The organism is Terrabacter koreensis (assembly GCF_054783315.1).
The window spans coordinates 283,138-340,808 of record NZ_BAAGQU010000012.1 but is presented as its reverse complement, the minus strand read 5'-3'; the positions used below and the strand labels follow the sequence as shown (position 1 = coordinate 340,808).

Here is a 57,671-nt window from a genome sequence, read left to right as displayed (position 1 = left end):
TGACGAGAGCGCGCGCACGCTAGGCGCTCCGAGAATCTTCCAGAGCCTGGTGCCGGGGGCGCAGTTCGACCCCAGACCCGAGGCGCTCAATGCGCCGGCGCCCGGCGTGACCGCCGCCGGCTACTCGTCGGGCCAACGCCTCGCGGACTTTGCCGGGGCACCCTCGGTCAAGGGGCTCGACTACGTGACAGGCGGCCGCACCAAGGTCACCAACGTGCCAGGCGCCGTCTTCGCCTCGGCCATCCTCGAGCTCGCGACCATCAAGGGCACCGGCGGCACCGTCCAGGCGCGACTGGAGTCCTTGGCCGCGGCCTACGGAGACTCCCCGATCGGGCAGTTCCTCGCCACGCGCGCCGCTCAGCTCGGCGACGACGTCGACAAGATCACGGACGAGCTCTCGAAATGGTTCGACGCGCAGATGGTCAGACTGACGGAGACCTACCGGAAGAACATCAAGTACGTCCTGGCCGTGATCGGGCTGATCGTCGCCGTCCTCTGCAACCTCGACACGCTGCGGATCGCCGACGGCCTTCGAACCGACGCCGCGGTGCGGCAGGTCGTCACCGCGACGGTGGGTGACCTCACGTCCGCCGACATCACGGCAGGGTGCCAGACCACCGTCACCGACCCCGTCGAGAAGACCCTGAACTGCGGTCTGCAGAAGCTCGACAAGATGGCCACGCTCGGCGTCGTCATCCCCTTCTCCGAGGGCTGGTCAGACCGGTGGTCCAGCAGCTGGACGGGCGGAGCCAACCCCGTGTCCCACGTGCTCGGGCTCGCCGTGACGGTCGGCGCCATGGCCCTCGGCGGGCCCATGTGGTTCGACTTCCTGATGTTCCTCAGCGGTCGCAAGAAGGGAGGCTGACGGATACGGGCCAACGGCCCGGACCACGGGTACGTTGTCGCCATGAGCGACGCCCCCGGCCCGTCCGGGCCCGCACCGGCGTCGGGGAGCCCCGACGAGCAGTTCGTCGTGCCTCTCCCCACGCAGGCGCTGCCCGTCGCCGAGCCGACCCGCGCCCTCCCGACGGCGGGCTCCGCGCCCGTCGTCCCACCCGCCCCGACGAGTGCGCCGACGAGCGCCCCGAGCCCGTATGCCGCTCAGCCGAGCCCGTATGCCGGCCAGCCGAGCCCGTATGCCGCTCAGCCGAGCTGGTGGCCGCCGCCCGCCGGGGCCGTGGCACCCGAGGCCGGCTCGGCCGGCAGCGACCGGCCGGTCGACCCCCTCATCGGCCAGGTCGGGTCGGCCCTGTTCTGGATCACGGTCGGGTGGTGGCTCTTCTTCGTCGTGCGGCTCATGGGTCGCATCGCCCGCGTGGGCTTCGACGACACCCTCGTCATCCGCACCATCGACGCCGGGCCCGAGGAGACCGTGGCCGCCGCCGTGCTGTCGGTGCTGGCGGCGCTCCTGCTGCTCCTCGGACGCGGCCGGGCGGGCAGGACACCGCTCGGCTGGGCCGCCCTCGGCCTCGCGGTGCTCACGGTCGCCATCACCGTCTGGCGGCTGCTGCCGTGAGCCGGCACTGCTGAGCGGACACTGCGGTGCTCACCCCCTCGGCGGCCGACGCGGTCGCAGACGCCTACGCCCTCCCCGGGCCGGCCCGACTGACCGGGCCGGTCGCGCGGGGTCAGCTCGGCCAGGTCTGGCGGCTCGACACCTCGGCGGGGACCCATGCCGTGAAGGAGTGGTTCGCGACCCCCGACCTCGCCGACGTCTCCCGGGACGCCGACTTCGTCGATGCCGCCCTGGCCGAAGGCGTCTTCACGCCGCGGCTCGTGCGCACCCGGCGGGACGAGGTCGCGACCGTCGTCGCCGACACCGCGGTGCGCGTCTTCGAGTGGGTCGACCTGCGGTCCCGGTCACGACAGCTGGACCCGGCAGCCGTGGGCCACACCCTCGCGGCGCTGCACCGGGCCGGCGCGCCCACCGACGCCGCGGTCGACAACTGGTTCGCGGCCGGGTTCGGCGAGGCGAGCTGGCGGGAGCTGCACCAGCGCCTCGTCGACGAGGACGCCCCGTTCGCCGGGCAGCTCGGGGCGCTCGTCGACGAGCTCGTCGCCGTCGAGGCGGTCATGGAGCCGCACGAGTCGCCGATCACCTGCCACCGCGACCTGTGGGCCGACAACGTGCTCGCGTCGGCCGACGGCCGCGTCTGCGTCATCGACTACGAGAACATGGGCCCGGCCGACCCCAGCCAGGAGCTCGCGATGGTGCTCTTCGAGTTCGGCGACGACGACCCGTCGCGGGCGCGTCGGCTCAACACGGCATACCGCGAGGCCGGCGGCCCCGGCCACGTCACCCGCCGCGGCCACTTCACGATGCTCGTCGCGGAGCAGGCCCACATCGGGCAGCTCGCCTGCTCGCGCTGGGTCGGCGCGACCAGGGAGGCCGAGCGGGCGCGCCTCGCGCAGTGGTTCCTCGAGATCCCCGACGACCCCGTGACGCTCCCCCGCATCGACCGCATCCTCGCCGCCGTCACGTAGCGGCCGCGCGTCGGCATATCGTGACCGCGTGACGAGCTTCGGGCGCCTCGTGCTGGCGCAGGTGAGGTCCATCGGGTCCCGCAACGCATGCCTCACAACGAGCGACCTTCCCGGCGGACCGTGGGCGGCGCGCGGGCAGCGGACCTACCGCACCGGTGCGAGCGGCAGCACCAGTGACGCGATCACGCGGGCCCGGGCCGCGCGGTCGGTGACGAGCGTGCGGGCGTACCAGGAGGTCGGCCGCGCCGACCTGTTCATCCAGGTCATCCCGTTCGCCACGCCAGAGGATGCCCGGGCCGGCCTCGACGAGCTGCGCGCCCTGCCCCGCACGATGCCGAGGACCAAGGGCCTGTCGGACGTCGGCGAGCTGCGCACCGTGTCGCCGCCCGAGGTGGTGGGCGCCAGTCACGTGCAGGCGGCCGAGCAGCCGTTCGTCCTCGACGGGGAGCACTCGCGCACCCTGACCGCGTGGTGCGTCGTCGGCAGCACCGTCGTCGTCGCCGCACTCGGTGGCCGGTCGGGTGCTGTTCGCTGGCCCCAGCTCGCCGAGATCCTCGAGGCCCAGGCCGCCGCCCTGACGCCCACCACGTGACCGAGCGTTCTCTCGATCGGGTTCTCGATCGGGTTCTCGATCGAGAGAACGCGTTGTCACGGACCGACGGCGTGACTACGCGTACTTTCGATCGGCTCTCGATCGAGAGAAGGCGTCGTCACTGGGGGTCGGTGGGCCAGTGGGGGCTGAGGCGGACGACGTCGCCGACGACCACGACCGCCGGGGCACGCACTCCGCGTGACCGGGCGAGGCCGGCGATGGTCGCGACGGTGCCGACGGTCGTGCGCTGGTCGGGGGCGAAGCCGCGCTCCACGACGGCCACCGGGCAGTCCGCCGAGCGGCCGTGCGCGACGAGCAGCTCCGTCGTGCGCGCGAGCTGGGTGACGCCCATGAGCAGCACGAGCGTGTGGTCGCCTCCGGTCGGCAGCGCCGGGATGTCCTCGTGGCCGGTGACGACGGTGAAGCCGCGCGCGACACCGCGGTGCGTCACGGGGATGCCGGCCGCCGCGGGCACCGAGACGGCGCTCGTCACGCCGGGCACGACCTCGACGGGTATGCCGTGTGCCTCGCAGGCCTCGCGCTCCTCGCCGCCGCGGCCGAGCACGTAGGGGTCGCCGCCCTTGAGGCGCACGACGCCGACGCCGCGCTGAGCCTCCTCGACGAGGATGTCGTTGATGCGCGACTGCGGCACGGGGTGGTTGCCGGGGGTCTTGCCGACGTCGATGACGCGCACCGAGGCGGGAAGGCGGTCGACGACGGCGCGCGGCGCGAGCCGGTCGACGACGACGACGTCGGCCGAGGCCAGCAGCTCGTGGCCGCGGGTCGTGAGCAGACCGTCGACGCCGGGTCCGCCACCGACGAGGGCGACCCAGCCGCGGCGCCCGTGGGTGCGGGTGCGGCGCAGGTCGAGGGCGCCCGACACGAGGGCGCGCTCCACCCCGTCGCGGACGGTCACGGCCAGGCCCGGGTCGCCGGCGGCATACGCGGAGACGGTGACCCGGCCGTCGGGCGTCGTGACGTCGGCTCGGGCCGCGACGCTCGCGGTCGTCCCGGCGGCGTCGGTCGCGTCGACGCACCAGATGCGCCGGGACTCCGCGTCGGCGGCGACCTCACGGTCGACGGACGCCTCGCCCGTGGCGGTGTGGGCGAACCAGGCCCCATCGAGGTCGGCGGGTCCCGAGTAGTCGTGCTCGAGCCACTCGACACGTCCGGCGGCAGCGAGGTCGTGCAGGTCCTCGCACAGCCACGGCGCGACGACACGCACGACGGCTCCCTCGTCGAGGAAGGCCCGCACACGGCGTGCCGAGACCGGCCCGCCCCCGACGGCGACGACGAGGCGGCCGGTCAGGTCGAGGACGACCGGCAGCGCCGACTTCAGATCTCCCATTCCTCGTCACCCTCGGGCTGCGACGGGGCGTCGGCGGCGGTCGGCAGCGTGGCACCGACCATGCCCGCGGCGACCGTGCGGCCGTCGTGGGCGTCGATGAGCAGGAAGGACCCGCCGCGGCGCGACGTCGAGTAGTTCTCGACCGGCACGGGTGACGCCAGGCGCAGCGTCACGAGGCCGATGTCGTTGAGCGACAACGACTCCGCCGGCACAGCGTGCAGGTCGTCGAGGTCGAGGGCCCCGTCGAGCGTGCGGACGGCGGTCTGGACGGTGCGTGACCCGTGCTTGAGCAGCAGTCGCTGGCCGGGGCGCAGTGGGGCGTCGCCGAGCCAGCAGACGACGGCCTTGATGTCCTGCGTCGGCTCGGGGGCGTCGGTCGCGGCGGCGATGACGTCGCCGCGCGAGATGTCGATCTCGTCCGCGAGGCGCAGCGTCACCGACTGCGGCGCGAAGGCCTCCTCCAGGCTCGCCTCGCCGAGGTCGATACCCGTGACGGTCGTGCGACGGCCCGACGGGAGCGCCACCACCTCGTCACCGACGCGCACGACACCCGAGGCGACCTGGCCGGCATACCCGCGGTAGTCGCGGAACTGCGGGTCGCGCGCCGCGCCCTGCGGGCGGATGACGAGCTGCACCGGCAGGCGGAACGACTCGTTCGCGGGGTCGTCGGACGGCGGCAGCGCCTCGAGCAGCTCGAGCAGGCTCGGGCCGGCATACCAGGGCGTACGCGTGGAGCGCTCGGCGACGTTGTCACCGTCGAGGGCGCTGACGGGGATGGCGATGGCGTCGACGACACCGAGCTCGCGGGCCACCGCCTGCACCTCGGACTCGACGCGGTCGTAGACCTCCTGCGAGAAGTCGACGAGGTCGATCTTGTTCACGGCGACGACGACGTGCGGCACCCGCAGCAGTGCGGTGACGGCGAGGTGCCGGCGGGTCTGCTCGAGCACGCCCTTGCGTGCGTCGACGAGGAGCACGACGACGTCGGCGGTGGAGCTGCCGGTGACCGTGTTGCGCGTGTACTGCACGTGGCCGGGGCAGTCGGCGAGCACGAACGACCGGTTCGCGGTCGCGAAGTAGCGGTAGGCGACGTCGATCGTGATGCCCTGCTCGCGCTCGGCGCGCAGGCCGTCGGTGAGCAGCGCCAGGTCGGCGGCGGTGAGCCCGCGGTCGCGCGACACGCGCTCGACGGCGGCGAGCTGGTCCGAGAGCACCGACTTCGTGTCGTGGAGCAGCCGGCCGACGAGGGTCGACTTGCCGTCGTCCACGGAGCCGGCGGTCGCGAGGCGTAGCAGCGTGCCGCGCCCGGCACCGGCGACGGCGGCGGGGTCGAGCACAGGCGTGGTGGCGGCGACCATCAGAAATAGCCTTCCTTCTTGCGGTCCTCCATGGCGGCCTCCGAGATGCGGTCGTCGGCGCGCGTGGCGCCGCGCTCGGTCAGGGTCGACGCGGCCACCTCGAGCACGATGTCGGCGTTGGTGCGGGCCGGTGACTCGACGGCGCCGGTGCACGACATGTCACCGACGGTGCGGTAGCGCACGAGGCGCCTCTCGACGGGCTCGTCGTCACGCGGCTGGCTGTAGGGGCCGACCGCGAGCCACATGCCGTCGCGGCGGAAGACCTCGCGCTCGTGGGCGTAGTAGAGCGGCGCGAGCGGGATGTCCTCGCGCTCGATGTAGCGCCAGATGTCGACCTCGGTCCAGTTGCTGATCGGGAAGACGCGCACGTGCTCGCCCGGGCGGTGGCGCGGGTTGAAGAGGTTCCACAGCTCGGGGCGCTGGTTCTTCGGGTCCCACTGGCCGAACTCGTCACGGAGGGAGACGATGCGCTCCTTGGCGCGCGCCTTCTCCTCGTCGCGCCGGCCACCACCGAAGACGCCGTCGAAGCGGTTGTCGTTGATGGCGTCGAGCAGTGGCACCGTCTGTAGCGGGTTGCGGGTGCCGTCGGCGCGCTCACGCAGCCGGCCGTCGTCGATGTAGTCCTGCACGCTCGCGACGACGAGGCGCAGCCCGAGCCGCTCGACGGTCTCGTCGCGGTAGGCCAGCACCTCGGGGAAGTTGTGGCCGGTGTCGACGTGCAGCACCGGGAACGGGATCGGCGCCGGCCAGAACGCCTTCGTCGCCAGGTGGAGCATGACGACGGAGTCCTTGCCGCCGCTGAAGAGCAGCGCCGGTCGCTCGAGCTCGCCGGCCATCTCGCGGATGACGAGGATCGCCTCGGCCTCGAGCGCGTCGAGCTGGCTCAGCCGCCGGTCGCTCCGGGCCTCAGCGCTCGGGGTGTTCGTCACGGTCGTCGTCATGTGTGGAGTCCGCACTCGGTCTTGGTGAAGCCGGCCCAGCGGCCGGCGCGGGGGTCCTCGCCGGGCTCGACCCGGCGGGTGCACGGCTCGCAGCCGATCGACGGGTAGCCGTCGGAGAGAAGGGAGTTGACCTCGACCTGGTTGTCGGCGGCATACGCCAGGAGCTCGTCGAAGGTCCACGCGGCCAGCGGGTTGATCTTGACCAGCCCGTTCTTCTCGTCCCAGCTCACGAGCGGCGTGTCGGTGCGCGTGGGGCTCTCCTCGCGGCGCACTCCGGTGACCCAGGCCTCGTAGAGCGGCAGGGTGCGGGCGAGCGGCTCGACCTTGCGCATCTGGCAGCAGAGGGCCGGGTCGCGCTCGTAGAGGCGGGCGCCGTACTTCTCGTCCTGCTCGGCCACGGTCAGCTCGGGCATGACGTTGACGAGGTTGATCGGCAGGTCCTCGGCCACGATGTCGCGCGTGACGATCGTGTCGGAGAAGTGGTAGCCGGTCTCGAGGAACAGCACGTCCACGCCCGGCGCGAAGCGCGAGACCACATGCGGCAGAACGGCATCCGCCATCGAGCACGCCACGGCGAGCGAGCCGTCGAAGTGGAAGGCGGCCCACGCGGCGATCTCGTCGGCGGTCGGCTCGTGCTCGGGGTCGGCGCCGAGGGTGGCGTTGAAGTCGTCGACGATCGCCTTGAGCTCGGCCTCCGAGCGGCGCTTGCGCGGCACCTTCGGCGTGGTGAGGGGGACAGCGGTCACTGGAGAGCTCCTTCGTCTGCTCGGGCGGACCAGGCGGAGAACGTCTCGCCGGTCTCGCGCTGGTCGAGGAAGGTCCGCACGACGCGCTCGACGTAGTCGGGCAGGTCGTCGGCCGTCACCTTGAGGCCGCGGACGGTGCGTCCGAGGCCGGCCTCGTCGCGGTCGACCGAGGCGAGGCCGCCGCCGAGGTGCACCTGGAAGCCGGGCACCTGCTCGCCGTCGATGGTGACGAGCTGGCCCTTGAGGCCGATGTCGGCGACCTGGATGCGGGCGCACGAGTTGGGGCAGCCGTTGACGTTGAGGCTGATCGGGGTGTCGAGCTGGTCGGTGACGTCGGCGAGGCGCCGCTCCAGCTCGGCGATGGCCGTGGCCGCCGTCGCCTTCGTCTCGACGATGGCGAGCTTGCAGAACTCGATGCCGGTGCAGGCCATCGTGTTGCGGCGGAACGGGCTCGGCGCCACGCTCAGGCCGAGCTCCTCGAGGCCGGCGGTCAGCGTGTCGACGTGCTCGGCGGGGACGTCGAGGACGACGAGCTTCTGGTGCGGCGTGAGGCGCAGCCGGTCCGAGCCGACCTGCTCGAGGAGCTCGACGAGGCCGGTCAGCACGTCACCGCTGATGCGTCCGACCGTCGGGGCGGCGCCGACGTAGAAGCGGCCGTCCTTCTGCTCGTGCACGCCGACGTGGTCGCCGGGACCCGTCGGGCGGGCCGGGGCCGGGCCGTCGGGGAGGGCCCGCTCGAGGTACTCGTCCTGCAGCACCTGGCGGAACTTCTCGGGACCCCACTCGGCGAGGAGGAACTTGAGGCGGGCCTTGTTGCGCAGGCGGCGGTAGCCGTAGTCGCGGAAGATCCGGATGACGCCGTGCCAGACCTCGGCCGCCTCCTCGGGCCGCACGAAGACGCCGACCCGTTCGGCGAGGCGCGGGCTCGTCGAGAGGCCGCCGCCGACCCAGAGGTCGTAGCCGGCGCCGAGCTCGGGGTGCACGACCCCGACGAGCGAGACGTCGTTGATCTCGTGCACGACGTCGAGGCTCGGGTGGCCGGTGATCGCCGACTTGAACTTGCGCGGCAGGTTCGCGAGCTCGGGGTCCCCGATGTAGCGGTCGAGGATCTCGTCGATGACCGGCGTCGGGTCGAGGATCTCGTCCTTCGCGATGCCCGCCAGCGGGCTGCCCAGGATGACGCGGGGCGTGTCGCCGCAGGCCTCGGTGGTCTGCAGGCCGACCGCCTCGAGACGGCGCCAGATCTCCGGCACGTCCTCGACGCGGATCCAGTGGTACTGGATGTTCTGCCGGTCGCTGATGTCTGCCGTGCCGCGGGCGAACTCCTGGCCGATCTCGGCGAGGGTGCGCAGCTGGGCGAGGTTCAGCGCGCCGCCGTCGAGGCGTACGCGGAGCATGAAGTACTCGTCGGACAGCTCGGTGTCGTCGAGCTGGGCGGTGCGGCCGCCGTCGATGCCGGGTTTGCGTTGCGTGTAGAGCCCCCACCAGCGGAACCGGCCGGAGAGGTCCTGCGGCGGGATCGAGGCGAAGCCCTCCTTGGCGTAGACCTGCTCGATGCGCTCGCGGACGCTGAGGCCACCCTCCTCCTGCTTCCACACCTCGTTGGCGTTGAGGGGCTCGGTGCCGTCGACCTTCCACTGGCCGTTCGAGCGGCCGGCGCGGGGCGGCCGGGTGCCGGGGCGCGCGGGCACGGTCCCGGGCGAGGAGTCGGTGACGGTCATGTGATCGAATGTATAACCGCTCATTATCTTGACCCAAACGGGTCCGGTATCCGATCCATCCCCACCGGATGGGTGGGAGTTGACCACCCACCCCCGCCCATCGAGAAAGCAATCCGTCCGGACGGATTGCTTTCTCGATGCGAGTGGGGTGGGGAAAGGGGGTCCGCTCAGGGGCCGGCGAGGGCCCCGGAGGTCACGGCGCGGACGATGCCGACCACGGTCGAGAGATAGCGCTGCGAGTGGTTGTAGGACAGGACGGCCGCCCGCAGGTCGGCGGCCCGCGACAGGTCGCGCCCGCCGGCGCAGAGGTAGCCGGCCGCCGCGAGCGCCGCGTCCTCGATGTTCTGCGGGTCGCGTATGCCGTCGCCGTTGCCGTCCGCACCCCAGATCCGCCAGGTGGCCGGGATGAACTGCATGGGACCCACGGCCCGGTCCCAGACGGGGTCGCCGTCGAAGCGTCCGCCGTCGCTGTCGCGAATGGCGGCGTAGTTGCCACCGGTGAGGGCCGGCCCCCGGACGGGAGGCACCGCGTCGTGCGACGCGTCGAGCCGGCGGCCGCGGAGCGAGGACGACTCGACCTCGCCGATGGCGGCGAGCAGCATGACCGGGATGCGGCACGAGCTCTTCCTCGCCGCGGCGGCCGTGTAGGCCGACCAGATGATCTGTTCCTTGCTCAGGGGTCCGTTGGCGGAACCCTTCGGCGGGACCGCCACGGCCGTCGGCACCCGGATGTCGGCTCTCGGCTGCCAGGTCGAGGCCGTGGCGCTGGTGCCGCCGCCGGGCTGGAGCGTCGCCGGGTCGGGTGCCGCGCCGACGTCCGCCTGGGGGTCGCCCGGGCCGGCCGGCTTGGCCTGCTGGGCGGTCACGACCGAGCCGGCCGCGAGCAGGAGGCGCTCGAACAGCGGCGTGACGAGCACCCCGCCGAGTCCGCCGAGGGTGGGCAGGGGGTCGGCAGTGCGCGCCGGGGTGCCGTCCGTACCACCAGCACCGCCCGCACCGCCCGCACCGCCGAGCGAGCCGGATGGTGCCGACGGGCCCGAGGTGGGGGTGGTGGACGCGAGCGGCGGTCCGAAGCCGAGGCTCGGCTGCACGGTCGGGGAGGGCGTGGCACCGGTCGAACCGTCGTCGGCGGCACGAGCCGGAGTGGCGGTGAGCACGGCGCAACCCAAGGCCGCGGCCACCCCCGCCGCGAGCAGGCGCTCCATCCGCTGACGCATCCCCACTGCTCCCTGCTGCTGCGGGCCCGACCCCCTCGGACCCGCGTCGACTCTTCTCAAGTAGAACGCGAAAGACGCTCGGGCGCCTGCGTATCCGATTTGTCTGCGGCCGCAGCGACCACCCCACCGGCCGCCCGCGCGCGGCGCGACGATAGCCGCGACCGGAGCAGGGCCGCGGCGGCCAGTCCGCCGAGGACGGCGAGAACGGCGAGCACAAGCGCGGTCCACGCGAGCGGGCCCGCGATGGGGGCTCGCGACACGACGGTCTCGACCGGCGTGCTGGGCGCGACGACCCACCGGATCGTGCTGCGCACGTCGTCCAGACCGCGCCGGTGCACCGCCACGTCGAGGTCGACGGCTCCGTCGGCGGGGAGCTCGATGCCCGCCGCCCACCGCGACCCGGTGACCTGCTGCGCCGCCACCGGGTCGGAGGCGGGCCGTGCAACCTCGGCGTCGGTGTCGGCGGCCGCGGCATACCGGAGAGAGACCGTCACCCCGGTGACAGGTCCGGGCGAGGGTCGTCGGGTGTCGAAGACGTCGACCATGGCGACGCTGGCTCCGGGACGGTTGGGGCGCAACGCGACCGTCTGCTGCAGGTCGGCCACCGCACGGCTGTCGACGACGCTCGGCTCGTCGCGCGTCACCAGCTGTGGCGCGGTCGCGGGCTGCCCGGTGGCCAAAAGGCCGCCGAGGGCCACGACGACGGTGAGGCCCACCGCCTCACGCCGCAGCCGAGGTACGCGTGCGGCCGAGCCCGCTCGGACCGCTCGCGCCGTGCCCAGCGCGATGAGACCGACGACGGCGGCTGCGACGAGCTTGGCGACGAAGATGCGGCCGTACGTCGTCACGAGGCCGGCGTCGACGGACACGATGACGTCGCTCGCGAGGTAGACGCCCGACACCACGACGACCACGACGGCACTCGTGGCCGGCACGGCGAAGCGGCGCAGAAGTGACGCGACCTCCCCGCGCGAGAGACCGAGGCCGCGGGCCCGCACCGCCACGAGCGTGAGGGCGCCCACCGCGCCGAGCCACGCCAGGGAGGCCAGCAGGTGGGCCGTCGAGGCCAGCACCCAGGTGGTCCCACCCCGCAGCCCGGTGTGGCCGACGAGCACCGTGGCAAGCCCGGCGGCCGCCAGGGCTGAGACAGCGGCGGCGTCTCTGCGCCCGGACGCCGGGCGCGCCGATGAGCGCGAGGGCACGAGGGCCAGCGCAGCGACCACGAGGGCCAGCTCGCGGGCTCCCCACCGCACGGCATACGTGCTCGTGACGGCTTGGCCGCCGAACCGCACGACGTCCGCCACGAGCAGGAGCAGGGCGGCCGCAGCGCCCACCCAGAGCGCTCGACGGGCCAGCCGCCGCAGCCGCAGGACCGCGGGCAGGCCGGGAGCGGGGGCTCCGGGCTGCCCGCCCCGCAGCAGGAGCCGGCCGACGACCACCGCACCGAGCCCGGCGGCGAGCGCCGCGAGGACGGCCCACCGGCCGGCCAGCTCGAGCAGGTCGGGACTGGCCTCGCTCGGACCGGCTGCCCGGACGGCGCTCTGGACACCGAAGGCGAGGACGCCGCCGGACTCGTGGAGGTCGTCGGCCGAGAGCGTGCGCCACGTGACGTGGTAGGCGCCGATGCCGAGCGGCGGCAGCGCTGCCACCACCGTGGACGGCGACTCCCGGTCCTCGTCCTCGCCGACGAGCGTCAGCGTGGTGGCCTGGAGCCGGCGCCCCTGGGTGTCGGTGACGACGACCTCGGTCGACTCGAGCACGACGTGCTCGGTGAAGTGCAGCTCGACCGAGCGCGGCGCCTGCCCGAGGCTGGAGCCGTCGGACGGCGTGCTCGACGAGAGGTACGCGTGCGCCGACGCCGGCGGGGCGGCGCCGCCGACGACGAGCGCGAAGGCGGCGGCCAGGGCGAGAGCGAGCCCCACGGCATACCGGAGCGGGGGGCGCATCACAGCACCGGGACGTGCTCGAGACGGAGGCCGGAGGACTCGATCGTCATCTCCTCGCCGCTGCGCAGCGCGCCCCCCGTGTTCTGGTAGACGAAGTAGTAGGTGGCGCCGGCCCGGTTGATGTGGCCCTGCCGCATCATCGAGACCCGCGTCGTGGAGGCCGACCGCGCCTCGCTGCGCAGCGTCGGCGGGTGCGTGGTGTCACCGAGGAACCGGGTGGCCTTGTCGACGTCGAGCACGACGTAGCTGACGGTGACGAGGCCACCGTCGCCGACGACGGCCACTCGCGAGAACCGCACGCCGAGCGCGGTCTCCATCTGTGTGGATTGCGGGAACGGTCGCGCCCGCGGGTCGTCGCCGCGGACCAGCCGGCCGGCGACGACGCCCAGGACGGCGACGAGGAGCACGGCTGCGACCGCGATGGCGACGCGCAGCCAGGGTGGGCGAGGCTCCTTCGCCGGAGCCTCGTCGGGTGTCGGGACGTAGGTGGTGGTGTTCATTCGGACTGCCCTCCGAGGTGCCGGCCGGGGCCACGGGCAGGTGGCCCCGGCACGAGGTGGGACCGGGTCAGGGGATGCTGACCCGGGTCGAGACGAACGAGTCGAACCAGGCCGTGCCCGCCATGGTCGACGCGGTGGTGGTGCCGGCGGTGATGCCGAGGCGGGCCGACTGGACCTGCATCGCGGTGCCGGTGTTGTTGCCCGAGAGCGTGTAGCGCACGGAGCTGTCGACGACGAAGCGCAGCGACCCTCCGGTGCCCTGGGCCCAGTCGACGCGCACGGTGTGTGCGCCGGCGAGGACCGCGTACTGCGCGCCCGTCGTGATGCCGACGCCGCCGAGAACGTTGCGGCTCATGACGACCCGCAGCAGTCGTGACCCGTTGGTGCCGTTGCGCTGGAACTGCACCGCGAACGCCTGACCCGTGGCCGTGCGCCCTTCGAACACCGTCACCCAGGCCGTTCCGGTCACCAGGGTGTTCGGGTTGAAGGAGAACTGCGCGTGGTAGGTCGTCTCGTCGACCGGGCTGTTGTCGGTGACGTACGCCGGCGCGTTGGACCCGCCACCCGGCAGCGTGACCGCGAGGCCATAGCTGCCGGCGGGGTTGCCGGCAGCGAGGCTGGCCACGGCCCGAGCGGCGTTGGTGACGCTCGTCCAGGCCAACAGGTTGCCGCTGTCGAACGTGTCGCTGAAGATCGCGTTCGCGCGGGTCACCTGGACGACGGTCGAGGTCACGTTGCTCCAGCTTCCGGCGGCGTCCTGCACGCGCAGGTTGAACTGCACGGCGCCGGGCAGCATGCCGGCGATCGGGATGTCTGCCGACACGATGCCGTTGGCGTCGGTCAGCTGCACCCGGGTGCCCTTGCCGGCGCCGGGGTCGGTCGTGCCCGTCCAGTACTCGGCCGCCTGGAAGCGCGGACCGACGTAGGAGCCGGGCGGGACCTCGGTGGCGGTCGCCGACAGGGTGAGCGTCGCTGCCCCCGCGGTCGGGTTGGGCGTGCCGGTCAGCGTGCCGAGGACCGGCGCCGTCTTGTCGACGAGCAGGCGCACGAGGGCGTTGTTCGCCGTGAGGCTGCCCCAGTTGCCGGCCGCGTCCTTGCCGCGCACGTAGACGCGGTGCTCACCTGCGGCCATGGCCCGCACCTGGGTGAGCGGGATGAGCCCGTAGACCTGCTCGGTCGGCGAGTCGAGCTTGCCGTCGACCGCGATGAGCGTGAGGCCCGTGCCACCCGTCGGTGTCGTCGTCGCCGGGTCGATGAAGGCCTCGGCCGCCACGACGTTGCTCTGCAGCCCGTTGCCGGCGTCGCGGTCCTCCAAGTCGGCGGAGATGACGAGGTAGCCGGGGTAGGACTTCGAGCCGACGATGCCGTTCGTCGGGTTGGGCCCGACGGTCGAGGCGTTGACGCCCGGTGCGCTCAGGTCGACGACGAGGTCGACGGGCACGGCCGGTCCCCAGATGTTCTGGGAGTTGCGGCTGTGCACCCACACCTGCGTCGTGCCCTCACCGAGGCCACGGACCGTCGCGGCCGGGATGGTGCCGGTCTCGGCGACCTTCGTGGCCGACCTGTTGAGCGACATCGCCGTGCCGGAGCCGTTGGCCCCGACGGCGCCGATGAAGAACTCGGCCCCGGTGATGGTGCCGCCGGCGGCGGTGTCGTCACCGGTCGCGCTGACCGTGACGTTGCCTGCGCCGCTGGCCGGCTTCGGGCTGACCGTGGCGGCCACCGTCTGCGGACCCGCCTTGGCGAGGTTGAGGATGACCGACCCGACGACGCCCCACTTGCCCTGGGCGTCGACGCCGCGCACGAAGATCGTGTGCTTGGCCGAGGTGAGACAGTGCAGGTCGACGGGAGGCGTCAGCGAGGCGCACTGGGCCGCCGAGGCGACGGCCGGGATGGTGCCGGTCACCGTCGTCGTCGGCACGCCGAAGGTGCCGGTCATCGCGGTGCCGAACCCCACGCCGACGGAGGTCGCGTCGTCGACGACGAACTCGGCGCCGCTCACGGCGCTCCCGCCGGTCGTCGCGTCGCTCACCGTCGCGCGGACCGTGACGGCATTCGTGCCGTCGGACGGGTTCGGCGTGGCCGTGATGGTGGTCGACACGGGCCCCACCTCGTCGGTGCTCGGCGGCGGCGCATTGGTGTCGAGGAAGGTCATCATGCCGCCGAAGGCCACCTGCGGAGAGTCGGGGCCCGCAGTCTGGCCGGCGTTGTCGAGCCGCGCGGCGGACTCGAAGACCGCGACCTTCGACTCGGGACCCGACGGCACCGTCACGAGAGCGTCGACCGTGACGCCCGGGTCGACGGGCACCACGACGGACGGCTCGGGGAAGGTGAGCGCGTGGCCGTCGTGCGACAGCATGGTCTGGCCGGCGCCGAGGGTGCTCATGGAGTGCAGCTCGGAGCCGACGTTGACGTAGTGCAGCAGCACCGTGTGGCCCTGGTCGGTCGGCACGGGGTCGCTCGACGGGAACGGCTTGCCGTTGATGAGCCGGTAGGCCGGGTGGTACTCGCGCATGTCGAAGCCCGCAGGGTTCGCGTTGAGCGCGGGGTCGATCTCGCTGAGCACGAGCACGGCCTCGTCGTCGTACGAGTGGCCGTATGCCGTCCCGTCGCCGAGCACGACGAGGGCGCCGCTCAGGCCCATGGCCAGCTGGCGGGGGCCGCCGGCCGTGTGGCCGGCCTCGTAGAGGAACGTGCCGGCGCGAGAGGCGGTGAACGTGTAACGCGCCGTCTCACCGTTGATCACGCCGGGGTCCTCAGCGGACCCGGGCAGGCCCTCGGTGAAGTCCGCCGCGCGCTGACCGGGAAAGGCCAGCGACGTCGGCTGACCCAGGGCGTTGTGCAAGGTCACCTCGACGCGGTCACCCTGCCGGGCCACGATCACCGGCCCAGGTGCGGTCGCCGGCCCCGTCGCCGAAGTGGCGTAGCCCCAGATCGGGATCGGTTGTCCGAGAACCTGGTTCGTGCCGGCCTTGGCCCAGAGGTCGCAGCGGACGATCTCGGGATCGGGCGCGGCCGCCGGGGTGACGGTGCAGCCCGGTGTCGACGGCGTGAGCTTGCCCGCGGGGGCGGCGGGAGCGACCGACGGCGCCACGGCGACAGGTGCAGCGGCCGCACGGGCCGGCGTGACGGCATACGGAATCGGTTGGGCGAGAGCGGATCCCGCGAAGGGGACGGTCGCGAGCGCGGTCGCGGCCACCGCGACGCCGAGCCGGCGCCGCATGCTGACTGGTCGAGAGGTCATCGGAACCGTCCTCAGCTCGTCGGGCAGCCGGCGGGCGGGTCGATGCGGAAGACCGTCATCATGCCGCCGAAGGCTGCTCCGTAGTTTGTGGCCTGCTGGAGCGCGTGACTGTGGGCCACGTGGTAGTACTCGCCGCACTCGTTGTTGACCGTGATGTTCGACGGGAAGGTGCCCTTCTGGCCGAGGTAGGGGCTCTCGCTGAACCACGTGTCGGCCCCGACGAGGAGCTGGTCGGTGATGACCGGGATCTCGGTCGGGATCGGGTTCGTCGTGGGGTCCCAGTGCTCGACGTCGCGCCAGTCCATCAGCGCGTCGACGGTCTGGCCGGGCATGACGTCGATGTCGTACTTGAGGTACGAGAGGTCCTGCGGCGCAGTCGGATCCGTGCCCTGGAGCGCGCGGCCGTCCTTGTTGACGACCCGCTCGTCGCTGCCGTGCGGGTGGAACGGGTAGTTGACCCGGCCCGCGTTGACGTAGCGGATGACCGCGGGCAGGGGGTTCGTCGTCGCGTCGTACGGCTTGATGTGCACGAGGGCGCCGTACGGCTGGCTCGGCAGCCACGAGGCGTTGTTGGGCGCCAGGGTGTCGGGCATGCTGCGGCCGTTGATGAGGTAGTAGCGCGCGTTGTACGCCGACCAGTCGACGGGCTGGTTGCGCTCGACGGCCAGGTGCACGTCCGGGTCGACCTCCGACAGGAGGTAGACGTACTCGTGCTGCGGGCTGAAGGCGGAGTCGGCGCGGTCGTTGACCTGGGCCGACGCGTCCTTCGGCCGCACGACGAGGGTGCCGTAGAGGCCCATCTGCTGCTGCTTCGTGACGTCGGTCCCGCTCGAGTAGAGATAGGTCCCGGGCGATCCGGCCGTGAAGGTGTAGGTCACGGATCCGCCTGCGGCAGAGGCCGGCTGGACCATGGAGGTCAGCGAACCACCGGAGTCGAACTGCGGCTGGGCCGGGTTGCCGTTCGCCTTGACCGCCGACTGTCCCGGGAAGAGCATCGAGGTCGCCTCGGGCAGGTCGTTGTGCAGGATGACGGTGACGGTGCGGCCGGACGTGACGCAGAGGACCGGGCCGGGCAGCTGGAAGCCGCCCGCGCTCATCCCGTAGCCCCACATGTAGATGGAGTTGCCGTCCGGCGTCGAGATGTAGCCGGAACGGGCGGTGAGGGAGAAGGTCTGCTGCGCGTTCTGCTCGCACAACAGCCCCTCCGACGTGGCGGCCTGGGCTCCCGCGTTGGAGCCGAAGGCCACCGCGGCGACGACGGCGAAGACGGCACCGAGGACGGTGGTCCGCCGTCTGGCTCCGGTCGCTCGGCCGCGTCGCAGGGTGCCGACGATGTCGTGACGTCGTGGTCGGTTGAGTCGCATGGTCGTCCTCCGTCGGCTCATCAGGTGTTGGGCTCGGTCTGGGACGGGTACGTCTCGCCGACGCGGAGGACGGTCATCATGCCGCCCCAGCCCGGCCCGCCACCGTTGCCCAGGTACGCGTAGTTGCGGTCGTAGAGCAGGTACTCGCCCGTCTTGCGCGGGGTCACCAGCACGTCACGGCTCTCGCCGGGGCCGATGTCGACGGTGTTGGTGACCTGGTAGTTCGTCGTGCCGTCGCGTCCCCGCAGCAGCGCCGCGTCCTTGGCCACCACCTGCATGTCGACGTTGTCGAGCGTGAAGGCGTGGTTCTGGTAGCCGAGGTTCGACAGCCGTAGCAGCACCGTCTCGTTCACGTTGCACGTGATGAGCGACGAGATCGGCTGGTACTGAAGGCGACCCGCGGCCGTGGTCCTCGGGTCGCCGGGCGGGGCGATCGTGTCGGGGTAGCCGCGACCGTTGAGCAGCCAGAAGCTGGGCGCGTAGTCGGTCCAGTCGCTGACCTGGATGTGGGCGTCGCGGTAGTGCGCGGCCGACCACAGCTCGGTCACCATGAACGCGAACTCGCGGTCGTAGCGGGTGCTGCCGTCGCCGTCGTTGTACGCGTACTTCGTGCCGATCGGGTCGCCGTTGACCGGCGTCCGGTTCTGCGCGGGACGGATGAACACCATCCCGGTCATGCCCATCTGCACGTGCTCCACGTCCTCGAAGTGGCAGTGGTACATGTACGTGCCGGCGTCGTGCGGCCGGTAGTGGTACGAGAGGTCACGCCCGATCGGGACGGCGAGCGAGAGCTCCGGCACGCCGTCGAAGAGCGGGATGGCGTTGACGAAGCCGTGCCAGTGCAGGGTGTGCCCGTCGAAGAGGTCCGGCCGCATGAGCAGGCCGAGGTTCGACAGGGTGATCGTCACCTCGTCGCCCTCGTCGAAGGCGAGCATCGGGGCGCTGACCTGGGCCTTGCCGCGCACGGCGGCCACCTCCGCGGCCGTCGACATCTGCGTCACGTCGCGGAACCCGAAGACGTAGGTGTCGAAGCCGTCCGGCGCGAGCGAGTCGGGGAAGAACGGCAGGTCGGGCGGAGAGCCGGCGGGCATGCTCACCCAGCCGTCGGTGCCGACGAGGTGCACCGACTTCACGTTGCCGGTGGCGGCCGGTCGCACGACGGTCGGTCGCTGGGTGGGCTGCCCGAAGCTGAGGCGGGTGCCGAGGAAGACGCTGCCGATGGCGCCGGCACCGCCGAGCATCACGGCGCGTCGGCCGAGCCCGCCTCGGGTCGGGCGGCCGTCGGCGTGGTCGTCGGCCCGGTCGTCGGCCCGGTCGTCGGCGCGGTCGTCGGGGACGGAGCGTGGGTCGTCGTTCATGTCGAGCTCCTGTGGTCGGTCCGGCGTCGTGGCCGGGGTGTGCGGTCCGTGGTGGTCGTGCCGTGGTGGCGAGGTGCGGCTGGCTGCGGGGGTCCGAGGGTCGAGGGGTGCGCGGGTGGCGGGTCCCAGGACCCCGGGGCGCCGGGGGAGGCCTTGAGGGGGAGTCAGGCCAGGGAGGAGGCGCCCCGGGGTCTGGGGGTCCATCAGGGGGCGAACTGGTCCGACCCCGCGTCGTACCGCGATCCCGTGCTGGTCACCGTGGGCCGAGGCTGCCCGTCGATGTCGGGCGAGGCCGCGTTGACCACGACGTTCCACTGGGAGGTGATCCCGAAGACGGTCTGGCTGCCGTAGTTCACCGTCGTGCTCGCCGCGCCCCGGCCGTATGCCGCCGAGCTCGTCCCGGCGAGGTGGTAGTCCGCGCGGAGCCGGGGCGGCAGCAGGGTCGTCACGATGGCCGCCTCGCGGAAGGCCGGGAAGGTGCGGGCCGCGAGCACCGTCACGGTCAGCTCGGGCGTCGGGTCGACGAAGCCGACCGTGTCGGTGAACGTCACGTTCTGCCCGCCGTCGGTCCCGGTCACCGTCTGGAGCACGCTCGACACGGGGTGGAGCCGGTCTGCGGGTGCACCGCCGACGACCGCCATGTCCCACTGGTCCGTCGAGTTGGCGGTTCCGTCGGGCAGCGTGCCGCCGATCCCGTAGACGTAGCCGCCGATGAACGTGCCGGCCCGGTTGTCGTTGAAGACGTTGTCGAGCAGGGCCGGGTTGCTGAACGTCGACTGGCCGTTGACCTTGACGAGCGCGAAGCCGGAGAGACCGCTGCTGTTCAGCCGGGCCATGAGCGGGTCGCTGTTGGGCCCGGTCGAGAGGCCGGCGGGAGCCGGCTGCCCGTCGGAGGTGACCGCCGTGGCCGTCGTCATGTTGCCGACCACGGTGTTGTCGACGATGGTGACGAAGGGCGCGTCGTCGAGGGCGATGCCGCCACCCTCGTGGGCCGAGACGTTGTTGCTGATCGTGTTGTTGCTGATCGTGATCGTCTGCGGGTCCGTCTTCGTGACGTGGGTGCCGGCCACCTGGAGCAGTCGGATGCCGCCGCCGTCGTCGCTCGCGAGGTTGGCGTCGATGACGTTGCCGTCGATCGTGACCGCGCCCGTGCCGGGGCTGAGCCCGGTCGGCGTCGCGGGCAGCTCGCCGGCGACCATGACCGCGCCGCCCTCGTCGTAGGAGCTGTTGAACCAGATGGTGTTGCCGGCGATGGTGCCGCCGTTGCTGCCGGTCGGGTTCGACATGTAGCCGAACGCCGTCAGGGCGCCGCCGTACTCCGCGGAGAAGTTGCCGCAGATGGCGTTGTGCTGGACCTTGTAGCCGTCGCTGCCGGTGAAGAGCCCGATGCCGCCGGCGAGGTTCGTGCCGCCGTTGTTGAGCACCTGGTTGTCGGCGATGACGGTGTCGTAGTTGCGGTTGTCGCCGGTGTAGGGCGTGCCCACCCGGATGCCGCCGCCGTAGCTGCCGCTGTTGCCGACGACGAGGTTGTCGGTGATGCGGACGCTGCGGTTGTTGTTGTGCAGGTAGATGCCGCCGCCCTGGGTGACGAGGGCCCCGCTCGCGCCGTAGGGCGTCGTGACCCGGCCGGTGAGGACGTTGACGTTGCCGGGGAAGTCGGCCTGCGAGCCGCCGGTCACCTGCAGTCCGTCGATGGCCACGGGGTATGCCGTGTCGGACACGGGTGCCCGCGGGTCGTCGAGCACGGTGATCGTCGCGGCGTCGGGCACGTCGAGCTCACCGCTGTAGGTCAGCGAGCCCAGCAGGGTGATCCAGGCCAGTCCTGCCGGAAGGTCGGGGCTGAACCCGGAGCCGTCGATGATCGAGCCGGGAACCCACCTGGTGGAGCCGTCGGCGTTGGTGGTGAAGCCGCCGGGGCCGACGCCCTGGATCGCGACGCGGTGGTGCACGAGGAGGTTCTCGTTGTACTCGCCGCGCGGGTTGAGCGACGAGGTGGCGCCGGGCCACACGACGACGAGCCAGTACTTCCGGGCCGAGGTGGGTGCCGCTGCCTCGAGCGCCTTCTGGACGGTCGGGTACTGCTTGCCAGGTCCGACCTCGGCGACGTTCGGGTTGACGGCCGTCGAGGGGTTCGAGCCCGGAGCGGCGGTCGGGACGGCACCGAGGTTCCAGATGGTGATGCCGTTGTAGGTCGAGCGCTTGGAGGTGGCGTTCGTGATCGAGACCTTGAGCGCGCCTCGCGAGCTGGGCGTCGTGGTTCCGGGCGTGAGGTCGGGCACCATGAAGGTGACGCTCGTGTCGGACCACGTCCCGTAGGCGCTCGACGGGAGCGCCGGCAGCTTCTGCCCCGCGCTGTTCGTCAGGGTGACGGTGCCGCGGCTCGCCCCGAAGCCGAGGCCCGTCACGGTGACGGAGCGGCCGGTGGCGGGGGTGGCGCCGGTGGGACGAACGTACGGGTGGTCGACGGCGAGCAGCTGCGGGTCGGTCGTGCCGAGGTTGCAGCGTGCCGGGTTCGACGCGGTGGTCCCCGGTGCGAGCACCGTCGCGGCGGCCTGGGTCGGTGCCGTGTCGGTGACCGTGAAGAGACCGGGCCAGCCCTGGAAGTTGGTGCTGATGGTGCGGTAGGCCGGGTCGTAGTCGGGGTTGGGGTCACCCGGTGCGCCCGGGTCGTTGCCGGTGAACCGGTACATGTTGGGGCAGGGGCCCGCCGGCACCGGACAGTTGTACGTACCGGTGGAGGGCTCGAGCGCCTCGTAGAAGCCGTTGAAGTCGGTGTGCGTCGTGTCGACGAGGCGTCCGCTCCAGTCGTAGAGGCCGACGGGCACGTGGGGCAGGCCCTGCGCCTCCCCGTAGTTGGCGCTGCGCTTGTCGAGCGAGAGCCCCAGGTCGTTGATCGTCAGACCCCAGAAGTGCGTCGGGATCGGGACGGGGGTGAAGAGGTTGAAGTTGGGCGCCACGGTCTGTCCGCTGCGCACGGTGACGAGCTTCGCGTCGCAGAGCGGGCGGTCCTGGCCCTCGAAGGGGCTGCCGCCGCCGTCGAGGAAGGCCGGGTTGGAGACGCGCACGGTGTGGAACGCGCCGGCGCAGGAGGAGATGATGCCGGCACCCTGCGACGGGGGCTGCGTCGGCGGCAGCGGGTCGTTGCCCGTGCCCGGGTCGCCGGCGGCGGCCTCGGTCGTGGTCGGCGGGAAGTTCTCCTGCATCAGGTAGCTGTCGCCGTCGAAGACGTTGACGTCCTCCTCGCGCGTCACCTGGTACATCGGCTTGCCGTCGACCGGGTCGTTCGGCACCTCGACCGTGGTGATGTAGTCGCCGGCCGGCAGGTCACCGAAGCCGTAGTTGCCGTTGACGGTCTGGCCGGCCGCACCCGGCGTGCTGTCGGACGCGCCCACCTGGACGCCCATCATCGGTGCCTCGACGCAAAGGTTGTTCGCGTCGGTCCCGGACTCGGGCAGGGCCAGCTGGTCGGTCAGCTCGGTGCCGTCCCACTGGCGGGCGGTGCAGCCCCGCGGCGGGGCCCACTCCTCGCTCGTGTAGGCCGGCTGGACCTCCGGACCCTTCTTCAGCGCGCCGCGCTCCGGGTCGGGGTTCTTGATGGTCGCCGGCTGGCTCGGGTCGCTCGCGTAGGCGGGGTTCGGCACAGACAACGGCACGATGGCCTTACCCTGGCGGCACGAGTTCGCCTTCTCCTCCGCGGTCGTCGCCGTGCAGGCGACCGACTCGAAGACGTGCACGTTCACGTCGGGGATGCCGGGCTGGTAGTCCTCGCTGACCGCGTCGGCCGGGTCGAGCTCGTTGCGGGTGACGTCGTAGGAGACCGTCGCCGCGATGCCACCGTTCTCGTTGACGGCATACGGCTCGACGCCCCAGTCGATGCGGCCCGACAGGCCGATGATCGGCAGGAAGTTGATGTCGACGAGGGCGCCGAGGATCGTGGTCTCGCTGTCCTCGTTGTCGGCCTGGTAGGTGACGCCGGTCGTCCGGTAGCGGGTGTTGAAGGCCTCGAGGACGAGCCACTTGCCGAGCGGGTATCCCTCCTTGATGTCGTACGCGCCGTCGTCGCCGGTGTTGGTGAGGTTGGTGTACTGGTCCATGAGCGAGTTGTCGCGCTCGCGGACGGTCAGGGTGAAGCCGGGCACCGGCTGCTCGCCGGGGTCGCGCTTGCCGTTGCCGTTGTCGTCGACGAACACGGTGCCGCGCACGTGGGTGAACCAGCCGACCAGCATCTTGTTGCCGACGTCGACGAGCTCGCCGCCGGAGACCTCGACGTTGAAGCTCCACAGGATGTAGTCCTGGGCGTCGTCCCACAGCGTCAGCTGGTAGGTGCCGTCGGGGACGTTCTTGATGTCGAAGGTGCCGTTGGCCGCGCCGCGACCGGCGTAGACCACGGCGTCGCCACCGTCGAGGTCGCTGAGGGCGACCCACGGCGAGGGGATCGGCCCGGCGGACTTCGCTCCGGCCCAACCGGTCTCGGGCACGACCTGGCCGTTCTGGCCGCCGATGTACGGCAGTCCTGCCACGACGACGCCCTTCACCTCACCGGTGGCCGTCGACGCGGGCAGCGCCTTGACGCGCACGAAGCCGAACTGCGTGGCGGGCACGGGCTCAGCGCCCTTGAGGAACTCGGTGTCGAGGCCGGTGTCGCCCTCCTGCACCCAGATGTCGTGGTCGTGGCCGCCCTCGAGGGTCGTCGTCTGCACCCAGCCGGACTGGCCGGCGGGCGGCGAGACGGTGGCGCCGTAGCGGTTCGGGCCGAGGTTGGGGATCGTGATGACGCCGGCGGCGTCGCTGGTGCACTTGCCGGTCGAGCGGGTGGTGTCGACGAGCGGCTTGCCGGCGGTGTCAAAGCGCACGCGCCCGGCGGCGTCGTGGAGGTAGACCGTGCACAGGGCGTTGCCGTAGTAGTCGACGGTCACCGGGCCGAACACGTCGGTGAGGTTGCCGGTGAAGCCGGCCAGGCCCCGCTCGGCGTCGGCCTCGTAGGTGCCGTCGGCGGGGACGCTGTCGTCGAAGACCTGGATCTTGATCGTCGCCAGCGGCAGCGGCAGCGGCTGCATCTCGACGGCCACGGCCGACTCGCGGCCGTCGACAACGGTGAAGTGCGCGCCGTCGATCTTGTAGCCGTCCGCCGTCACGGAGACGAGGTACTTGCCGGGCGCGAGGCCCTGCAGCTTCGTCCCGGCGGACAGGTCGCTCTCATCGCCCTGGGCGACGATCTTCGCGAACCCGGAGGTGGTGCGCACTGACGGCCAGGGGCAGGTGTCGGCGTACGGCTCGGTGGGGTCACCGGGGTTCGTCGACGACGGCTTGGTGCTGCCGCCGGGGGCCCGGGACGGGAGGCACTGGTCGAGAAGGGGACTCGCGTCGGTGCCGGGGTTGCCCGTGCTGTCCTCGTTGATCATCCACCTGTAGCTGGTGACCGCTTCGCCCTTCTGCACGAAGGTCGGAGCAGTGTTGACGCTGCGCGCGCTCTTGACCGTCATGGAGATGCAGCCCTTGCCGGCCACGCTGCCGGTCGGGCAGTCGGCCACCGTCGTCACCGCGGGGGTGACGGCGGCTGCCGCCGCGGGCGCGACGGCCGGCACCGGCGCGGCGACGGCGGACGCGGCGAGCGGCCCGCCCAGCTGCGCGACGCCTGAGACAGCCATCGCGGTGAGGCCGGCGATGAGCGAGAACGAGCGCCTGGACGTCTTGGGTGAGATCACGGCAACCCCCATCTGAGGACCGAGCGGGCCCCGTGCGAGCCCGTCGTCCCGCGACCGTCGCACCGACGCTTCCGGGGTCGCGGCGGGATCGACGCACCGCTCAGCGAACTGTCACGGGAGCGGTGCACGACGGCTCACACTGGCGTCAGGTCCTCTTGAGGCTCCTGTCATGAACCTGTCAGGTTGCCGCCCCGAACTGTCCCGGTTCGCCCCCTCTCGTCACCGTCTCGAAAGGGACTTCTCGGGCATCGCTTCCCGCGGTGTTCCCGTCCTGCTCTACTGGTCGGCAGGCTCGGGGATCTGGGGGAAGGGAGCCGCACATGGCCAAGGTCATGGTCGTCGACGACGAAGAACGCGTGCGGGGGCTGCTGACGCGGTCGCTGACGTCCGAGGGGCACTCGGTGATCACGGCTGCGACGGCTCGCGCCGCCATCGACCGGCTCGCGACGACGCACGTCGACCTCGTCGTGCTCGACCTCGTCATGCCGGGGGCCAGCGGCCTGACGGTGCTGGAGTCGATCCACGAACGGCACGACACGACACCCGTCATCGTGCTCTCCGGCGTGACCGACGTCGGCACCCGCGTCGAGGCGCTCGACCGCGGGGCCGTCGACGTCGTCGCCAAGCCGTTCAGCCTCACCGAGCTGCTCGCGCGCGTGCGCCGCAACGTCGGCGCCACGCGGACCGAGCCCGACGACCGCTTCCTCGACGCGGGCGGCATACGCCTCGACCTCGGCCGGCGGCGTGCCACGTTCCGCGACGTCAGCGCGTCCCTCACGGAGCGGGAGTTCAGCCTGCTCGCGCACCTCATGCGCCGCAAGGGCCAGGTGTGCCGGCGCGAGGAGCTGCTCCACGACGTGTGGCACCTCGACTTCGACCCCGGCAGCAACGTCGTCGAGGTGTGCGTGGGACGACTGCGGAGCAAGCTCGGCCAGGACATCCCCGTCGAGACCCTGCGCGGCGTCGGCTACGGGCTCTACGAGGAGCCGTGATGCGCCACCGGATGGTCGTGACGTGGAGCGTCGTCGCAGCGATCTGCTCGTTCGTCATGATCGCCGTCCCCGGCAGCGAGACCGTGCCCTACCACATCGCCTGGGCCGCCTTCGCGCTCTGCTTCGGCCTCGAGCAGTGGAGCCGCCTGGCCACCTGGGTCGGCCTCGGGGTCTTCACCGTGGTGACGGGGGCGATCATCGTCTACCGCGCAGCCACCGAGGTGCTCGACTGGCAGGAGACCGCCGAGATCCCGCTGATGCTGCTGCTCATGGCCCTCATGATCTGGCACGTGCGCCGGCGCCAGCAGGCTCTCGCCGACCTCACCGCGAGTGCCGCCCGCGAGCGGGCCGAGTCGACGATGCGCGAGCTGCTGACGCTCCGCACGTCGCACGAGATGCGTTCGCCGCTCACCATCGCCCGCGGCTACCTCGAGATGATGCTCGAGCGCCCGCGATCGACCAACGACCTGGAGGACCTCCAGGTCGTCGACGAGGAGCTGGCGCGCCTCACCCGGGTCTGCGAGCGGCTGGTGCGGAGCATGCGCCTCGGCGGCGACCTCGAGGTGACGGACGTGCACCTCGGCAACCTGCTGGGCCAGACCGCCGAGCGCTGGTCGGCCGTGGCCACCCGGCGCTGGCGGGTGGAGCCCACCTCGGAGGTGCTGACCTGCTCGAGCGAGCGGCTGCGCGCCTGCCTCGACACGATGATCGAGAACGCCCTGCGCTACACCGATGCCGACGACGACACCGTGGTCCTGTACGCACGACCGATGAAGGACGCGGTGGCCGTCGGGGTCGCCGACTCGGGTCGTGGCTTCAGCAGCGACGTGCTGCGTTCGGCGTCGGCGCACTGGCCCGACCTGACCATGGACGGCGTGCGCGACGACCTGTCGCAGACGGGTCTCGGGCTCTCGCTCGTGCGCGACGTGGCCACCCGCCGCGGCGGCTGGGTGCAGCTGGGCGTCTCGCAGTGGGGCGGCGCCGACGTGGCGATGGTCCTGCCACGCCGGCCGGAGTCCCGCCTGCCGACGGGCCCGCGCCTTGCCGTCGGCACGGAGCCGCGACCCGTCAGCGCGCCTTGACCGTGAGGACGGCGCACGGGGAGTCGAGCAGCACCTGCTGAGCGGTGCTGCCTGTCACGAGCTTGCCGACCGGTGACCGCCGTCGCAGGCCGATGACGACGAGGTCAGCCCCGACCTCCGCCGCCACGCCGACGATCTCCTCCGCCGCAGAGCGACCAGAGGTCGGCTGACGCACCACGTGCGGGATGTCCGCGTTGGCCAGCTGGAGGTCGATGGTGTCGATGTCCTCGGCCGTCGCGAAGCTCTTGTCGGCGTAGTTGCCGTCGCGTCCGGTGTTGACGACCGTGAGGTGCGACCGCTCCGACTGGGCGAGGGAGATCGCCGCGTCGAGCGCGGCGACCCCCTCCGGAGTCGGGATGTAGCCGACGACGATCTTGGGGAACATACTTCTCCTGACGGGGAGCTCAGCGCGCTCGATCCGGCGCTCAGTCTTCGAGCCGCATGGCTCCGGTCATCACCGCGACGCCATCGGTCATGGAGTGTGACGACGGAGTGATGACGCCGGCCCTACCGCCCAGACGCTGGATGTGGATGCGGTCGGCGACGTCCCACACGTGCGGCATGTTGTGCGAGATGAGGATGATCCCGAGGCCCCGATCGCGCAGCTGCCGGATCATCTCGAGGACTTGGTTGCCCTCCTTGACGCCGAGGGCGGCCGTCGGCTCGTCGAGGATGACGACCTTGCCACCGAACGCTGCCGCGCGGCTCACCGCGACGGCTTGTCGTTGGCCGCCCGACAGCGTCTCGACGGCCTGGCCCATGTTCTGGATGGTCTGGATGCCGAGGTCCTGGACAGCCTGGCCTGCTCGCTCCTTCATCCCCTTCTTGTCGAGCATGCGGAACACCGAGCCGAGCGGACCCGGACGGCGCTCCTCACGGGCGAGGTAGAGGTTGCTCGCGATGTCGAGGGCGGGGATGACGGCCAGCTGCTGGTAGACCGTCTCGATGCCGGCGTCGCGGGCGTCCTGCGGGCGCTTGAAGTGCACGAGCTGACCGTCGAGGCGGATCTCGCCCGAGTCCGGCACGAGGGCGCCCGTCAGGCACTTGATCAGCGTCGACTTGCCGGCGCCATTGTCGCCGATGACCGCGAGCACCTCACCGGGGAAGAGGTCGAGGTCGACCCCGTCGAGGCCGACGACCCGGCCGAACGTCTTGACCAGACCGCGCGCCGAGAGCACCGGGTGGGTGCGGTCGCTGCTCGGTTCGGCCGTCGAGAAGAGCCCGCCGTGGGTGGCGACCGGCTGGGCGGTGGTGGACGCGTCGGCACTCATGCCTTGACCTTCCTGATCCACTGGTCGACGGAGACCGCGACGATGACGAGCACGCCCGTGGCGAGGACGCGGAACTGCTGGTCGATGCCCGCGAGCGAGAGACCGAACTGGAGGGACTGCACGATCAGGGCGCCGATGAGCGTTCCGACGAGCCGCCCGCGACCACCGAAGAGGCTCGTGCCGCCGATGACGACCGCGGTGATGCTGTTGAGGTTGGCGTCGACGATGGCGTTGGGCGTCGCGGCGCCCGAGCGGCCGATCAGGACCCATGCCGCGAGGCCGTAGATGAGCCCGGCAACGGTGTAGACGGTGAGGAGCACGCGCTGGGTGCCCACGCCCGACAGGCGCGCCGACTCGCGGTCGTCGCCGACGGCATACACGTGGCGGCCCCACGCGGTCTGCGACAGCGCGAAGCCGACCACGGCGTACATCACGGCGACGGCGATCACGCCCCACGTGAGGCGGAAGCCGCCCCGTGGGCCGAACCCCTCACCCAGGAAGTTGAGAATGGACGGTAGGTGGTCAGCCTGGATGCTGGAGCCGCCCGAGTAGAGCAGCGCGATCGCGGTGAAGATGCTCAGGGTGCCGAGGGTGACGATGAACGGCGGTAGGGCCAGCCGGGTCACGAGCAGGCCGTTGAGCAGGCCCGCCCCGACAGCCAGGAGCAGCCCGATGAGCAGGGCCACGATGCCGTTCATCCCGCCGTCCTTGGCGAGCGTGGCCATCACCATCATCGACAGGATGGTGATGGCGCCGACCGACAGGTCGATGCCGGCCGTGAGGATGATGAGCGTCTGGCCAATGGCGAGCGCGGCCACGACGGCGGTCTGCTGTAGCAGCAGGCCGAGCGACGACGGCGTGGCAAAGCGCGAGTTCATCGCGGTGAACGCGACGAAGGCGATGACGAGGATGAGCAGCGGGCTGAGCCACGGGTAGCCGTGGAGCAGGTGCTGCACCCGCTGCAGGGGGCTCTGCTGCCGCCGGGCGAACTCGGCGGCAGCAGACTGGGTGGTGGTCATTGCTCAGTTGCCCCAGCAGATCTTGGCCGCCTCGGCCGAGGTGATGCTGTCGACGCCGTCGACCTTCTTGTCGGTCACGAGGGCGACGCCGGTGTTGTAGAAGTCCAGCCCGGGAGAGACCTTCGGCTTCTCGCCACCGCGGGCGATCTTGGCGATGGCCTCCATGCCGAGCGTCGCCATCTTGAGCGGATACTGCTGGGCGGTGGCCCCGATGACGCCGTCGGTGACCGACTTGACGCCGGCGCAGCCGCCGTCGACCGAGACGATGAGGGCCGTCTTGCCCTGGGCCTGCAGGGCCGCATTGGCCCCGACGGCGGTGGGCTCGTTGATCGTGTAGACGAGGTTGATGTCGGGGTTCTTGGAGAGGCACTTCTCCATGGCCGTGCGGCCGCCGTCCTCTGCGCCGTTGCCGGGCTCGTTGCAGACAATGGTGTAGTCGCCACCCTTGCCGCCGGTGTACTTGCCCGTCTTGGCCTCGTCGCCGTTCTTCTTCGGGTCCTTGACGTCGATGCCCATGCCCTCGAGGAAGCCCTGGTCGCGGTTGTAGTCGACCGAGACGATCTTGTCGTTGAAGAGGTCGAGCAGCGCGATGACGGCGGGCTTGCCCGCAAGCTGGCCTGCGGCCCACTGACCGTCGAGCTTGCCGGCCGCGCGGTTGTCGGTGGCGAAGGTGATGTCGACGGTGTCGGCCGGGTCGGGCGGGGTGTCGAGGGCGATGACGTAGAGGCCGGCGTCGCGCGCCTTCTTCATGGCGGCGTTGACGCCGTTGCTCATCGGAGTGATCAGAATGCCCTTGTCGCCGCGCGCGATGGAGTCCTCGATGGCCGTGATCTGACCCGCGTCGTCGCCCTCCTGCTTGCCGGAGGCCACCGTCAGCGTGACGTTGTTCTTCTCCGCGTCGGCCTTGGCGCCCTTCTGCATGGCGACGAAGAACGGGTTGGTCGAGTCCTTGGTGATGAGGGAGACACCGACCTTCTCGTCGCCGCCTCCGCCGCCTCCGCTGGCGCCGCCCGAGCCACCCGAGCCGCCGTCGGAGCTGCCACAGGCGGCCACGCCGAGGACCAGCGTGCCTGCGGCGATCGCCACGAGCGCCCTGCGTCCGGCACGCCGCGACGAGGTGAGGAAGGAACTGCGGTGCATGGCGTAGACCTCTCTGTCTGCCGTCGTCCCGTGACAACGTTGTCAGGACGATTTATAGAGCGACACTTGTGCAGGCGTCAAGGGATCCGATACACATCGCAACGTGGATGAGACAACGATGTCAGGGCCGAGCGGTGCGCACGGGCGCATCCAGTCGCCGGACTCGGGACGCCCGGTGGCGCGCGCGACCATGAAGGACGTCGCGGCCCTGGCGGGGGTCAGCCTCAAGACCGTCTCCCGAGTCGTGAACCGCGAGGCGGGGGTGTCCCCGGCGGTGCGCGAGCGGGTAGAGCACGCGGCCTCCCGGCTGGACTACTCCCACAACGTCCACGCGAGCAACCTGCGCCGGGCCAACAGCCGCACCGGCACGGTCGGCGCGCTGCTGCAGGACGTCAGCAACAGCTTCTCCGCGAGCCTGCTGCGCACTCTCGAGGACGTCGCCCGGGCGCAGCAGACGGCGGTTCTGGCGGCCAGCCTCGACGAGGAGGAAGGCCGCGAGATCGCTCTGGTACGAGGGCTGGTCGCCCGGCGCGTCGACGGGCTCGTCCTGATGCCTGCGACGTCGCGTCATGAGTACCTCGCGTCCGAGCTGCGGGCCGGCCTGCCCACCGTCTTCGTCGACCGCCTCCCTCACGGCGTTGACGCCGACTCGGTCACGGTCGACAACGTGCTCGGCTCCCGGCACGCCGTCGAGCACCTCGTCCGGCACGGTCACCGCCGCATCGCCCTACTGCTCGACCTCGGCACCATCCAGACCGCCCAGGACCGCCTCCGCGGCTGCCGAGAGGCCATGGATGCGGCCGGCATCCCCGACGACGACCGCGTGGAGGTCCAGAACCTCCGCACCTCGGACGCCGCCGAGGCTGCGGTGCGCGGGTTCTACCGCGGCGGACCTTCTCCGACCGCAATCTTCGCCGGACGCAACGACCTGGCCATCGGTGCGGTCCGCGCCCTTCGGTCGCTCGGCCTCAGCCACCGCGTCGCCGTCATCGGGTTCGACGACTTCCCTCTCGCCGACTTGCTCGAGCCTGCCCTGACGGTGGTCCGCCAGAACGTGGGGCAGATCGGTGCGGAGGTGGGCCGGCTGCTCTTCGCCCGCATCGCCGGCGACACGTCCCCGCCGCGCCGGGTCGTCATCGAACCCACGCTCGTGGTGCGCGGGTCGGGCGAGATCCGCCCCACCTGACCGGTGGGCTCAGCGGGAAGGACGGCGCAGGCGGAGGAGAACCGGTTGCCCGGGTCGCAGCTGCGCCGCCCGGGCGACCGCCTGCGGGGTGAGGACGGCGACGACGGGGTAGCCACCCGTGACCGGGTGGTCGGCGAGGAAGACGACGGGCTCGCCGCCGGCGGGCACCTGCACGGCCCCGACGACCAGACCCTCGCTCGGGAGCTCGCTGTCCGCGTATGCCGCGTGGCGCCGAATCCCTGTGCCTTCCAGACGGATTCCCACGCGGTTGCTGCGAGCAGACACGGTGCGAACCTCTGCCTCGAGGTCCGCGAGGTCGCACCAGTCGGCCCTCGGCCCGGGGTCGACCTCGAGCACCACGAGCCCGTCGCTCGGCGGTTCGTGCGGCGCGACCTCGACCACCGGGAACGTGCGTGGGGCAGAGCCCACGCGCAGCACGTCGCCCACGGCCGGCGCCGCGGGCCCGAGCCCCGACAGGGTGTCGCTCGACCGCGATCCGAGGACGGGGGGCACCGCGATGCCACCGCGCACGGCGAGCCAGGTGCGCAGCCCGGCGCTCGGGGTGCCGAGGGTGAGCGCCTGCCCGTCGGCCAGTGCCACGGGAGAGGCGTGCGCCACCGGCCGGCCGTCGACGTCGGCGGGACACGGAGCCCCGGTGAGCGCCACCACCAGGTCACCGTGCGCCCGCACGGCGAGTCCCCCGAGAGTCACCTCGAGGGAGGCCGGCGCGGGCCAGCGCTCGTCGTCCCGGTCGAGGAGGTGCCCCACCAGCCGCAGCCCGAGCCGGTATGCCGCCGGGTCGGCTGCGCCTGAACGCCCCACGCCCACGTCGGCGAGACCGGGTCTGCCGAGGTCCTCGACCAGGGTGAGCGGCCCGGTCGCGAGCACCTCGAGACCGCGCTGCGTGTCGGTCCCGCGACGAGGCCGGGCCGTGACGGTCGTGGCAGCGGCGGGCCCGCGGTGTCCGGGGGCCGGCGACATCTCGTCTCGCGCTGCCCGGGCCGGGTCGCCGTCGACGTCGACGAACCGCACCGCCATCCCGGGCGCGAACAGCGCGGGTGGTTCCCGCTCGGCGTCCCAGAGGACGGCGTCCGTGGTGCCGAGCAGCTGCCACCCTCCAGGTGACTCCTGAGGATAGATGCCGCTGAACTCCCCTGCGAGGGCGACGGATCCGGCCGGCACCCGGGTGCGTGGGTCGGCCCGGCGGGGCACCCGCAGCCGCGGGTCCCCGCCGACGAGGTAGGCGAAGCCCGGCGCGAACCCGCCGAAGCCGACGCGCCAGGGGGTGCCGGTGTGCGCCTCGATCACCTCGGCCCGCGAGAGCCCGGTCAGCCGCGCGACCTCGTCGAGGTCCGCGCCGTCGTAGCGGACCGCGATCTCGACGTGCTCGGTCTCGTCCGGCTTCGCGACGGCGTCGACGTCGGCGGCCAGCTCCAGGCAGGCCCGCCCGACCTCGTCGCGCCGTCCGGCGTCCCCCAGCACGACGAGCACCGTGCGCGCGCCGACGACGAGGTGCTCGACGAGCTCACCGACCAGGGGCGCGAGCCGGGCGCGCAGGGTGAGGGCAGCGTCCGTGTCGGCCACCTCGACGAGAAGTGCCGAAGCACCCATCGGGAGCAGCCGCGCCTCCATCACCGGGCCCGGATCAGCCTGCGAACGGGCGGATCTCGAAGCCGGCCGCCTCGAGCTCGCGACGCACCGCGCGCGCCATCTCGACCGCGCCGGGGGTGTCGCCGTGGATGCACACCGACTCGGCCCGCACCTCGACGTCCTTGCCGTCGACGGCGGTGACCACGCCCTCCCGGGCGAGCCGGACGACGCGCGCCGCCACCTCGGCAGGGTCGTGCAGCACGGCGCCGGCCTCCGTGCGCGGCACGAGCCGTCCGTCCGGCGTGTAGGCCCGGTCCGCGAAGGCCTCGCTGACGGCGCGAAGTCCGGCGGCCGTGGCGCGCTCGAGCACGACGCTGCCCGGGAGCCCGAGGATGGGCAGGGACGTGTCCACGGCGACCACGGCGTCGACGACCGCCTGCGCCTGGGCCTCGTGGTGCACGATCGCGTTGTAGAGCGCCCCGTGCGGCTTCACGTAGGCGACCCTCGTGCCGGCCACGTGCGCCATGGCCGAGAGCGCACCGAGCTGGTAGATGACGTCGGCGGCGAGGGCGTCGGCCGGCACGTCGACGAAGCGTCGCCCGAAGCCGGCAAGGTCGTGATAGCCCACCTGCGCGCCGACGACGACACCCCGCTCGGCGGCATACGCGCACGTCCTGCGCAGCGTGAGGGGGTCTCCGGCATGGAAGCCGCACGCGACGTTGGCGCTCGTGACGACGTCGAGGACGGCCGCGTCGTCGCCGAGGGTCCACGCCCCGAAGGACTCGCCCACGTCGGCGTTGAGGTCGAGGTGCATGCCTCGATCCTGCCGGGACGGAGGGCGATGGGGCCACCGCCCCGCCGGACGCGTCTAGCGCAGGCCGGCGTAGTGGTCCGGCAGCCGCCTCGCGTAGGCCCCGAGCAGCTCGCGCGCGACCGTCACCGAGTCGACGAGTGGATGGAGGGCAAAGGCCTTGACCGCAAGCGATCTCGACTGCTCGGCCGCCGCGGCGATGACGATCTCGTCGACTGCCTTCACCTGCTGCACGAGCCCGAGGGCGTGACCGGGTAGCGGACTCGCGCGGACGGGCACCGGGCCGGCGGCGTCGATCGTGCAGGGCACCTCGACGACGGCGTCGTCGGGCAGCCCGGCGACAGCACCGCCGTTGCGCACGTTGAGGATGAGCCGGGCCGGCTCGTCACGGGCGATCGCGGCCATGAGCGCGAGGGCGACCCCTTCGTAGCCGCCGCCCTCGACGTCCGCCTCGGACCGCTCGTGGCTGTCGCCGTCGCCGTTCTCGCGGGTCTCCTGCATGTAGGTCGCGTTGCGTTCGCGGCGCACGGCGTCCCAGCGCTCCCACGCCTGCTCCGGCGAGCGTGCCACGGCGGTGTAGAACTCGGCCTGCTGCGCGACGAGGTACTCGCCACGCGTCTGTGCGGCCCCGGCGATCTGGGCGATCGCGTCGCGCGTGAAGTAGTAGTAGAAGAGGTACTCGTTGGGCAGCGAGCCGAGGTCGCGCAGCCACTCGGCGCCGAAGAGGTGCCCCTCCTCGATGGCGGCGAGCGCCCGCTCGTCGGCGAGCAGGCTTGGCAGCAGGTCACATCCGTCGCGTCGCAGCCCGGTGAGCCAGCCGAGGTGGTTGAGTCCTGCGTAGTCGATCTCGAGGTCGGCGAGGTCGTACCCGAGAGCACCTGCGGCCCGCTTGGCGAGACCGAGCGGCGAGTCGCAGATGCCGACGACCCGGCCGCCGAGGACCGACTGCATCGCCTGCGTGACGAGACCGGCGGGGTTGGTGAAGTTGATGACCCACGCGTCGGGGGCGAGGCGGCGTACGCGTCGGGCGACGTCGAGCGCGACGGGCACGGTGCGCAGGCCGTAGCCGACGCCGCCGGGCCCGGTGGTCTCCTGCCCGAGAAGCCCCAGGGCGAGCGCGATCCGTTCGTCGGCGGTGCGGCCCGCGAGACCACCGACCCGCATCGCCGAGAAGACGAAGTCGGCGCCGGCGAGCGCCGTGTCGAGGTCGGACGTGGCCGAGAGCGCCGGCGGGGGCAGCGACTCGGGGTGTGCGGCGAGGTGCTGCCGGGCCTGGGCGGCGAGGACGTGGCGCATGACGTCGAGTCGCGAGGAGTCGGTGTCGTGCAGGACCACCTCGGTGACGCGGCGCTCGGCGGTGTCGCGCAGCAGCGCACCGTGCACGAGCGGCACGCGGAACCCACCTCCGCCGAGGATCACCAGCTTCATGGCCTCACCACCCTCGGACCGTACCAACCCTCACCAGCCGTGCCCTGCTCTGGCGCGCGATGCCTCAGTCGTGGCCGGGGTAGGCGTGCACGACGGCCGCCCTGAGTCGGGGCACCACGCGCACGAGCTCCTGCTCCGCACGGTGGGCGACGGCGTGGGCATCGGCGAGGGACAGGCGCGACGGCACGTCGAGCTCGGCGTCCGCATGCATCTCGTGACCGATCCACCGCATGCGCACGCGACGCACCGACAGCACGGCCGGGTCGGCGGCGAGCACCTGCTCGGCCTGCTCCACGAGCACCGGATCGACGCCGTCCATCAGCCGCCGGAAGACGTCGCGGGCCGCGGTGCGCAGCACGAGCACGATCGCGACGGTGATGACCAGCCCGACCACCGGGTCGGCCCAGTCCCACCCGATCGCGACCCCACCTGCGCCGAGGACGACCGCGAGGGACGTGAGCCCGTCGGTGCGGGCGTGGTGGCCGTCCGCGACGAGGGCCGCCGACCCGATCGCGCGTCCCTCACGGATGCGGAAGCCTGCGACGAGCTCGTTGCCGATGAAGCCGACCACGCCCGCCAGGGCCACCCAGCCGAGGTTCTGCACGGGTGCGGGGTCGGCGAGACGACGGATCGCCTCCCACCCTGCCACCACGGCCGACAGCGCGATCATGGCGACGACGAAGAGCCCGGCGAGGTCCTCCGCGCGGCCGTAGCCGTACGTGTACCGGCGGGTCGCAGCGCGGCGACCGAGGACGAAGGCGATCCACAGGGGCACGGCGGTCAGCGCGTCCGAGAAGTTGTGAATCGTGTCGGCCAGCAGCGCGACCGAGCCCGAGACGGCGACGACGGCCAGCTGCAGCGCTGCGGTGAGCCCGAGGCCCACGAGGCTGACCTTGACGGCCCGGATGCCACGCGCGCTCGACTCCAGGGCGGCGTCGATGGAGTCCGCGGCGTCGTGGGAGTGCGGCGTGAAGGCGTGCCGGAACCGGGCGAGCATGGCGCCGCCGTATGGGTGCCCGTGGTCGTGCTGGTGATCGTGGACCGGGTGCTCGTGATGGTGGTGAGGGTCGTGCTCGGCTCGCATGTCCACACCTTATCTGCATGGTTGCGAAGGTATGCAGGCAGTAGGGTCGTGGCGTGCACGACGCCAGGCCCGACCTCTCCATGCCGGCGGACGAGCAGGCCCACCTCGCGGCCGAGACCTTCCGGCTGCTCTCCGACCCCACCCGCATCAAGCTGCTCTGGGCCCTGCTCCAGGGCGAGTCGTCGGTCAGCTGCCTGGCCGAGCTCGCCTCGGTCAGCCCCACGTCGGTGAGCCAGCACCTCGCCAAGCTCCGGCTGGCGGGACTCGTGCGCGGTCGGCGCGAGGGCACCTTCGTCTACTACACCGCCGCCGACACCCACGTGCGCGCCCTGCTCGCCGAGGCCCTGTCACACGCCGACCACGCCGTCGCAGACCTCGGCCCCGAGGGCGACCACGAGCACCGGTTCCCCCGCCTCACGAGCGGGACGAAGCGGCACTGACGGGCAAGCCGGGCGGCATAAGAATGGCAGCAGGCAAACCCGGTGAGTCTCGGGCGCAGGTGGGGGATCATGGGCGCGTGGCCCATCGACAGTCGTTCGACCCGCTGGCGTCGCGTCGCACCGACGACGACCCGCCGCTCGACGTGTTCGTGTGGGGAACCGTCTTCCTCGACATGATCTTCGCCGGGATGCCGAGCGCGCCGAAGCCGGGCACCGAGGTGTGGGCGGAGGGCCTTGCCTCGTGCCCCGGTGGCATCGCGAACCTCGCCGTCGCGACGCGCCGGCTGGGTCTGCGCACCGGCCTGGCCGCGGCGTTCAGCGACGACGACTACGGCGACTTCTGCTGGCGCACGCTCGAGGAGCAGGAGGGCATCGACCTCGCCCGCAGCCGCCGCTTCGCCGACTGGCACAGCCCCGTGACGGTCTCGATGTCGGTCGACCGTGACCGCAGCATGGTCTCGCACGGACACCCGTCGCCCGTGCCGGCGAGCGAGCTCATCGGCTCCCCGCCCCGCTCGCGGGCCGTCATGGTCGACCTCGCCGAGGACGAGGCCTTCGGCGGCAGCGGTCCGACGTGGGTCGACCGGGCCCGCGAGAACGGCTCGCTCGTCTTCGCCGACGTCGGCTGGGACCCCAAGGAGCAGTGGTCGCCGCACGTGCTCGAGCGGCTCGCCCGGTGCGACGTCTTCATGCCCAACGCCGTCGAGGCGATGGCCTACACCGGCACGAGCTCGCCCGTCGAGGCCGTCTACGCGCTCGCCGACCGGGTGCCCGTCGCGATCGTCACCGACGGGTCGGACGGAGCCCTCGGCATCGACGCGCGCACGGGCGAGGAGGTGCGGGTGCCGTCGCTGCGCGTGCACGAGGTCGACCCGACCGGCGCCGGCGACGTCTTCGGCGCGGCCCTGCTCGTGGGCACGCTCGCCGAGTGGCCGCTCGAGCAGCGGATGACGTTCGCGAGCCTGTGCGCCGGCCTCGCGCTCCAGCAGTACGGCGGCTCGCTCGCCGCACCCGGCTGGGGCGACCTCGCCGACTGGTGGACCGCGCTCGTCAGCGACACGAGCGGCGACGCGTACCACCGCTCGCTGCGCCGACGGTTCGCGTTCCTCGACGAGATCGTGCCGCGCGTCCCGGTCATGGCCTGCCGCCGGGCCACGGCCACCATCGCCAAGCGCGCCGACGTGCAGACGCTCGACTGAGAGCACCCACGGGCACGCCGGCCACGGGCGGCGCGGCAGGATGGGGCGGGTGAGCGACACCGAGGTGCCAGACGAGGTGCCGGACGGGGTGCCAGACGAGGTGCCGGACGAGCTGCCCGACGACATCCGCGACCTGCTGGCGGTCGACCTGTTGGGGGCCCAGGTGCAGGACTGGTCGATCGCGAGCGACTCGTTCACGTGGACCCTGCTCGCCGGCGATGCCGATCGCGGGCACGAGCTGGCCGCGCTGACCTACGTCGGGGCGGTCGTGCTGCACACGAACCGGCACCACCTCGACCGCGCCGTCGAGGTCGCGGCCGAGGTCGTGGGGTCCGAGGTCGTCCCTGCCGAGGGCGGCGGGTTCGAGCACCGGGTGACGCTCGGGCCGGCGTATGCGTTCGTCATCCGCTTCTGGAGCGTCGACGTCCGCCGTATGCCGGCACCCGACCACCTCCGCCGCCCCCGCTGACCGCGGGCTGAGCCACCCGACGAGAGGGTCGGCTGCGACAGTGCGGTGGATCGCCGGCACCGGACGCCGGTGATCCACCGCGCAACGGTCATGGCCGCGTTGCGGGCCACCCGGCATACGCCCTCAGTCGCCGGCGATGCCGCTGCGCTCGACGCCCTCGACGATCCAGCGCTGCAGGAAGAGGAACATCAGCAGCAGCGGGAAGATCGCGACGAGCGCCGCCATGAAGAGCTGGCTCACCTGCACCGACTGCGCCGTGAGGAACGTCGACAGTGCGATCTGCACGGTCCACGACTCCTGGTCGCGGCCGATGACCAGCGGCCAGAGGAAGGCGTTCCACGTGCCGATGAAGGTGATGGTGCCGATGGCGGCGACGAAACCGAGCGAGTTCGGCACGACGATCCTCCAGAAGGTGCCCCAGTAGCCGAGGCCGTCGATGAACGCCGCCTCCTCGATCTCCTTGGGGAAGCCGAGGAAGAACTGCCGGAAGAGGAACGTCGCGAGCGCCTGGAAGAGCCCCGGGATGATGAGGCCGCGCAGGGTCGAGATCCAGCCGAGGGTCGACACGAGCACGAAGCTCGGCACGAACGTCACCGCGGCCGGGATGAGCAGCGTCGCGACGATCGAGTAGAAGACGGTGTTGGACCAGCGGTACGGGATGCGCGCGAGGCCGTAGCCGGCCAGGCCCGAGATGACGAGCACCCCGACGGTCTGCGTCACGGCGATGAGCCCGGAGTTGAGCAGGCTGCGCGCCATCGGGATCGCGGGGTTGTCGAAGAGCCCGGTGAGGTTCGAGGTCTCCCAGACCGGCGGCAGCCAGTGGAAGTCGGGCGAGCCGAGGTCCTGCTCGCGCATGAAGGCGCTGCGCACGAGCAGGTAGAACGGGACGAGGAAGAGCAGCGCCGCCACGACGAGGGCGCTGTAGCGCGCCCAGCCGACGACGCGGGACTGCTTGCGGCTGCGGACGATCGCCATCTACTCGCCCCTGTCGCCGAGCCGGAGCACGCGGCCCTGCACCACCGCCACGATCGCGATGATGAGGGTGAGGATGACCGCGCCGGCCGAGCCGTGGCCGAAGTCCTGACCCGAGCCGAGCGCCGTGTAGTAGAGGTAGACGAGCGGTGGTCGCGCGTACGGCGGATAGGTGCCGAACGTGGACAGGATGTTGTAGAACTCGTCGAACGCCTGGAACGCGTTGACGAGCAGCAGCAGGAGCACCGCCGTCGACGTCGCCCGCAGCTGGGGGAACGTGATGTGGCGGAAGACCTTCCAGCCCTCGGCGCCGTCGATCGCGGCCGCCTCGTAGAGGGTCGGGCTGATCCGCTGGATGCCGGCGAGGAAGAGGATCATGTAGAAGCCCACCTGCAGCCAGAGCCGGGCCGTGACGATGACGAGCCAGTACCACGGTGGGTCGGCGAGGCTGAGCCACGGCACCGAGTCGATGCCGAACCAGCCGAGCACCGCGTTGGCGAGGCCCGAGCGGATGCCGCTGAAGATCGACATCTTCCAGATCAGCGCGGCGACGACGTAGGAGCACGCGGTCGGCAGGAAGAACACCGACCGGAAGAAGGACTGCATGACGCGGGTGCGCGCGACGAGCAGCGCGGCGCCGAGCGAGATCACGAACGTGGTCGGCACGATGAACACGGCGAACGCGACGAAGGTGAGCAGGCTGCTGCGGAAGGCCGGGTCGCGCAGCATGTCCAGGTAGTTGCCCGCACCGACGAACTCGGTCGGCGTCACGGTGTTGTACGCGTTGAAGAACGACAGGTAGATCGACCAGACGATCGGCACGTAGACGAACACGACGAGACCGATGACGAACGGCCCCACGAACACCCAGAACCAGAGGTTGACGTCCTGGCGCCCCCGCAGCCGCCGGCCGAGCGAGGGCCGGGGCGCGCTGAGGCGCCCCGGCTCGCGCTCCGACGGCGCCCGGTCGTATGCCGGGCGGCCGGCCTCGGCCGTCAGGCGAGCACCCGCTTGAGCTCAGGCTCGGCGACGGCCTTGACCTTCGCGATCTCGCCCATCGGGTCGGCGCCCTCCTTGACGATGCGGTTCATCGCGTCGCCGAAGGCGGTGTTGCACTTGGGCGTCCACAGGATCGGGCTCTGCGCGTGGCCGACGTCGGTGGCGAGCTTGGCGGCCTCGGCGGCCTGGCCGTCCTTGAGGGTCGTGGCCTGGCCGATGAGGCTCGTGCGAGCGGGGATGTGGAAGCCGTAGGCGGTGGCGAAGTCGAGCTGGTCCTGGGTCTGGTCGACCCAGAGGTACTTGACGAACTTCTTGGCTGCCTCGACGTCCTTGCTCTTCGCGCTGACGCACGAGCCGTAGGCGCCGACCGGCACCGACGCCTTGCCCGAGCCGTCGAGGGCGGGCCACGCCACGACGCCGAAGTCGTCGCCGAGGCCCTTCTTGATGTCGGGGAAGGTCCACAGGCCGGTGAACTGCATCGCGGTGAGGCCGGCCGTGAGGGCCGACGCGTCGAACCAGTCCTTGGGTGCGCCGAGCAGGAGCACCTTGGCGTCCCACATCTCGCGCAGCTTGCCCAGAGCCTGACCGGCGCGGGGGTCGTCGAAGCCGAACGTGTTGTCCTCGGCGAGGTAGTCGAGGCCGGCCGACCACAGCATGGGCCCGCCCATGAGGCCGGCGCCGCCGTCGTTGCCGAGGAAGAGGCCCTTGACGTTGCCCTGGGTCAGCTTCTTCGCGGCGGCGATGAGCTCGTCGATGGTCTGGGGCGGGGTGACACCGGCCTTGTCGAGCATCGACTTGCGGTAGACGAGCAGCTGCATGTCGACGACCTGCGGGATGGCGTACGTCTTGCCCTCGTAGGTCATCCGCTTGAGGATGCTCGGGTTGAAGTCGTCCTTGGCGTCTCCGAGGAGGTCGGTGAGGTCGACGACCTGCTTGCCCTTGATCATGTCGATCGTCGGGCCGTTGCCGTACTCGAAGACGTCGGGCCCGGCGTCGGTCAGCAGCGAGGCGGCGGTCGACTGGTCGTAGTCGCCGGGCTTCCAGCTGACCTTGACGGTCGCGTCCTTGTAGGCCGCGGCGTACTTCTCGACGGCCTGCTGCGTGCCGGCCTCGCCGTACTGGTGGTACCACTGGTTCAGCGTGACGCCGCTGCCGCCGCCTCCGGTCGCGCCGCCGCCCGTCGCCGCGGACTCGCGGCCGGTGTTGCTGCCGCACGCGGCGAGCGCGCCCGTCACGGCAGCGGCTCCGCCGAGCGCGAAGAGCGACCGACGGGTCAGGGACGATCCGAGAGCCTGGCGGATCGTGGGGTCGAGGTTCTGGTCAGACATGGTTCCCCTGCGTCCTTCCTGCCCGACGACGCGGGCAACCGGTCATGACGGCGGACGTCCAGCCAGTCTTCTCGACCGCGCCCACCGTGCGATCGTATGCCCGGTTCCTGCACGTTCGCCCGTGCAGACCCTCCCCGGCTCCCGATCGAGAGAAGGCGTGGTTCGCCCGCGACCGTGACGAAGCGTTCTCTCGATCGGGGAGGGGGCGGTCAGATGGCGGCGGGGGAGTTCATGGGGTTGTCCTCGGCCGTCTCCTTCGATGTGCGCAGCAGCTCGTCGACGAGGACGAGGGTCTGCTCGTCCTCGGTCGTCATGCGCCGGCCGAAGGGTCCGCGAGCGAGCGCCACGGCTGCCCCGACGCGCACGATGCCGAGCCGCACGTCGTCGCGGGCCTCGGCCGAGAGGCGCTCGAGCAGGCGGGTGACGGCCAGCAACCCCGACACGACCGGCCGACCGTCGAGGGCGAACTCGTCGAAGAGCCAGCGTCGCTCGGAGGCGGCCGTCTCGAACACGGCGCGACCGGCGCCGGTGCTCCGCAGAGCCGCGTCGGTGACGGCGTCCCAGAAGGCGCCGCGCTCGTCGTCGTCGAAGACGGTGCGGCCCGTGAGCGCGCTCAGCACCCACACGGGCCCGAACCGCAGCGTGACGACGTCGGCCTCGGACCAGCCCTCGAACCACTGCGACACGTCGCCACCACCTCTCGTCCGCGGGCGGCCACCTCAAGCGTACGACCGCCCGGGAGCCGGATCAGCCCAGCGGCATACGGCGGCCGGCGACGACGGGCCGCAGCACCGCCTCGACCTCCGGGGTGCAGAACCAGCGACGCACGCAGTCGTCGGCGAGCACGTTGGCCAGCGCCCCGAGCACCATCGACTGGTCGAGGGAGAGGTGGCGACCGGCGTGGCGTCCCGTACGCGTGTCGACGCTGTCGAGGAAGCCGCCGGGACCGTACGCGCCGAGCTCGTCCTCGATGCGCGCCAAGTTGTCGGCCGCCGCGTCGGGCTCGACCATGAGGGCCATCGCCGAGGCGTGCGGCGTCACGACGACCTCGCCGTCGCGCTCGCTCGGGTAGCCGTCCGCCTCCCACGCGATCGGGGGCACCCCGAAGACGGAGTAGCCCTCACCGGGGCACGTCGAGGGACTGAATCCCCAGTAGCCGTAGCCCTTCTCGTCCATCGCGTACTCCCGTTGGAGTGCCACGGTGCGCGCCTCGTTGACGCCCCACGTGTCGGGCGCCCACATCGCCTCGGGGACGAAGATCGCCGGCATCAGCGCCTCGAACATCGACCCGCCGAAGGTCGGCACGACGTCGCGCCCCCGATAGTGACGGACGGGGGTGTCGAGCGAGGCGTAGTGCTCGGGGGGCAGCTGCCCGTGCGCGATGCCGACGTAGCTGGCGATGCGCGGCTCGGAGTCGAGCAGGTCGTAGTTGTGGCGGGTGTGGAAGACCGGCGCCCTGCCCTCGACGAACGATGCGTGCCGCGTCTGCTCGCCGGGGTCGACGTCCCAGAACCCGCCGCTCAGGCGGCCGCCGGGGCCCTCCCCACCTGCGGCCGCGTCGTGGAAGACCGCGAACTCCATCCGGTCGAGCACTGCCCGGGCTTCGGCGGCCACCTCCGGCTCGGCGGCCGCGGCGACCATGAGGCCGGCGGCGAGCCAGCCGTTGTCGACGCTCGACAGGAAGGGCTTGATCGTGCCGCCGTCGGGCATCCGGTGCAGGAGGGCCCCGGTGCGGTCGTCGTACCAGTTGTAGAACATGCCGCTCTCGTCGTGGACCTCCATCCGCGCGAGGGTGGCGAGCGTGCGGCCGAGGCGCTCACGGCATACGTCGGCGGCGACCAGGCCGAGGTCGCGGGCGCCGACGGTGCACCACAGCAGGCCGCCGACGTTCGTCGGTGAGGTGTAGCCGCTGCGGGTGCCGGGGTCGAGCGATCCTGCGATCGAGTCGGTCGGCAGGCCCGAGTCGGGGTCGGTCATCGCCTCGAACGAGTGCCACGTGTCGGCGGCCCAGCGGCGCAACAGGTCAAGGTCGGGCACAGAGATTCCTCGGGGGTTCGGGGACGTCGGAAACTGAGCACTCGACCGGAATGTGAGCGCTCCCTCCCGTCGAGTGCTCACTTTCCGGCGTCGGGAACTGAGCACTCGACGAGGTGGAGGCGTCGGGAACTGAGCACTCGATGGAGAAGGCGGGGGTCAGGCTCCGGCGACGGACGTGGGGTCCCAGTCGCAGCCGCACGAGCCACGCACGACGAGCCGGGTGGGCAGCACCTGTGGCTGCACGTCGAACCTGCGGCCGCCGATGCGCTCGTGCAGCCGGATCGCCGCCCACCGCCCCAGCTCGCGCATCGGCTGCTGCACGGTGGTGAGGCCGGGGGCCAGGTAGCGCGACGTCATGATGTCGTCGAAACCGACCACGGCCACGTCGTCGGGCACGCGGCGACCCTCACGCGCGAGCATCACCATCGTCGCGAGGGCGAGCTCGTCGTTGGCGCAGACGAGCCCGTCGAACGTGGCACCTGACGCCTCCGCCGCGAGCAGCTGCTCGACGACGCTCTTGCCCGACGCCTCCTCGTACCTCACCCGGATCGGGTCGACGGCCTCCACCCCGCGCTTGCGCGCCAGGGCGTGCTGGAAGCCGCGGTAGCGCTCCGAGATGTCGTGCGAGTCGTCGGGGTCGCCGACGAAGACGAGGCGGGTGCGCCCGTGGTCGAGCAGGTGGCGGGTCAGCTCGGCCGAGCTGATGAAGTTCTCGACCTGCACCGAGTCGCAGCCCTCGACGGCCTCACGAGCGACGAGCACGGTCGGGGTGGTCTTGACGATCTGGCGGATCAGCGACTCGCTGATGGTGTCGTTGGCGACGACGATGCCGTCGATGCGACCGAGGATCTTGCGCACCGACGCCTCGGCGTCCTTGGACGCGTCGCACACGACGACGACCACGGACTGCCCGTCGCGCGCCGCCGTCGACTCGAAGCCCGACAGCAGCTCCGAGTAGTACGGCCCCGCCAGCCCGGGCAGCACGAGCCCGTGCGTCTCGTGGGTGGGCACGTCGACGGGCCGGCCGGCCCGCAGCGGCACGTACTCGAGGTCCTCGACGGCCCGGAGCACCCGCTGGCGCGTCTTCGCCGAGGCCGGCGTGGAGCCGCTGAGCACCCGCGACACGGTGGCGATGGACACACCGGCGCGCTCGGCCACCGTGTAGATGGTGACCGGGCGGTCATCGTGCTCCGTCGACACCCACGCTCCCTCGCTCGGGGTCAACTGTGCACGCCGCCACGACGCTCCACAACCCGGGCGTCGAGAGTCTCGCACGGTGGCCACGCGCGCCCTGCGACGCGCCGCTCGGGCACCGGGGCCGTATGCCGCCGGGCCGGGCCGGCGAGCGCAGGCGCCGTCACGCGGGTGGCCACGTCGCGGTGGGCCGGCGCTCCCTGCCGGTCCACCGCGACGCGCCGTCGGTGGGGGCGCCTCAGAACGGGTTGGGGATCGCATCGATGAGCTTGCGGGTGTAGGCGTCGCTCGGGTCGCGGATGACCTTGAGGGTCTGGCCCTGCTCGACGACCTTGCCGTTGTTGAGCACGATGACCTCGTCGGCGAGCATGCGCGCGCTCAGCAGGTCGTGCGTGATGTAGAGGATGCCGACGTCCTTGCTCTGCACGAGGTCGTTGAGCAGCTCGAGGATCTCGGCGCGGATCGAGACGTCGAGGCTCGAGATCGGCTCGTCGGCGACGATGATCTCCGGCTCGACGGCGAGCGCCTTGGCGATGACGACGCGCTGGCGCTGGCCGCCCGACAGCTCGTAGCCGTAGCGGTTGACGAACCGCTCGCTCGGGGTGAGCGCGACCGTCTCGAGCAGCTCCTTGACCCGCTCGCGCAAGGCGTCGCCGCGCAGCCCGTGGTAGTTCGCGAGCGGCCTGGCGAGGATGTAGCCGATGCGCTTCGCCGGGTTGATCGAGCTGTAGGGGTCCTGGAAGACCATCTGCACGTCGCTGCGGTAGTCGCGCAGCGAGCGGCCCCGGAACCCCGACACCTCCTGGTCGCCCTTCGGGCCGTGGAAGACGATGCGCCCGCTCGTCGGGCTGTCGACGCCGGTGATCATCCGCGCCAGCGTCGACTTGCCGCTGCCGCTCTGGCCGACGAGGGCCGTCACCTCGCCCTTGCGCAGCACGAAGCTCGCCTCGGTGACCGCCTCGGTGCGCTGGACCGCGAGTCCGCGACGTCGGGTGAAGACCTTCGACACGTTCTCCACGGAGAGCACGACGTCGCCGCGCAGGGCCTGGGTCGACTCCTCTGCCGTCTTGACGAACTGCGGCCCCTCGAAGGTGCGCCTGGGCTCCCCGTGCTCGCCCGACCCTCCTTCACGCTGCTGGGCCTCGGCGACGATGCAGGCGGCCCGTCCGGCGCCGAGCGGCACGATCGGTGGGTCGACCTCGGCGCACCGGGCGACCCGTTCGGGGCAGCGCGGCGCGAAGCTGCAGCCCACGATCGGCAGGCTGAGGTCCGGAGGTCGACCGGGCACGTAGGTGATCCGCACGGTCTCGGCGCGCGGGTCACCGTACGAGCCGAGCAGCCCCTTGGAGTACGGGTGGAGGGGCTGGGCCAGGAGCGCACCGGCCGGCTGCTCCTCGACGATGCGACCGGCGTACATCACGAGGATGCGGTCGGACAGGTCGAGCACGGTGCCGATGTCGTGGCTGATGAAGAGCACGGCGAAGCCCTGCTCGGCCTGCAGCCGGCGCACGTTCTCGAGGATCGAGTGCTGCACGACCACGTCGAGACCCGTCGTCGGCTCGTCGAGCAGGATGAACTTCGGCTCGAGGGCCAGGGCGAGCGCGAGGTTGACGCGCTGGCGCATGCCGCCCGACAGCTCGTGCGGGAACGCGGAGATGAACTTGTGGTCGATGATCACCATGTCGAAGAGCTGCTTGATGCGTTCGGTGACCTTGTGCCCGCGCAGGTTCGAGTGCTGTTCGATGACGTCGCGGAACTGCGCCTCGACCCGCGTGACGGGGTTGAGGGCGTTCATGCTGCTCTGGAACACCGTCGAGATGTCGCGCCAGCGCAGGTCGCGCAGCTCGTCCTCCGACAGGTCCGTGATGTCGGTGCCGTCGAAGGTGATGCTGCCGCCGCTGATGCGGCCGGGCCGCTGGAGCAGCCGCAGCAGCGCCGTGCCGAGCGTCGTCTTGCCCGAGCCGGACTCGCCGATGAGTCCGACGAACTCGCCCGGCTCGATGGAGAAGCTGACGTCCTGGACGGCGTCGAGCGGCCGGTGGGCCTTCGGTTCGTAGCGGACCGAGAGGTTCTTCACGTCGAGCAGGCTCATGCGTCCTCCCTGAGGTGCGGGTTGCTCAGCAGGTCGACACCGAAGTTGATGAAGGCCATGCCTGTCATGAGGATGGCGAGGACGAGGCCGGGCACGAAGACCCACAGCCACAGTCCCTGCGTGATCGCGCCCTGGGCGTTGGCCTGGTAGAGCATCGTGCCCCACGAGACGCTCTGCGAGTCACCGAGGCCGAGCACGGCGAGGCCGGCCTCGGCGCCGATCGCCCCCGTGGCCGAGCCGACGAAGGCCGCCGCGACGAGCGAGCTCATGTTGGGCATGATCTCGCGGAAGACGATGCGCATCGTGCTCTCGCCCGAGAACTTCGCCGCCGTGACGAAGTCGCGGTTGCGCAGCGTGATGATCTGCGCGCGCTTCGCCCTGGCGCCGCCCGCCCACGAGGTGATCGCGATGACGCCGACGATGAGCCAGACGCCACGCACCTCGGAGTAGGCCACGAGCGTGATGATGAGCGGCAGCGTCGGGATGACGAGCGCGACGTTCGTGATGAACGAGAGGATGTCGTCGACGATGGTGCCCTCGGCGTAGCCAGAGATCATGCCGATGACGAGGGCGATCATCGTGGCGAGCAGCCCGCCGAAGAGGCCGACCAGCAACGAGATCCGTGATCCGTAGATGAGCTGTGAGGCGATGTCGCGACCGTCGGTGGTCGTGCCGAGCCAGTTCTCGCCGCTCGCGCCGGCCAGCGGCGTGAACGAGGAGTCGAGCGGGTCGTGCGGTGCGATGAGCGGCGCGAAGACGGCGACGAGCACGTAGGCGGCGACGATGACGATGCCGATGCGCGCCTTCCTGCTGCTCCACACCACCTGCCACCAGCGGTCGGGACGCTCGACGTCGGGCACCTGCTCGACGTTGGACGTCTGGGCCGGGTCACCCTCTGCCATCACGTCGTTCAGCGGTGTGGTGGTCATGACTCCGCCCTCCTCGCACGCGGGTCGAGCACTCCGTAGAGCAGGTCGGCGACGAGGTTCGCGATGAGCACCCCGACGGTCGTGAGCAGCATGAGGGTCTGCAGCAGCGGGTAGTCCTTGTTCTCGACGGCCTCGCCCATGAGCCGCCCCAGGCCCGGGTAGTCGAACGCCTGCTCGACGAGGATCGCGCCGCCGAGCACGCCGCCGAGGGCGAGCGCGAAGCCGGTCACGCTGGGCAGCAGGGCGTTTCGTGCTGCGTACTTGAGCGCGACGACCCGGTCGGGCAGGCCCTTGGCCTTTGCGAGCCGGATGTAGTCCTCGCCGAGGTTCATGATCATCGTGTTGCGCATGCCGAGGATCCAGCCGATGGGCGTCACGATGAGCAGCGCCAGCGCCGGCAGGAACGAGTGCGACACGGCCTCCTGGATGAACGCGAAGTTGAAGCCGGGAGTGGACTCCTCGTAGCCGCCCGACGTCGGGAACCAGCCGAGCGTGTAGCCGAACACGTAGAGCAGCAGCAGGGCGATCCAGAACGGCTGGAGCGTGCCGAGGAAGGTCGATCCCAGGGTCACGACGGAGTCGAAGCGCGAGTTGCGACGCCACGCGGCATACGCCCCGAGCACGATGCCGACCGCGAACGACAGCACCTGGGTGACCGTCACGAGGATGACCGTCCACCAGAAGGCCTGCCCGATCACCTCGGTCACCTTGAAGGGGTAGTAGCTGTAGGACAGGCCGAAGTTGCCGCGGACCAGCTCGCCGAGGTAGGTCGCGTACTGCTGGAGCAGCGACCCGTCGGGCGCCCCGAGCATGGCGCGCATCGCGCGCACCTGCGCCGGGTCGAGCGCGGCGTCCTTGCCCGCCAGCTTCTTGACGATGATCTCGGCCGGGTCGCCCGGCTGGAGACGGGGGATGAGGAAGTTCAGGGTCACCACGGCCCAGAGGGTCGCGACGAAGAAGCCGAACTTCCGTGCGAAGTACTTCATGCCAACCTCACCTTCGTGTCACGCCGCGCCCCGTCGGGGTGGCCTCGCGCGGGTTCACGCGAGCCCACCCCGACGGGTGTGCGGGGTCCGGATCAGTTGGGCGCGCTGAGCCGCGTCATGACGAGGAGCCGGTCGTCCGACGGGTTGGCGTACGGGTTCTCCTCGCTCGGCCAGCCGACCGCCTTGTCGGTGCGGTAGATGATGCGGGCCGGGGCATAGATGAGCGGGGTCACCGGGAACTTCGTCATCATCGTCTCGACGAGCTCACCGAGGTACTTCTTCTGGTTGGCCTCGTCCGTCGACTCCGACAGGTTCTTGACCGACTCGTCGACGGCCGGGTCGCTGAAGCGGCCGACGTTCGGCAGCACCTCCGCGGGCTTGGGGAACTGCTTGCTCGAGAGCTTGGCGCCGATGTTCTTCGCCAGCTCGCACCCGCCGTGCAGGTACTCGAGCATGAGCTGGAAGTCGCCGCTCTTCTTCTGCCCGTCCACCGAGTCGGGTGCGGACGCGGTGACCTTGGTGTTGACGCCCGCGGCGTTCATGCCCTGGGCGACGACGTCGGCAATGGCCTGGTAGTCGATGAACCCGGCCTGGACCGAGAAGTTCACGGCGAGCGGCGAGCCGTCGGGGTTGGTGCGCTTGCCGTCGGGGCCCTTCTTGTAGCCGGCCGCGTCGAGCAGCTGGTTCGCCTTCGCGACGTCGAACGGGATGACGGTGTCCTTGCCGGCGTACTTCTCCGGGAGGAGGTTGTTCATCGACGGCAGCTTGAGGCCGGTCTGGCTCGACGGCTTCATGATGCCGTAGGTCGCCTTCGTCGACATGGCCTGCTTGTCCATCGCGTAGCTGATGGCCTCGCGGAACTTCTCGTCGTTGAACGGCGCCTTCTGGTCGTTGCCCGTGAGCACGGTCGAGCCGTTCGGCGCGTAGTAGAAGTGGTTGTTCTTCGGGTCGGCGTCGACGAACGTCTTCTGCGGGTTCGGGATCTCGCCCCAGTACGCGTCGAGCTGGCCCGAGCGCAGCTTGAGCGCCGCCTGCGAGGCGTCGTAGGTGCCCTCGAGGACGAGCTTCTGCACCTTGATCTTGTCGGCCTGCCAGTAGTCCGGGCGGCGCTCGAGCACGAGGCGTCGGCCGTTGTAGCTGCCGACCTTGAACGGGCCGGTGAAGACCGGGCTCTTGTCGACGTACTTCGACGGGTCGCCGACGGTCCCGTAGTAGTGCTCGGGGAGGATCTTGGTGGAGATGATGCCGTCGTACTTCGGGGCGGCGTTGCCGGTGAACTCGAAGACGACCTTGTTGCCCTCGGCGGTCACCGACTTCGCGGGTGCGCCGAAGGTGTCGTTCCAGACGCCGGCCTTGTCGATGGCCGGGTACTGCTTGCCGAGGTTGAACGTGAAGGCGACGTCCTTGGCGGTGAAGGGCTTGCCGTCGCTCCACTTGACGCCGTCACGGATGTCGAGGGTGAGCTTCGTGGCGCCCTCCCACGTCGACTTCGTCGCGAGCCAGGGCGTCTCCTCGCACGTCAGGTTGTTGCGCACGATGAGCGGCTCGTAGAGCCAGTTCGAGGTGAGCGGCTTGGGCGAGTTGGGGTTGTAGTTGACCAGGCCGCCGACGGTCGCGTCCGCGTCGGACGGGAAGGTCAGCTGGGCGATCATGCCGCCGCCACCGCTGCTGGCGGCGCCCTCGCTCTCCTTCTGCTTCGCGCTGCCGGCGCACCCGGTCAGGGCCAGGGCAGCGGCGGTCAGACCGGTCACCATCAGTGTGGGTTTCGTGCGAGTCAGCGTCATTGCAGAGCTCCGTCAGTCGTTCGTCATGGGTTCGTGAGGGGCGGATTTCCGTCAGGTTAGGGGCGCTCTGATCACTGCTGTCAACGCTCTGGAGGCATGTAACTACTTTCATGGGGTTCGTCGTGCGTGGTCTGACTTTCATTTGTTTTCAAGGGGATTCAGCCTGTCCTCCAAAGAGGGCCGCTGGTAGGAATGAATGGTGCTTGACGACAACGCTGTCCTGACCAGCCCCCGGGTCCACACCGTGACGGGACCTGCGGGCCTCTTCGCCGAGATCCTCGACAACGGTGCCCTGCGCCGGCTCGAGGCCTTCGGCACGAGCCTGCTGCTGCACCCGGCCACCGTCGCCGAGGCGGGTCTCGCCAACGTGCACCTGCGGGTGCACCGTCCGGACGGCATCGCCCGGCAGCCCCTCCTGGGCCCCGGCAGCGGCTCCGTCGTCACGCCCACGGACGACGGCGTCGTCGTCACCGGGCGGCACGAGGGTCTGCGCTACCGGCTCGTCTTCCGGCTCGGCACCGACGCGTCGGCGCCGGCCACGTGGCACTGGCAGGTCGAGCTGACGAACACGACCGGCGAGCCGGTCACGGCCGACGTCGTGCTCACCCACGACCCGGCTCTCGCACCCCTGGGCAACGTGCGCATCAACGAGTACTACGTCAGCCAGTACCTCGACATCACGCCGGTCGCCACCGCGGGTCACGGCACCGCCGTCGCGGTGCGTCAGAACATGCCGGGCGAGCGCGTGCCGTGGCTGATGGTCGGCACGACGGGCACCGGCACCGGCTGGGCGACCGACGCCCTCCAGCTCGTCACGCGCACCGAGCGCGGTGTCGTCTGGTCCGGTCTCGACGTGGCAGACCTGCCGAGCACCCGCCTGCAGCACGAGCACTCGCTCATCGCGCTGCAGGACGCCCCCGCCACGATCGCACCGGCCGACTCGCACCACACCGGCTTCTGGGGCGTCGCCCTCGACGACCACCCCGAGGCGACCTCCGACGACGATGCGAGCTGGGCCGAGATCGCGGTCGCGGCCACCCAGACCCCGTGGGCGCCGGCGGGCGACGGCGCCCACGGCCGGGACGGCGACGGCGACTCGGTCCCGGCCACGCTCTGGTCGACGAGCCCATCCTTCGCGTCCCAGCCTCTGAGTCGTGAGCAGCTCCACGCCGCAGGCCTGCTCACGGATCGACAGCACGTCGAGACCGCCGACGACGGCACCGAGCTCGCCTGGACCGTGCGCGGTGGCCAGCTCGTCCTACCCGCCAAGGAGCTCGCCGTGCTCCGCCCGCACGGCCACCTGCTCCGTACCGGCGACGCCTTCACCCCTGACTCGCGATCGCTCGCCTCGACGGTCTGGATGTCCGGCACCTTCCACTCCCAGGTGACGCGTGGGCACGTCGGTCGCAACGCCGTCGTGACGGGCCGCCGCACCTACCTCGGCCTCCAGCGCGCGCACGGCATTCGACTCTTCGTGGAGGACGCCGAGGGCGCCTGGTCGCTCCTCGAGACCCCGAGCGCGTGGTTCACCGGGCTCGACCACTGCACGTGGTGGTATGCCGCCACGTCGGGCCCGCTCGTCACCGTGACCTCGAGCGCACCGACCCACCAGCACGCGCTCACGCTCTCGGTGGGGCAGGACGGCGCGGCACCGCGCCGCGTGCTCCTGGCCGTGCAGGTCGCCGACGACCTGTCGGACGCCCCCGCGGTCGACGTGTCGAGCGAGCACCTCGACGTCACGACGGCCGGCGACCCCCGTCCGTGGCGGGTGTCGTGGACCGGCGCCGGCGACGCCGAGATCGGTGACGCCCGCCTGCAGTCCGACGGGGAGGCTCGTGGCCGGGGCTGGGTCACCGTGCTCTTCGACCCCGCCCCCCACGTTCAGGTCACGGTCGAGTCTGCCCCCGAGGCCGGTGAGGCGCCCGAGGGCGAGGTCACCCCCGCGGGCGAGCAGCTCGGGCAAGCGTTCTGGGACCGAGCCGGCCACGCCGTCTCGCTCGACGGCACCGGCCTCGGCGACGACGACACCCGGGCCGCGCACCTGTCAGCGGCGCTGCCCTGGTTCACCCACAACGCCTTCGTCCACTACCTCTCGCCCCGAGGGCTCGAGCAGTTCTCGGGCGGCGCCTGGGGCACGCGCGACGTGTGCCAGGGTCCGGTCGGCCTGCTGACCGCCCTCGGTCGCCAGGAGTCGGTGCGCGACGTGCTGCTGCGGGTCTTCCGCGCGCAGAACGCCCGCGGCGACTGGCCGCAGGCCTTCGAGTTCCTGCCGCCGCTGCCCGAGTCGGGCCAGCAGGACTCGCACGGCGACGTCGTCTTCTGGCCCGTCCTCGCAGCCGGCGACTACCTGCGCACCACGGGCGACGCCTCCCTGCTCGACGAGCCGGTCGCGTTCGTCGGCGACGACGCGCTCGAGCCGGCCGCTCCGGTCGCCGAGCACCTGCGACGTGCGGTCGCGCGCATCGCGGAGTGCACCGTCCCCGGGAGCCCGCTGCCGGCATACGGGCACGGCGACTGGAACGACTCGCTGCAGCCCGCCGACCCGCACCTCGCGGCGAACCTCGTGTCGACGTGGACCGCCGTGCTCCAGACCCAGGCGCTGCGCACCCTCGCCGAGGGCCTTCACGCTGTCGGCGCGACCGGCGGTTCGGTGGCCCTCGCGGCCGACGCGGACGAGCTCGCCGAGCGCACCCACGACGCCCTGCTCGACCAGCTCGCCTCCGACCCGGTGCTCCCCGGCTACCTGCTGCACCACGACGACGGGCGGCTCGAGCCGCTCGTGCACCCCACCGACGAGCGCACCGGCCTGCGCTACGGCGTGCTGCCGTGGATCCACGCCATCGGCGCCGACCTGCTCACGCCCGAGCAGGCCCGCCACCACCTCGACCTCATCGAGGAGCACCTGCTCGGCCCCGACGGCGCGCGCCTCTTCGACCGCCCGGTCAGCTACGTCGGCGGCCCGATGTCGGTGTTCCAGCGCGCTGAGGCGAGCACCTTCTGGGGCCGCGAGATCGGCCTCATGTACATGCACGCGCACCTGCGCTACGCCGAGGCCCTGGCCCGCGTCGGTGACGGGGACGCGCTGCTCACGGCGCTGGCCAAGGCGAGCCCGGTCGGCCTGGAGTCGCTCGTCCCGCAGGCTCGCCCGCGCCAGACGACCTGCTACTACTCCTCCTCCGACGGTGCGTTCACCGACCGCTACGACGCCTCGGAGCGGTATGCCGCCCTCATGGCCGGCGACGTGCCCCTCGAGGGCGGCTGGCGCGTCTACTCGTCGGGCCCCGGGCTCGTGCTGCGGCTCGTCACCGAGGTGCTGCTCGGCATCCGGCAGCGCGGCGACGACGTCGAGATCGACCCGGTGCTGCCGCCCGGTGGTGACGACGGCAGGCGAGAGCTCGCCGCACACCTTCCCGTCGCCGGGCGCGATCTTGCGGTCCGCTACGTGCTCGGGCTCGAGGGGCACGGCGTGCGGCGTGTCACCGTCGGAGGCCGTGAGCTCGACCTGCGCCCGCTCAGCAACCCGTACCGCCGCGCCGGGGTGGCCGTCCGGCTCGCCGACCTGCTCGGCGAGCCCACCGAGACGCCCACCGAGACGCCCACCGACACCCGCACCCACCAGCCGACCACTCTCGAGATCTCCGTGGAGACCCACTGACATGACCGACCGCACCGCCACGCCGCGCCCCCAGGAGCGGCCGTGGCTCGATCCCACGCTGCCCGTCGAGGAGCGCGTCGACCTGCTCATGGCGCAGATGACGCTCGCCGAGAAGGTCGGCCAGACCCACCAGGTCGCCAACATCCACCCCGACGACGACGCCGCCGAGATCGCGGCGGGCCGGATCAGCTCGAGCCTCTACGCGTCGGGCGCCACCGCCGGCAACGAGCGCGACGAGGGCGTGCTCGTCGGCAACATCGACGCCGCCCAGCGCCACGCCGTCGAGGGCAGCCGCCTCGGCATCCCGCTGCTCTTCGGCCGCGACGTCATCCACGGTCACCGCACCGTGGCACCGATCCCGCTCGGCATCGCCGCGTCCTTCGACCCCGACACGGCCGAGCAGATCGGCGAGATCGCGGCCCGCGAGGCCGCCGTCGACGGTGTCGCGTGGACCTTCACGCCGATGGTCGACCTCTCGGAGGAGCCGCGGTGGGGCCGGGTCGCCGAGTCTCTCGGGGAGACACCGGTCCTCTCGGGCCGACTGGCCGCCTCGATCGTCCGCGGCTTCCAGGGCGACGACCCGAGCAGCGCCGACCGGATCGCCGCGTGCGCCAAGCACTTCGCCGGCTACGGCCTCGCTGCCGGCGGCCGTGACTACGACACGGTCAGCGTCGGCGAGAACACCCTGCGCAACCTGCACCTGCGCCCGTTCAAGGCTGCCGTCGACGCCGGCGTCCTCACCGTCATGGCCGCCTTCAACGACGTCGACGGCATCCCGATGCACGCCCACGAGCACCTGGTCCGCGGCGTGCTCAAGGACGAGTGGGGCTTCGACGGCGTCGTCGTCGCCGACTGGAACGGCATCGGCCAGATCGTCTTCCAGGGTGTCGCGGCCGACAAGCGGGAGGCCGCGGCCCTGGCGATCCACGCGGGCGTCGACCTCGACATGGTGAGCGGCGCCTACCTCGAGCACCTCGAGGAGCTCGTCGAGTCCGGCGAGGTCGACCTCGCGCTCGTCGACGACGCGGTGCGCCGCGTGCTGCGGCTCAAGTTCCGCCTCGGGCTCTTCGAGCGCCCGTATGCCGCCCGGCCCGGTGCGTCGAACGCGCCCACGCCCGAGACCCGGGCCATCGCCCGCCGCGCAGCGCAGGCCGCGCACGTGCTCGTCAAGAACGACGGCGTCCTGCCACTCGGCGACGGGGCCGGGAAGGTGCTGCTCTCGGGGCCGTTCGTCGACGACGGCGACGCGCTGCTCGGCACGTGGGTCCTCGACGGCCGCGGCGAGGAGGTCGTCACGCCCGAGGCCGCCCTCCGCGAGCGCCTCGGTGACCGGGTCACCGTGGCCGACGGCCGCTTCCCCGACGTCACCCTGATGCAGGCGCGGGCCGCCGACACGTCGGTGCTGCTCCTCGGCGAGCACCGGTCCCGTTCCGGCGAGGCCCAGTCCGTCGTCGACATCGGCCTGCCGCCCGGCCAGCTCGAGCTCGTCCGCGCGGTCGCCGCGTTCGGCAAGCCGCTCGTCGCCGTCGTCTACACCGGCCGGCCGCTCGACCTCACCGAGCTGCTCGACCTCGCCGACGCGGTGCTCGTCGTGTGGCACCCCGGCACCGAGGCGGGGTCGGCCCTCGTCGACGTGCTGCTCGGCGACGTCGAGCCGCACGGCCGCCTGCCGATGACCTTCCCGCTCTCGACGGGCCACATCCCGACGAGCACGCACCAGCGGCCGACGGGGCGGCTCATCCGCGCCGACGTCGACCACCGGGAGGGCCGCTACATCGACGCCCTCACCTACCCGCGGCTGCCCTTCGGCTTCGGCCTGTCCTACACGAGCGTCGACTACGGCATGCCCGCCCTCTCGTCGTCGACGATGACGGCCGACGGCTCCGTGACCCTCGCCGTCACCGTGACCAACACGGGCGAGCGGCCCTGCCGCGAGGTCGTCCAGCTCTACTTCCGCGACCCCGTCGCCCAGGTCACGCGCCCGCTCGTCGAGCTGACCGACTGGGCGCTCGTCGACCTCGAGCCCGGCCAGGCACGCGAGGTCACCTTCGACGTGCAGGCCTCGCGATTCGCCTACGCAGGCCGTGACCTCACGACGCGCGTCGACGAGGGCGAGATCGTCCTGCTCACCGGGCCCGACGCGGCCCGCCTCCAGCCCGTCTCCGTCACCATCACCTCCCCGAAGGCCTCCTCATGATCGAGACCGTCCAGCGCCAGATCCGCATCGACGGCGAGCCCGTCGTCGTCATGGCGGGGGAGGTGCACTACTTCCGCGTCGCCCGTGCCGAGTGGGGCCAGCGCCTCGACCTGCTCGTCGAGGCCGGCTGCGACACCGTCGCGTCCTACATCCCCTGGATCTTCCACGAGCTGCCCGACGGCACGATCGACGTCACGGGCGAGACGCGACCGGAGCGCGACATCGGCGCGTTCATCGACCTCGCGGCCGAGAAGGGCCTGCGCTTCATCGCGCGACCGGGGCCGTTCATCATGGCCGAGCTGAAGAACGAGGGCATCCCGTTCCGCATCTACCGCGACCACCCGGAGGTCGTCCCGGTCGGGTGGGACGGCACCGCGGTGACGTCGCGCACGGTCGACTACCTGGCCCCCGCGTTCCTCGGCGAGAGCGGGCGCTGGTTCGACGCGATCATGCCGGTGCTGGCGCCGCGCCTGCAGCCCGCCGGCGGCCCGATCATCGGCGTGCAGCTCGACAACGAGGTGGGCATGCTCGCCTGGGTGACGAACTCGCCCGACCTCACCGACGGGCTCGTCGAGGCGTTCGGCGAGTTCGTGCGCGAGCGGCACGGCGACACGCTCCCGTATGCCGTCGCGCCGGGTGACGACGGCTGGGCGCACGCCGTGCGCTCCCCCAAGGAGGAGTGGGCCGGGGCGCTGCGCCTCGACCTGGGCCTGTTCATGCGGCGGCGGTTCGGCGACTACGTCGCGACGCTGCGGCGGATGTGCGAGGAGCGCGGCGTCGGCGGTGTGCCCTTCTTCGTCAACATCCACGGCACGGAGGGCGGCAACGGCGCACCGTTCCCCATCGGCATCAGCCAGCTCGTCGACACCTACTCCGGCATCCCGGGCATGGTGTCGGGGTCGGACCACTACCTCGGCGAGGCCACTCTCAACACGATGACCGACCTCTACGTCATCAACGCCTACATGGCGGCCGTGCACGACGGGGACCAGCCGCTGACCTCCCTCGAGTTCGAGGCCGGCTCGGGCGACTACGGCGCGGGCGCGGAGATGCAGTACGACCCGTCGACGGCCGACCTCAAGACTCGCCTCTGCCTCGCCCAGGGCAACCGGCTCGTCAACTACTACCTCTTCGCCGGCGGCATCAACCCGCCGCTCGACGAGCAGGTCGACGACGGCAACGACCGCATCTCCTTCACCGGTGAGCGGCACGGCACGGCAGCGCCCGTCGGCCCCGAAGGCCAGCGCGGCTACGCGTACGAGG

General features: G+C 71.6%; 43 protein-coding genes (2 of these 43 only partly in view). 13 read left to right on the top strand and 30 right to left on the bottom strand.

Going from position 1 to position 57,671, the window contains the following annotated elements:
• The 4 genes in view from ACYVNR_RS20460 to ACYVNR_RS20445 are tightly spaced (at most 42 nt apart) and all read left to right on the top strand, a layout consistent with a single transcriptional unit that may run on beyond the window.
• A protein-coding gene (locus ACYVNR_RS20460; protein WP_461050641.1) for a hypothetical protein crosses the window boundary here: on the top strand, nt 1–865 show its 3' portion. It extends 155 nt beyond the left edge of the window; the window shows 865 of its 1,020 coding nt (coding positions 156–1,020); its start codon lies beyond the left edge, outside the window; the stop codon is at nt 863–865.
• A 42-nt stretch (nt 866–907) separates the two neighbouring features.
• A complete protein-coding gene (locus ACYVNR_RS20455) occupies nt 908–1,516 on the top strand; it encodes a hypothetical protein (protein WP_461050639.1) in 609 nt (202 codons plus the stop codon).
• A gap of 26 nt (nt 1,517–1,542) precedes the next feature.
• Nucleotides 1,543–2,484 carry a phosphotransferase enzyme family protein gene (locus ACYVNR_RS20450; protein ID WP_461050637.1) on the top strand — a complete coding sequence of 314 codons (942 nt, stop codon included), beginning with the start codon at nt 1,543–1,545 and terminating at the stop codon, nt 2,482–2,484.
• Nucleotides 2,485–2,512: 28 nt separating this feature from the next.
• The gene (locus tag ACYVNR_RS20445; RefSeq protein ID WP_461050635.1) at nt 2,513–3,076 is read left to right on the top strand and encodes a hypothetical protein; all 564 of its coding nucleotides are present in this window, start codon (nt 2,513–2,515) and stop codon (nt 3,074–3,076) included.
• A 118-nt stretch (nt 3,077–3,194) separates the two neighbouring features.
• On the opposite strand, the gene cobA is transcribed toward ACYVNR_RS20445, so the two are convergent.
• From cobA to ACYVNR_RS20385, 12 genes are all read right to left on the bottom strand, one after another.
• The gene (gene cobA, locus ACYVNR_RS20440; RefSeq protein WP_461050633.1) at nt 3,195–4,424 is read right to left on the bottom strand and encodes a uroporphyrinogen-III C-methyltransferase; all 1,230 of its coding nucleotides are present in this window, start codon (nt 4,422–4,424) and stop codon (nt 3,195–3,197) included.
• Nucleotides 4,412–5,782, bottom strand: a complete 1,371-nt coding sequence (locus ACYVNR_RS20435) for a sulfate adenylyltransferase subunit 1 (protein WP_045188800.1) — start codon at nt 5,780–5,782, stop codon at nt 4,412–4,414. The genes cobA and ACYVNR_RS20435 overlap by 13 nt, the downstream gene beginning before the upstream one ends.
• Nucleotides 5,782–6,723: a sulfate adenylyltransferase subunit CysD gene (gene cysD / locus ACYVNR_RS20430; RefSeq protein ID WP_461050631.1), complete on the bottom strand. Its 942-nt coding sequence runs from the start codon at nt 6,721–6,723 to the stop codon at nt 5,782–5,784. Before cysD ends, ACYVNR_RS20435 begins: the two co-directional genes overlap by 1 nt.
• Nucleotides 6,720–7,469, bottom strand: a complete 750-nt coding sequence (locus ACYVNR_RS20425) for a phosphoadenylyl-sulfate reductase (protein ID WP_082080748.1) — start codon at nt 7,467–7,469, stop codon at nt 6,720–6,722. Before ACYVNR_RS20425 ends, cysD begins: the two co-directional genes overlap by 4 nt.
• Entirely contained in the window at nt 7,466–9,190 is a 1,725-nt protein-coding gene (locus tag ACYVNR_RS20420; RefSeq protein ID WP_461050628.1) for a nitrite/sulfite reductase, read from the bottom strand. Before ACYVNR_RS20420 ends, ACYVNR_RS20425 begins: the two co-directional genes overlap by 4 nt.
• Nucleotides 9,191–9,357: 167 nt before the next feature.
• On the bottom strand, nt 9,358–10,407 hold the full coding sequence (locus tag ACYVNR_RS20415; protein WP_461050626.1) for a lytic transglycosylase domain-containing protein: 1,050 nt from the start codon (nt 10,405–10,407) through the stop codon (nt 9,358–9,360).
• A gap of 56 nt (nt 10,408–10,463) precedes the next feature.
• On the bottom strand, nt 10,464–12,353 hold the full coding sequence (locus ACYVNR_RS20410; protein ID WP_461050624.1) for a copper resistance CopC family protein: 1,890 nt from the start codon (nt 12,351–12,353) through the stop codon (nt 10,464–10,466).
• Nucleotides 12,353–12,853, bottom strand: a complete 501-nt coding sequence (locus tag ACYVNR_RS20405) for a hypothetical protein (RefSeq protein WP_045188807.1) — start codon at nt 12,851–12,853, stop codon at nt 12,353–12,355. The genes ACYVNR_RS20410 and ACYVNR_RS20405 overlap by 1 nt, the downstream gene beginning before the upstream one ends.
• Before the next feature lie 67 nt (nt 12,854–12,920).
• A complete protein-coding gene (locus ACYVNR_RS20400) occupies nt 12,921–16,097 on the bottom strand; it encodes a multicopper oxidase domain-containing protein (RefSeq protein ID WP_461050622.1) in 3,177 nt (1,058 codons plus the stop codon).
• Between the two features lie 11 nt (nt 16,098–16,108).
• The gene (locus ACYVNR_RS20395) at nt 16,109–17,461 is read right to left on the bottom strand and encodes a multicopper oxidase domain-containing protein (protein ID WP_461050620.1); all 1,353 of its coding nucleotides are present in this window, start codon (nt 17,459–17,461) and stop codon (nt 16,109–16,111) included.
• Between the two features lie 20 nt (nt 17,462–17,481).
• Nucleotides 17,482–18,819 (bottom strand): multicopper oxidase domain-containing protein, encoded by a 1,338-nt coding sequence (locus ACYVNR_RS20390; RefSeq protein ID WP_461050618.1) that lies wholly within the window; start codon nt 18,817–18,819, stop codon nt 17,482–17,484.
• Between the two features lie 203 nt (nt 18,820–19,022).
• Nucleotides 19,023–24,524 (bottom strand): hypothetical protein, encoded by a 5,502-nt coding sequence (locus tag ACYVNR_RS20385; RefSeq protein WP_461050616.1) that lies wholly within the window; start codon nt 24,522–24,524, stop codon nt 19,023–19,025.
• A gap of 320 nt (nt 24,525–24,844) precedes the next feature.
• Here ACYVNR_RS20385 and ACYVNR_RS20380 point away from each other — a divergent pair, with 320 nt between their 5' ends.
• Nucleotides 24,845–25,516, top strand: coding sequence for a response regulator transcription factor (locus ACYVNR_RS20380; protein WP_045188815.1), 672 nt, complete (start codon nt 24,845–24,847; stop codon nt 25,514–25,516).
• Nucleotides 25,516–26,598, top strand: a complete 1,083-nt coding sequence (locus tag ACYVNR_RS20375; protein WP_461050614.1) for a sensor histidine kinase — start codon at nt 25,516–25,518, stop codon at nt 26,596–26,598. Before ACYVNR_RS20380 ends, ACYVNR_RS20375 begins: the two co-directional genes overlap by 1 nt.
• Here ACYVNR_RS20375 and ACYVNR_RS20370 read toward each other — a convergent pair.
• Genes ACYVNR_RS20370 through ACYVNR_RS20355 form a run of 4 tightly spaced genes read right to left on the bottom strand, consistent with a single transcriptional unit; the run spans nt 26,585 to nt 30,028 of the window.
• Nucleotides 26,585–26,983: a universal stress protein gene (locus ACYVNR_RS20370; RefSeq protein ID WP_045188818.1), complete on the bottom strand. Its 399-nt coding sequence runs from the start codon at nt 26,981–26,983 to the stop codon at nt 26,585–26,587. The genes ACYVNR_RS20375 and ACYVNR_RS20370 overlap by 14 nt on opposite strands.
• 40 nt (nt 26,984–27,023) lie before the next feature.
• Nucleotides 27,024–27,869, bottom strand: a complete 846-nt coding sequence (locus tag ACYVNR_RS20365) for an ATP-binding cassette domain-containing protein (RefSeq protein ID WP_461050612.1) — start codon at nt 27,867–27,869, stop codon at nt 27,024–27,026.
• Nucleotides 27,866–28,888, bottom strand: coding sequence for an ABC transporter permease (locus ACYVNR_RS20360; protein ID WP_045188823.1), 1,023 nt, complete (start codon nt 28,886–28,888; stop codon nt 27,866–27,868). The genes ACYVNR_RS20365 and ACYVNR_RS20360 overlap by 4 nt, the downstream gene beginning before the upstream one ends.
• A gap of 3 nt (nt 28,889–28,891) precedes the next feature.
• Nucleotides 28,892–30,028 carry a substrate-binding domain-containing protein gene (locus ACYVNR_RS20355; RefSeq protein ID WP_045188825.1) on the bottom strand — a complete coding sequence of 379 codons (1,137 nt, stop codon included), beginning with the start codon at nt 30,026–30,028 and terminating at the stop codon, nt 28,892–28,894.
• Between the two features lie 103 nt (nt 30,029–30,131).
• Between ACYVNR_RS20355 and ACYVNR_RS20350 the strand changes: the two genes are divergently transcribed.
• On the top strand, nt 30,132–31,214 hold the full coding sequence (locus ACYVNR_RS20350; protein ID WP_461050609.1) for a LacI family DNA-binding transcriptional regulator: 1,083 nt from the start codon (nt 30,132–30,134) through the stop codon (nt 31,212–31,214).
• A gap of 9 nt (nt 31,215–31,223) precedes the next feature.
• On the opposite strand, the gene ACYVNR_RS20345 is transcribed toward ACYVNR_RS20350, so the two are convergent.
• From ACYVNR_RS20345 to ACYVNR_RS20330, 4 genes are all read right to left on the bottom strand, one after another.
• A complete protein-coding gene (locus tag ACYVNR_RS20345; protein WP_461050607.1) occupies nt 31,224–32,825 on the bottom strand; it encodes a 5-oxoprolinase subunit B/C family protein in 1,602 nt (533 codons plus the stop codon).
• 34 nt (nt 32,826–32,859) lie between these two features.
• The gene (locus ACYVNR_RS20340; RefSeq protein ID WP_461050605.1) at nt 32,860–33,618 is read right to left on the bottom strand and encodes a LamB/YcsF family protein; all 759 of its coding nucleotides are present in this window, start codon (nt 33,616–33,618) and stop codon (nt 32,860–32,862) included.
• A 54-nt stretch (nt 33,619–33,672) separates the two neighbouring features.
• A complete protein-coding gene (locus ACYVNR_RS20335) occupies nt 33,673–35,043 on the bottom strand; it encodes a 6-phospho-beta-glucosidase (RefSeq protein ID WP_461050603.1) in 1,371 nt (456 codons plus the stop codon).
• Between the two features lie 64 nt (nt 35,044–35,107).
• A complete protein-coding gene (locus ACYVNR_RS20330; RefSeq protein WP_461050601.1) occupies nt 35,108–36,127 on the bottom strand; it encodes a cation diffusion facilitator family transporter in 1,020 nt (339 codons plus the stop codon).
• Nucleotides 36,128–36,180: 53 nt separating this feature from the next.
• Here ACYVNR_RS20330 and ACYVNR_RS20325 point away from each other — a divergent pair, with 53 nt between their 5' ends.
• The 3 genes from ACYVNR_RS20325 to ACYVNR_RS20315 all read left to right on the top strand — a co-directional run bounded on the left by ACYVNR_RS20325 (nt 36,181) and on the right by ACYVNR_RS20315 (nt 38,235).
• Nucleotides 36,181–36,567, top strand: a complete 387-nt coding sequence (locus tag ACYVNR_RS20325) for an ArsR/SmtB family transcription factor (protein WP_045188838.1) — start codon at nt 36,181–36,183, stop codon at nt 36,565–36,567.
• Nucleotides 36,568–36,644: 77 nt separating this feature from the next.
• Nucleotides 36,645–37,766 carry a carbohydrate kinase family protein gene (locus tag ACYVNR_RS20320; protein ID WP_045188840.1) on the top strand — a complete coding sequence of 374 codons (1,122 nt, stop codon included), beginning with the start codon at nt 36,645–36,647 and terminating at the stop codon, nt 37,764–37,766.
• A 49-nt stretch (nt 37,767–37,815) separates the two neighbouring features.
• On the top strand, nt 37,816–38,235 hold the full coding sequence (locus ACYVNR_RS20315) for a hypothetical protein (RefSeq protein WP_461050598.1): 420 nt from the start codon (nt 37,816–37,818) through the stop codon (nt 38,233–38,235).
• A 123-nt stretch (nt 38,236–38,358) separates the two neighbouring features.
• Here the strand turns inward: ACYVNR_RS20315 and ACYVNR_RS20310 are convergent, their stop codons facing one another.
• The 10 genes from ACYVNR_RS20310 to ACYVNR_RS20265 form a co-directional block, all read right to left on the bottom strand.
• On the bottom strand, nt 38,359–39,210 hold the full coding sequence (locus ACYVNR_RS20310) for a carbohydrate ABC transporter permease (protein WP_461050596.1): 852 nt from the start codon (nt 39,208–39,210) through the stop codon (nt 38,359–38,361).
• Nucleotides 39,211–40,068, bottom strand: coding sequence for a carbohydrate ABC transporter permease (locus ACYVNR_RS20305; RefSeq protein ID WP_461050594.1), 858 nt, complete (start codon nt 40,066–40,068; stop codon nt 39,211–39,213).
• Nucleotides 40,069–40,202: 134 nt separating this feature from the next.
• A complete protein-coding gene (locus ACYVNR_RS20300; RefSeq protein ID WP_461050592.1) occupies nt 40,203–41,534 on the bottom strand; it encodes an ABC transporter substrate-binding protein in 1,332 nt (443 codons plus the stop codon).
• 209 nt (nt 41,535–41,743) lie between these two features.
• Nucleotides 41,744–42,220, bottom strand: coding sequence for a hypothetical protein (locus tag ACYVNR_RS20295; protein ID WP_045188846.1), 477 nt, complete (start codon nt 42,218–42,220; stop codon nt 41,744–41,746).
• 61 nt (nt 42,221–42,281) lie between these two features.
• Entirely contained in the window at nt 42,282–43,571 is a 1,290-nt protein-coding gene (locus tag ACYVNR_RS20290; protein ID WP_461050589.1) for a glucoamylase family protein, read from the bottom strand.
• A gap of 156 nt (nt 43,572–43,727) precedes the next feature.
• Nucleotides 43,728–44,771, bottom strand: coding sequence for a LacI family DNA-binding transcriptional regulator (locus ACYVNR_RS20285; protein ID WP_045188849.1), 1,044 nt, complete (start codon nt 44,769–44,771; stop codon nt 43,728–43,730).
• Between the two features lie 232 nt (nt 44,772–45,003).
• Nucleotides 45,004–46,857, bottom strand: a complete 1,854-nt coding sequence (locus ACYVNR_RS20280) for an ABC transporter ATP-binding protein (RefSeq protein WP_461050587.1) — start codon at nt 46,855–46,857, stop codon at nt 45,004–45,006.
• Nucleotides 46,854–47,786 (bottom strand): ABC transporter permease, encoded by a 933-nt coding sequence (locus ACYVNR_RS20275; RefSeq protein ID WP_461050585.1) that lies wholly within the window; start codon nt 47,784–47,786, stop codon nt 46,854–46,856. The genes ACYVNR_RS20280 and ACYVNR_RS20275 overlap by 4 nt, the downstream gene beginning before the upstream one ends.
• On the bottom strand, nt 47,783–48,772 hold the full coding sequence (locus ACYVNR_RS20270; RefSeq protein WP_461050583.1) for an ABC transporter permease: 990 nt from the start codon (nt 48,770–48,772) through the stop codon (nt 47,783–47,785). The genes ACYVNR_RS20275 and ACYVNR_RS20270 overlap by 4 nt, the downstream gene beginning before the upstream one ends.
• A gap of 92 nt (nt 48,773–48,864) precedes the next feature.
• A complete protein-coding gene (locus ACYVNR_RS20265; protein ID WP_461050581.1) occupies nt 48,865–50,523 on the bottom strand; it encodes an ABC transporter substrate-binding protein in 1,659 nt (552 codons plus the stop codon).
• A gap of 232 nt (nt 50,524–50,755) precedes the next feature.
• Here ACYVNR_RS20265 and ACYVNR_RS20260 point away from each other — a divergent pair, with 232 nt between their 5' ends.
• The 3 genes in view from ACYVNR_RS20260 to ACYVNR_RS20250 are tightly spaced (at most 1 nt apart) and all read left to right on the top strand, a layout consistent with a single transcriptional unit that may run on beyond the window.
• A complete protein-coding gene (locus tag ACYVNR_RS20260) occupies nt 50,756–54,211 on the top strand; it encodes a GH36-type glycosyl hydrolase domain-containing protein (protein WP_461050579.1) in 3,456 nt (1,151 codons plus the stop codon).
• A gap of 1 nt (nt 54,212) precedes the next feature.
• A complete protein-coding gene (locus ACYVNR_RS20255) occupies nt 54,213–56,408 on the top strand; it encodes a glycoside hydrolase family 3 N-terminal domain-containing protein (protein WP_461050577.1) in 2,196 nt (731 codons plus the stop codon).
• A protein-coding gene (locus ACYVNR_RS20250; RefSeq protein WP_461050575.1) for a beta-galactosidase crosses the window boundary here: on the top strand, nt 56,405–57,671 show its 5' portion. Its footprint extends 1,064 nt past the window's final position; the window shows 1,267 of its 2,331 coding nt (coding positions 1–1,267); it begins with the start codon at nt 56,405–56,407; its stop codon lies beyond the right edge, outside the window. Before ACYVNR_RS20255 ends, ACYVNR_RS20250 begins: the two co-directional genes overlap by 4 nt.

Excerpts from the sequence above, each read along its gene's own strand:
- ACYVNR_RS20270 (WP_461050583.1), bottom strand. The coding sequence starts at position 48,772 with ATGAAGTACTTCGCACGGAAGTTCGGCTTCTTCGTCGCGACCCTCTGG.
- ACYVNR_RS20280 (WP_461050587.1), bottom strand. The coding sequence starts at position 46,857 with ATGAGCCTGCTCGACGTGAAGAACCTCTCGGTCCGCTACGAACCGAAG.
- ACYVNR_RS20395 (WP_461050620.1), bottom strand. The coding sequence starts at position 17,461 with ATGCGACTCAACCGACCACGACGTCACGACATCGTCGGCACCCTGCGA.
- ACYVNR_RS20330 (WP_461050601.1), bottom strand. The coding sequence starts at position 36,127 with ATGCGAGCCGAGCACGACCCTCACCACCATCACGAGCACCCGGTCCAC.
- ACYVNR_RS20390 (WP_461050618.1), bottom strand. The coding sequence starts at position 18,819 with ATGAACGACGACCCACGCTCCGTCCCCGACGACCGCGCCGACGACCGG.
- ACYVNR_RS20370 (WP_045188818.1), bottom strand. The coding sequence starts at position 26,983 with ATGTTCCCCAAGATCGTCGTCGGCTACATCCCGACTCCGGAGGGGGTC.
- ACYVNR_RS20300 (WP_461050592.1), bottom strand. The coding sequence starts at position 41,534 with ATGTCTGACCAGAACCTCGACCCCACGATCCGCCAGGCTCTCGGATCG.
- ACYVNR_RS20455 (WP_461050639.1), top strand. The coding sequence starts at position 908 with ATGAGCGACGCCCCCGGCCCGTCCGGGCCCGCACCGGCGTCGGGGAGC.
- ACYVNR_RS20360 (WP_045188823.1), bottom strand. The coding sequence starts at position 28,888 with ATGACCACCACCCAGTCTGCTGCCGCCGAGTTCGCCCGGCGGCAGCAG.
- ACYVNR_RS20400 (WP_461050622.1), bottom strand. The coding sequence starts at position 16,097 with ATGACCTCTCGACCAGTCAGCATGCGGCGCCGGCTCGGCGTCGCGGTG.
- cobA (WP_461050633.1), bottom strand. The coding sequence starts at position 4,424 with ATGGGAGATCTGAAGTCGGCGCTGCCGGTCGTCCTCGACCTGACCGGC.
- ACYVNR_RS20275 (WP_461050585.1), bottom strand. The coding sequence starts at position 47,786 with ATGACCACCACACCGCTGAACGACGTGATGGCAGAGGGTGACCCGGCC.
- ACYVNR_RS20435 (WP_045188800.1), bottom strand. The coding sequence starts at position 5,782 with ATGGTCGCCGCCACCACGCCTGTGCTCGACCCCGCCGCCGTCGCCGGT.
- ACYVNR_RS20405 (WP_045188807.1), bottom strand. The coding sequence starts at position 12,853 with ATGAACACCACCACCTACGTCCCGACACCCGACGAGGCTCCGGCGAAG.
- cysD (WP_461050631.1), bottom strand. The coding sequence starts at position 6,723 with ATGACGACGACCGTGACGAACACCCCGAGCGCTGAGGCCCGGAGCGAC.
- ACYVNR_RS20255 (WP_461050577.1), top strand. The coding sequence starts at position 54,213 with ATGACCGACCGCACCGCCACGCCGCGCCCCCAGGAGCGGCCGTGGCTC.
- ACYVNR_RS20380 (WP_045188815.1), top strand. The coding sequence starts at position 24,845 with ATGGCCAAGGTCATGGTCGTCGACGACGAAGAACGCGTGCGGGGGCTG.
- ACYVNR_RS20340 (WP_461050605.1), bottom strand. The coding sequence starts at position 33,618 with ATGCACCTCGACCTCAACGCCGACGTGGGCGAGTCCTTCGGGGCGTGG.
- ACYVNR_RS20415 (WP_461050626.1), bottom strand. The coding sequence starts at position 10,407 with ATGCGTCAGCGGATGGAGCGCCTGCTCGCGGCGGGGGTGGCCGCGGCC.
- ACYVNR_RS20420 (WP_461050628.1), bottom strand. The coding sequence starts at position 9,190 with ATGACCGTCACCGACTCCTCGCCCGGGACCGTGCCCGCGCGCCCCGGC.
- ACYVNR_RS20375 (WP_461050614.1), top strand. The coding sequence starts at position 25,516 with ATGCGCCACCGGATGGTCGTGACGTGGAGCGTCGTCGCAGCGATCTGC.
- ACYVNR_RS20310 (WP_461050596.1), bottom strand. The coding sequence starts at position 39,210 with ATGGCGATCGTCCGCAGCCGCAAGCAGTCCCGCGTCGTCGGCTGGGCG.
- ACYVNR_RS20365 (WP_461050612.1), bottom strand. The coding sequence starts at position 27,869 with ATGAGTGCCGACGCGTCCACCACCGCCCAGCCGGTCGCCACCCACGGC.
- ACYVNR_RS20410 (WP_461050624.1), bottom strand. The coding sequence starts at position 12,353 with ATGCGCCCCCCGCTCCGGTATGCCGTGGGGCTCGCTCTCGCCCTGGCC.
- ACYVNR_RS20355 (WP_045188825.1), bottom strand. The coding sequence starts at position 30,028 with ATGCACCGCAGTTCCTTCCTCACCTCGTCGCGGCGTGCCGGACGCAGG.
- ACYVNR_RS20335 (WP_461050603.1), bottom strand. The coding sequence starts at position 35,043 with ATGAAGCTGGTGATCCTCGGCGGAGGTGGGTTCCGCGTGCCGCTCGTG.
- ACYVNR_RS20345 (WP_461050607.1), bottom strand. The coding sequence starts at position 32,825 with ATGGGTGCTTCGGCACTTCTCGTCGAGGTGGCCGACACGGACGCTGCC.